The 57671-nt window shown below is 70.7% G+C and carries 49 protein-coding genes (2 of these 49 running past the window's edge); 34 read left to right on the forward strand and 15 right to left on the reverse strand.

What is annotated here, in order from left to right; all coding sequences use genetic code 11:
• Positions 1-1229, reverse strand: partial view of a formate dehydrogenase gene (gene fdh, locus TU31_RS23275; RefSeq protein WP_042157959.1) — the 5' portion only. 2041 nt of this gene lie to the left of the window's left edge; the window shows 1229 of its 3270 coding nt (coding positions 1-1229); the start codon lies at positions 1227-1229; the stop codon falls past the left edge of the window.
• Positions 1230-1414: 185 nt separating this feature from the next.
• Between fdh and TU31_RS23280 the strand changes: the two genes are divergently transcribed.
• Entirely contained in the window at positions 1415-2038 is a 624-nt protein-coding gene (locus tag TU31_RS23280; protein ID WP_042157961.1) for a DNA polymerase ligase N-terminal domain-containing protein, read from the forward strand.
• Between the two features lie 12 nt (positions 2039-2050).
• Positions 2051-2590 (forward strand): cysteine hydrolase family protein, encoded by a 540-nt coding sequence (locus TU31_RS23285; RefSeq protein ID WP_042157964.1) that lies wholly within the window; start codon positions 2051-2053, stop codon positions 2588-2590.
• 78 nt (positions 2591-2668) lie between these two features.
• On the opposite strand, the gene TU31_RS23290 is transcribed toward TU31_RS23285, so the two are convergent.
• Together TU31_RS23290 and TU31_RS23295 are read right to left on the reverse strand one after the other, a co-directional pair.
• Complete coding sequence (locus TU31_RS23290) at positions 2669-3148, reverse strand: DUF5709 domain-containing protein (protein WP_042157967.1); 480 nt, start codon at positions 3146-3148, stop codon at positions 2669-2671.
• Between the two features lie 120 nt (positions 3149-3268).
• Positions 3269-3679, reverse strand: a complete 411-nt coding sequence (locus TU31_RS23295) for a DUF2795 domain-containing protein (protein ID WP_370682756.1) — start codon at positions 3677-3679, stop codon at positions 3269-3271.
• 267 nt (positions 3680-3946) lie between these two features.
• Between TU31_RS23295 and TU31_RS23300 the strand changes: the two genes are divergently transcribed.
• Both TU31_RS23300 and TU31_RS40310 read left to right on the forward strand, forming a co-directional pair.
• A complete protein-coding gene (locus tag TU31_RS23300; protein ID WP_042157974.1) occupies positions 3947-5086 on the forward strand; it encodes a baeRF2 domain-containing protein in 1140 nt (379 codons plus the stop codon).
• 92 nt (positions 5087-5178) lie between these two features.
• Positions 5179-5307, forward strand: a complete 129-nt coding sequence (locus TU31_RS40310) for an LPFR motif small protein (protein ID WP_251083460.1) — start codon at positions 5179-5181, stop codon at positions 5305-5307.
• A gap of 76 nt (positions 5308-5383) precedes the next feature.
• Here the strand turns inward: TU31_RS40310 and uriT are convergent, their stop codons facing one another.
• Both uriT and uriH read right to left on the reverse strand, forming a co-directional pair.
• Positions 5384-6823 carry a uridine transporter UriT gene (gene uriT, locus TU31_RS23305; protein ID WP_042158842.1) on the reverse strand — a complete coding sequence of 480 codons (1440 nt, stop codon included), beginning with the start codon at positions 6821-6823 and terminating at the stop codon, positions 5384-5386.
• 32 nt (positions 6824-6855) lie between these two features.
• Complete coding sequence (gene uriH / locus TU31_RS23310) at positions 6856-7803, reverse strand: uridine-preferring nucleoside hydrolase UriH (protein ID WP_042157976.1); 948 nt, start codon at positions 7801-7803, stop codon at positions 6856-6858.
• A gap of 342 nt (positions 7804-8145) precedes the next feature.
• Here uriH and TU31_RS23315 point away from each other — a divergent pair, with 342 nt between their 5' ends.
• The 3 genes from TU31_RS23315 to TU31_RS23325 all read left to right on the forward strand — a co-directional run bounded on the left by TU31_RS23315 (position 8146) and on the right by TU31_RS23325 (position 11080).
• Entirely contained in the window at positions 8146-9186 is a 1041-nt protein-coding gene (locus TU31_RS23315; RefSeq protein WP_042157978.1) for a LacI family DNA-binding transcriptional regulator, read from the forward strand.
• A gap of 267 nt (positions 9187-9453) precedes the next feature.
• On the forward strand, positions 9454-9972 hold the full coding sequence (locus TU31_RS23320; RefSeq protein WP_042157980.1) for a lytic polysaccharide monooxygenase auxiliary activity family 9 protein: 519 nt from the start codon (positions 9454-9456) through the stop codon (positions 9970-9972).
• 160 nt (positions 9973-10132) lie between these two features.
• A complete protein-coding gene (locus tag TU31_RS23325) occupies positions 10133-11080 on the forward strand; it encodes a hypothetical protein (protein WP_042157981.1) in 948 nt (315 codons plus the stop codon).
• A gap of 170 nt (positions 11081-11250) precedes the next feature.
• Here the strand turns inward: TU31_RS23325 and TU31_RS23330 are convergent, their stop codons facing one another.
• Positions 11251-11679 carry a DUF779 domain-containing protein gene (locus tag TU31_RS23330; protein WP_042157983.1) on the reverse strand — a complete coding sequence of 143 codons (429 nt, stop codon included), beginning with the start codon at positions 11677-11679 and terminating at the stop codon, positions 11251-11253.
• Positions 11680-12025: 346 nt separating this feature from the next.
• On the opposite strand from TU31_RS23330, the gene TU31_RS23335 reads away from it, so the two are divergent.
• The 11 genes from TU31_RS23335 (at position 12026) to TU31_RS23385 (ending at position 25621) form a co-directional block, all read left to right on the forward strand.
• On the forward strand, positions 12026-14941 hold the full coding sequence (locus TU31_RS23335) for a helix-turn-helix transcriptional regulator (RefSeq protein ID WP_042157985.1): 2916 nt from the start codon (positions 12026-12028) through the stop codon (positions 14939-14941).
• A gap of 315 nt (positions 14942-15256) precedes the next feature.
• Positions 15257-15637, forward strand: coding sequence for a hypothetical protein (locus tag TU31_RS23340; protein ID WP_042157988.1), 381 nt, complete (start codon positions 15257-15259; stop codon positions 15635-15637).
• A 78-nt stretch (positions 15638-15715) separates the two neighbouring features.
• Positions 15716-16423 carry a hypothetical protein gene (locus tag TU31_RS23345; RefSeq protein ID WP_158894620.1) on the forward strand — a complete coding sequence of 236 codons (708 nt, stop codon included), beginning with the start codon at positions 15716-15718 and terminating at the stop codon, positions 16421-16423.
• 42 nt (positions 16424-16465) lie between these two features.
• Entirely contained in the window at positions 16466-16858 is a 393-nt protein-coding gene (locus TU31_RS23350; protein ID WP_042157992.1) for a hypothetical protein, read from the forward strand.
• A gap of 39 nt (positions 16859-16897) precedes the next feature.
• The gene (locus tag TU31_RS23355; RefSeq protein ID WP_158894623.1) at positions 16898-17278 is read left to right on the forward strand and encodes a hypothetical protein; all 381 of its coding nucleotides are present in this window, start codon (positions 16898-16900) and stop codon (positions 17276-17278) included.
• A gap of 130 nt (positions 17279-17408) precedes the next feature.
• Positions 17409-17939, forward strand: coding sequence for a DinB family protein (locus tag TU31_RS23360; RefSeq protein ID WP_042158843.1), 531 nt, complete (start codon positions 17409-17411; stop codon positions 17937-17939).
• 129 nt (positions 17940-18068) lie between these two features.
• Positions 18069-18626, forward strand: coding sequence for a PadR family transcriptional regulator (locus tag TU31_RS23365; RefSeq protein ID WP_042157996.1), 558 nt, complete (start codon positions 18069-18071; stop codon positions 18624-18626).
• Between the two features lie 110 nt (positions 18627-18736).
• A complete protein-coding gene (locus TU31_RS23370; protein WP_042157998.1) occupies positions 18737-20458 on the forward strand; it encodes an acyl-CoA dehydrogenase family protein in 1722 nt (573 codons plus the stop codon).
• Positions 20459-20753: 295 nt separating this feature from the next.
• Positions 20754-23471: a caspase, EACC1-associated type gene (locus TU31_RS23375; protein WP_042158000.1), complete on the forward strand. Its 2718-nt coding sequence runs from the start codon at positions 20754-20756 to the stop codon at positions 23469-23471.
• 171 nt (positions 23472-23642) lie between these two features.
• Positions 23643-24314, forward strand: a complete 672-nt coding sequence (locus TU31_RS23380) for a hypothetical protein (protein ID WP_042158844.1) — start codon at positions 23643-23645, stop codon at positions 24312-24314.
• Positions 24311-25621 (forward strand): sensor histidine kinase, encoded by a 1311-nt coding sequence (locus tag TU31_RS23385; protein WP_042158002.1) that lies wholly within the window; start codon positions 24311-24313, stop codon positions 25619-25621. Before TU31_RS23380 ends, TU31_RS23385 begins: the two co-directional genes overlap by 4 nt.
• 92 nt (positions 25622-25713) lie before the next feature.
• Here TU31_RS23385 and TU31_RS23390 read toward each other — a convergent pair whose 3' ends face one another.
• Genes TU31_RS23390 through TU31_RS23405 form a run of 4 tightly spaced genes read right to left on the reverse strand, consistent with a single transcriptional unit; the run spans position 25714 to position 32854 of the window.
• The gene (locus TU31_RS23390; RefSeq protein WP_042158003.1) at positions 25714-27366 is read right to left on the reverse strand and encodes a flavin monoamine oxidase family protein; all 1653 of its coding nucleotides are present in this window, start codon (positions 27364-27366) and stop codon (positions 25714-25716) included.
• On the reverse strand, positions 27363-29249 hold the full coding sequence (locus TU31_RS23395) for an alpha-keto acid decarboxylase family protein (RefSeq protein WP_042158007.1): 1887 nt from the start codon (positions 29247-29249) through the stop codon (positions 27363-27365). Before TU31_RS23395 ends, TU31_RS23390 begins: the two co-directional genes overlap by 4 nt.
• Positions 29246-31375, reverse strand: coding sequence for a flavin monoamine oxidase family protein (locus TU31_RS23400; protein WP_052719019.1), 2130 nt, complete (start codon positions 31373-31375; stop codon positions 29246-29248). The genes TU31_RS23395 and TU31_RS23400 overlap by 4 nt, the downstream gene beginning before the upstream one ends.
• A 6-nt stretch (positions 31376-31381) precedes the next feature.
• Complete coding sequence (locus TU31_RS23405; RefSeq protein ID WP_219819214.1) at positions 31382-32854, reverse strand: Dyp-type peroxidase; 1473 nt, start codon at positions 32852-32854, stop codon at positions 31382-31384.
• Between the two features lie 616 nt (positions 32855-33470).
• Here TU31_RS23405 and TU31_RS23410 point away from each other — a divergent pair.
• From TU31_RS23410 to TU31_RS40460, 13 genes are all read left to right on the forward strand, one after another.
• Positions 33471-33953, forward strand: coding sequence for a hypothetical protein (locus tag TU31_RS23410; protein ID WP_042158013.1), 483 nt, complete (start codon positions 33471-33473; stop codon positions 33951-33953).
• A gap of 408 nt (positions 33954-34361) precedes the next feature.
• Positions 34362-35477: an IPT/TIG domain-containing protein gene (locus TU31_RS23415; protein ID WP_052719020.1), complete on the forward strand. Its 1116-nt coding sequence runs from the start codon at positions 34362-34364 to the stop codon at positions 35475-35477.
• Positions 35478-36239: 762 nt separating this feature from the next.
• On the forward strand, positions 36240-36818 hold the full coding sequence (locus TU31_RS23425; protein WP_158894626.1) for an RNA polymerase sigma factor: 579 nt from the start codon (positions 36240-36242) through the stop codon (positions 36816-36818).
• A gap of 201 nt (positions 36819-37019) precedes the next feature.
• On the forward strand, positions 37020-37469 hold the full coding sequence (locus tag TU31_RS23430; protein WP_245698651.1) for a hypothetical protein: 450 nt from the start codon (positions 37020-37022) through the stop codon (positions 37467-37469).
• 103 nt (positions 37470-37572) lie between these two features.
• Positions 37573-37734: a hypothetical protein gene (locus tag TU31_RS38755; protein ID WP_158894629.1), complete on the forward strand. Its 162-nt coding sequence runs from the start codon at positions 37573-37575 to the stop codon at positions 37732-37734.
• 157 nt (positions 37735-37891) lie between these two features.
• On the forward strand, positions 37892-39082 hold the full coding sequence (locus tag TU31_RS23435) for a cytochrome P450 family protein (RefSeq protein ID WP_042158848.1): 1191 nt from the start codon (positions 37892-37894) through the stop codon (positions 39080-39082).
• Between the two features lie 308 nt (positions 39083-39390).
• Positions 39391-40596, forward strand: coding sequence for a Rieske 2Fe-2S domain-containing protein (locus TU31_RS23440; protein WP_370682757.1), 1206 nt, complete (start codon positions 39391-39393; stop codon positions 40594-40596).
• A 206-nt stretch (positions 40597-40802) separates the two neighbouring features.
• A complete protein-coding gene (locus tag TU31_RS23445; protein WP_042158023.1) occupies positions 40803-41180 on the forward strand; it encodes a DUF2267 domain-containing protein in 378 nt (125 codons plus the stop codon).
• A 485-nt stretch (positions 41181-41665) separates the two neighbouring features.
• Positions 41666-42937 (forward strand): MFS transporter, encoded by a 1272-nt coding sequence (locus TU31_RS23450; RefSeq protein ID WP_042158024.1) that lies wholly within the window; start codon positions 41666-41668, stop codon positions 42935-42937.
• Positions 42934-44784, forward strand: coding sequence for a S9 family peptidase (locus TU31_RS23455; protein ID WP_042158027.1), 1851 nt, complete (start codon positions 42934-42936; stop codon positions 44782-44784). Before TU31_RS23450 ends, TU31_RS23455 begins: the two co-directional genes overlap by 4 nt.
• Positions 44785-45044: 260 nt before the next feature.
• Positions 45045-46979: a RiPP maturation radical SAM C-methyltransferase gene (locus TU31_RS23460; protein WP_042158028.1), complete on the forward strand. Its 1935-nt coding sequence runs from the start codon at positions 45045-45047 to the stop codon at positions 46977-46979.
• 48 nt (positions 46980-47027) lie between these two features.
• Entirely contained in the window at positions 47028-47702 is a 675-nt protein-coding gene (locus tag TU31_RS23465; protein WP_078885919.1) for a DUF5825 family protein, read from the forward strand.
• Positions 47703-47825: 123 nt separating this feature from the next.
• Entirely contained in the window at positions 47826-49433 is a 1608-nt protein-coding gene (locus TU31_RS40460; protein WP_052719021.1) for a serine/threonine-protein kinase, read from the forward strand.
• 54 nt (positions 49434-49487) lie between these two features.
• Here the strand turns inward: TU31_RS40460 and TU31_RS23475 are convergent, their stop codons facing one another.
• The 3 genes from TU31_RS23475 to TU31_RS23485 all read right to left on the reverse strand — a co-directional run bounded on the left by TU31_RS23475 (position 49488) and on the right by TU31_RS23485 (position 52750).
• Positions 49488-50546 carry an RICIN domain-containing protein gene (locus TU31_RS23475; protein ID WP_042158031.1) on the reverse strand — a complete coding sequence of 353 codons (1059 nt, stop codon included), beginning with the start codon at positions 50544-50546 and terminating at the stop codon, positions 49488-49490.
• A 91-nt stretch (positions 50547-50637) separates the two neighbouring features.
• Positions 50638-51633, reverse strand: coding sequence for a DMT family transporter (locus TU31_RS23480; protein WP_063770820.1), 996 nt, complete (start codon positions 51631-51633; stop codon positions 50638-50640).
• 181 nt (positions 51634-51814) lie between these two features.
• Complete coding sequence (locus tag TU31_RS23485; protein ID WP_042158034.1) at positions 51815-52750, reverse strand: LysR family transcriptional regulator; 936 nt, start codon at positions 52748-52750, stop codon at positions 51815-51817.
• A 76-nt stretch (positions 52751-52826) separates the two neighbouring features.
• Here TU31_RS23485 and TU31_RS23490 point away from each other — a divergent pair, with 76 nt between their 5' ends.
• A complete protein-coding gene (locus tag TU31_RS23490) occupies positions 52827-53537 on the forward strand; it encodes a CTP synthase C-terminal region-related (seleno)protein (RefSeq protein WP_042158035.1) in 711 nt (236 codons plus the stop codon).
• A gap of 380 nt (positions 53538-53917) precedes the next feature.
• Positions 53918-55051, forward strand: a complete 1134-nt coding sequence (locus TU31_RS23495) for a hypothetical protein (RefSeq protein WP_158894632.1) — start codon at positions 53918-53920, stop codon at positions 55049-55051.
• A gap of 85 nt (positions 55052-55136) precedes the next feature.
• On the opposite strand, the gene TU31_RS23500 is transcribed toward TU31_RS23495, so the two are convergent.
• Together TU31_RS23500 and tsaD are read right to left on the reverse strand one after the other, a co-directional pair.
• Positions 55137-55895, reverse strand: coding sequence for a DUF2470 domain-containing protein (locus tag TU31_RS23500; RefSeq protein ID WP_042158036.1), 759 nt, complete (start codon positions 55893-55895; stop codon positions 55137-55139).
• Between the two features lie 15 nt (positions 55896-55910).
• Positions 55911-57038, reverse strand: coding sequence for a tRNA (adenosine(37)-N6)-threonylcarbamoyltransferase complex transferase subunit TsaD (gene tsaD, locus TU31_RS23505; RefSeq protein ID WP_078885921.1), 1128 nt, complete (start codon positions 57036-57038; stop codon positions 55911-55913).
• Between the two features lie 204 nt (positions 57039-57242).
• Between tsaD and TU31_RS23510 the strand changes: the two genes are divergently transcribed.
• On the forward strand, positions 57243-57671 hold the 5' end (the start) of the coding sequence (locus TU31_RS23510; RefSeq protein WP_052719023.1) for a LuxR C-terminal-related transcriptional regulator. 2220 nt of this gene lie beyond the right edge of the window; only the first 429 of its 2649 coding nucleotides appear in the window; its start codon is at positions 57243-57245; its stop codon lies beyond the right edge, outside the window.

Raw genomic sequence — 57671 nt, forward strand, 5'->3', positions numbered from 1 at the left:
ATCTCCGGTGTGTAGCGGGCGTAGTGCCGCTTGAGGATCTGGTAGACGCAGCGGGGGTGCCGCAGGGTGGGGTCGCTCGGCGCACCGGCGTGGGCCTGCGGACCGCCCGCGCCATGGGTCTCGGCGTGGCCCGGCGGCGGGTGGGAACTGCTCGCGGCGTCCCGCAGGCGCTGGTCCCGCAGCTGCTCGACATCGCCCGCCGGGGCCTGGACGTCGGTGCCCTCGTACTGCCAGCTCGCCGGGTCATAGCGGCGCTCCGCCTCGTCCAGCCCGGAGAACACGCCGTCGAGGTCCTCGGTGTCGCGGAAGTCCTCGCTGACGAGGGTGGCGGCGTTCGTATAGGCGAGGACGTACTCCCGGAAGTCCTTCTCCTCGGTCAGTACGTGATGGATCAGCCCGCCGAGGAAGGCGATGTCGGTGCCCGCCCGGATCGGCACATGCAGATCGCACAGGGCACTGGTGCGGGTGAAGCGCGGATCGACATGGATGATCTTCGCGCCGCGCGCCTTGGCTTCCATGACCCACTGGAAGCCCACCGGGTGCGCCTCGGCGAAATTGGAGCCCTCGATGACGATGCAGTCCGCGTGCTGGAGATCCTGCATGAAGGTGGTCGCCCCGCCGCGCCCGAACGAGGTGCCGAGACCGGCGACCGTGGAGCTGTGGCAGACCCGGGCCTGATTCTCCACCTGGACCACGCCCAGACCGGTCAGCAGCTTCTTGATCAGGTAGTTCTCCTCGTTGTCGAGGGTGGCGCCGCCCAGGCTGGCGATGCCGAGCGTACGGGCGACCCGCCGGCCGTCCGCCTCCCACTCCCAGGTGGCACGGCGCAGCTCGATCACCCGCTCGGCGATCATGTCCATGGCCGTGTCGAGGTCGAGCCGCTCCCACTCGGTCCCGTAGGGCCGCCGGTACAGCACCTCATGGCGGCGGGCGGGTCCGGTCGTCAGCTGAAGCGTCGCCGCGCCCTTGGGACACAGCCGCCCCCTGCTGACCGGCGAGGCGGGGTCCCCCTCGATCTGCACCACCCGCTCGTCCTTGACGTAGACCTGCTGCCCGCAGCCCACCGCGCAATACGGGCAGACCGAGGCCACCACGCGGTCCGCGGTGTCCGTGCGCGGGCGCAGCGCCTCGGTTCGCCCGGACATCGCGGCCCGCCCCCGGCCCAGCGGGTCACCGCCCGTGAGCTGCCGGTACGCGGGCCAGCCACGCAGCAGCCGGCGTACGCCCATGGTTCCTCCAGCGTCGGCTCGTCTCCCTCCACGCTCGCCCCCGCGGGCCGGGCTCGCCCCTTGGTAGGCCTGTTACTGACCCAACCGGGCACCCGGGGGGCGGCGGGGCGGCCGCACATGCGTCGCCGGGCGCCTCGCGCGACAGTGAGAGATGCGGCCACCGGTACGAAGGGCAGGCGGGGCACATGGGTGCCGAGGACGGACTGACGGCATACCGCGGCAAGCGGCACTTCGACCGGACGCGCGAGCCGCCGGGTGCCCCGGCGGCGGCCGGCGACACCTCGTCCTTCGTCGTCCAGATCCACGACGCGAGCACCCTGCACTTCGACTTCCGGCTGGAGGTCGACGGGGTGCTGAAGTCCTGGTCCGTCCCCAAGGGGCCGTCCGCCGACCCGCACGACAAGCGGCTGGCGATGCCCACCGAGGACCATCCGCTGGAGTACCGGGAATTCGAGGGCGTGATCCCGGAGGGGGAGTACGGCGCGGGCACCGTGATCGTCTGGGACCAGGGCAGCTACCGCCCGCTGCCCCGGAAGAAGAAGGGCCGCCCGCTGTCGTTCGGCCAGGCGCTGGAGGACGGTCATGTCTCCTTCTGGCTCGACGGCAGCAAGCTCCACGGCGGCTATGCGCTGACCCGGTTCCGTACCGGTGAGGGCCCCGGGAAGCGGGAGTCCTGGCTGCTGGTCAAGGAGAACGACGATCGGGCCGGGCGGGGCGGTACGCCGGACGCCCGGCGGGCCCGCTCCGTACGCAGCGGCCGCACCCTGAAGCGGGTGGCCGCCGAAGAGAGCCCGGGGCAGCCCGGCTGACCGGGGGACGCCATGTCCGGCAAGGCGCTCATCGTGATCGACATGCTCAATTCTTATGAGCACGCGGACGCGGAACTGCTGCTGCCCTCGGTGCGGCAGACCTTGCCGCATATCACCGCGCTGATCGAACGGGCCCGAAAGAACGATGTCGAGATCATTTACGTCAATGACAATTTCGGCCTGTGGCGCTCACACCACGACGAACTTCTGGACACCGTACTGAGCGGCCCGCACGCCGATCTGGTGGAGCCGGTCCGGCCGGACGAAAAATCGCTGTTCGTGGTGAAAGCACGGCACTCGGTCTTCTATGAAACGCCGCTGGAATATCTGCTGCGGCAGCACGGCATCGACACGATCGTGCTCTGTGGTCAGGTCACCGAACAATGCGTGCTCTATTCGGCGCTCGACGCTCATATCCGGCATATTCGGGTCATCGTCGCCGAGGACGCCTGTGCGCATATCCATGAAGACCTCGCCGCCGCCGCGCTGCGCATGATGGAGCGCAATATGCAGGCCCGGATCGCGCGCTCGGACGACCCCGACGTCCTGTGAGGGCGCTCGGCGAGGCCGCCGAACCGGCGTGCCGCGGGACCGTGAGATCAGGGCGGGGCGGCCGGGGCACGGCAGGGGCTAGATCTCCCTGTCCCCGTCCCCCGCGTCGTCCCGGGCGATATGCACCGCCGCCTCCTCCGCCGACGCGGCGCCGCCGTCGATCCCGACGTCCCGGGCGGCGATGTCATTGCTGCCTCCGCGCCAGAACCCCTCGTCGGAGCCCACGAGCCGGCCCGCCCGCTCGTCGCCGCATTCGAGGTCGGTCGGTTCCCCCACCCCGCCCGGGAGGTCGCCGATCCCGTCGCCGTCGGGTGCGCTGACCTCCGGCATCTCCACCGACAGCCGGTGCTCCAGCGATTCACGCTCGTGCAGCTCGCGCGCGGTGGTCCCCTCGTGGTTCACCACGAAGGGCCGCTCGGGCGGCGAATAGCCGCTGTCCAGCGTCTGGTCGAGGTCCGGCTCGTCCAGGGCGTCCTCCATGTCGAGCGCGTTGGGGTTGTCCCGGGGATCGGATCTGGGCGGCTGGTAGACCTCGTCGCCCATCGCGTCGTCGGACATAACCGCCCTCCCTCTTCCCGTCCATTCGCCCGGCCGCGGGGTGCGGCAGGTGCTCTACGACCAATTGTCCGCCTCCTGGAGGCTCCCGGCAGCGCCAGGATGAGCGGACCGGGCCCGGCCTCAGGCGCGCCGGTGCTCCGTCGCGATCCCGACGGCCTCGGCGATGCTCTGCACATTGCCGAACCGCTCGTGTGCGGGCAGCCGCTCGGCCATGGCGACCAGCCGGTCCGGTGCGTTGTTGCGCCGCAGGGTCTCGATGATCGCGTACTTGTCGGCCGGGTACAGGCTGCGCCCGAGGTGCTGGGCGAGTTCGGAGCGCAGTCCCACGTCCTCCTCGGTCATGCCGCTCGGTGTGCCGCCCCGGAACTCGCTCTCGGGGGACCACGCCGCCACCGGCTGGTCCTCGCCCGCCGGCTGGAGTTCATGCTCCTCGTCCGTTCGCAGGGCGCGCTCCGCCGTCAATTGCCCCCGTAGTTGCTTCTTCATCATCTCGTCCCGGGCGGGGCCGGTCTTGTCCGTTCCGTGTTCCATGACCATGGGTGCCTCCGGCTCCACGAGTCATACAGACCCGTCGCGTTACTCCCAGTTTCCCTGGTCCCCCAGCCCTAACAACCCGGCAGCGCTGTTTCAACCATGCCTACGGAAAACACGCGGCCGGCCACGGAACGTAACGGCAGATGCATATGCCCTGGATGCATACGCCTTTCGGGAACGGGAATTCGTAAGGCAGCCCACCGATCACGGCCCACGTATCACAGGAGAATCCACGGAATCCGAGGAAGCCAAGGAGGCAGCGCCATGCGAATCTCGCTCCTGCAACCGGTCATCGACCGGCCAGGCCCCTGGGCATCCGTCTATGCCGATATCTCGCACAGCACCGAGGACGCCGCAAAACAGCAAGAGTTGACGGCGAGCGCCACCACGGCGCAGTTGTTCGCGCTCGGCGCGGACGAGGCCACCTGCGGTGCGGTGCACGAAGCACTGCTCACACGGCACGAAGGCGAGTCCGGGGAGCACTCCGGGCGGGTGCTGTTCGCCGCCCATGGTGAGATCGTGCTCGACACCCCGCTTCCCGGGCCTCCTGCCACCCCGTTCGCGGCCTGGGGACCGGTGCCCAGAGTCACTCCCTTCCTGGCGGCGGTCGGCGACGACCCGGTCTGCCTGGTGGTCCGTCTGGACCGGGCGGGAGCGGACTTCGCCGTCCTCGGCGAACGGGGCACCGAGGACGCCGGCCAGGTCAGCGGCGCCGACTGGCCCCTGCACCGCACCGCCTCGGGCGACTGGTCCGAAGGCCACTTCCGCGCCAAGGTGGAGAACACCTGGGAGCACAACGCCGAAGAGATCGCCGATGCGGTGCGCAAGGCGTTCGAGGAGTGTGGCGCCGAGGCCATCGTCCTGATCGGCGACGCCCGCGAACGCCATCTGGTGCACGACAAGCTGCCCGAACCGTTGCGCGCCCTCACCTACGAGAGCGAACACGGCGGGCGGGCGCCCGGTGCCGAGAGTACGCTGGTGGACCGGGACATCGCCCAGGTCAGGGCAGTTCAGGAACGTGAGCACATCGCGCAGGTGGCGGACCGCTTCCGCACCGGTGCGGGGCCGGGAGGCAAGAGCGCCCCGCACGCCGCGGCCGGCATCCCCGCCCTGGTCGAGGCGGCCCGGGAACACCGGATCGCCACCTTGCTGGTCAGCCCGCACGGCTCGGACATCGCCCGGCAGGTCTGGGTGGGCTCCGAAGCCGATCAACTCGGCGTACGGGGAACGGAGTTGCAGTACCTGGGCGAGACGCGTCCGGCCGCCGCACGGGCGGATGACGCGCTGGTGCGGTCGGCGGCCGCGAGCGGCGCCGACATCGTGGTGGTCCGTGACCCCGAGCGGGCACCGTCCGGCGGGCTCGGCGCCATCCTGCGCTGGACGGACGACACGACCACCGGGTGACCTGCCGCCCCGGCAGGCGCTCCCGGCACAACGACCCGGCCGACGGCGGCACTTCGACTGTGGTGCCGGAGGGTCATGACGGAGGTTCACTCATGTTGCATGCGATCGCAGACGTTCTCAGGTCGATCGGTGGTGCCATCGCCACCGTCGTCACCCTGCCGTTCCGCGCCGTGGCACGGCTCTTCGGCGGGGCCGCTGACAGCGCACGCGGACACCACTGACGGCGGACACCGCAACGGGCCGCCCGCCGACCGGATTCCGTGGTCGGCGGGCGGCCCGTGGTGTCCGGCGTGCGCCTCAGTCCTGTGCTTCGGCCGCCACCGGCTTCGGGATCAGGAACGACGTCGCGATGGCCGCGGCCAGGACGACCACGCCCGCGATCATGCCGGCGGTGTAGCCACCGGACGACGACGGGTCCGCCGGGGACGCGGCGGTCTTGACCGCGTACAGGAGCGCGAAGCTGAGTCCCGCGCCGAGGTTGAAGGCGCCGGCGTTCAGACCGGGCAGGAAGCCCGGGTTGTCACTGGGGGAGAGGACGATGCCCAGCCCGTTGAGGACGATGTTCGCCACGCCCGCGTAGGCGATGCCCACCAGGACGGACGTCACCAGCAGCAGGATCTGCGACTGGCTGTGCATCGTGAGCAGCATCAGCGCGACCGTCGCCACCGACCCGGCCAGGCCGCACCGCAGGACGCGGCCGTAGCCGAAGGTCGCGGCGAGACGGCCGGCCAGCGGGCCCATGGCGAGTCCGGCGAGCGCGTACGGCGACAGCGTCCACCACGCGGACTGCTCGGCGCTCATCCCGAGACCGGCCTGGGCGTCCTGTGCGAAGGCCGGGATCAGCCCGTTCATGACGGCGAACACCCCGGTCATGGTGAGCACGGTGGTCAGCAGGGTCGCCCAGGTCGCCCGCTGCTTGAGGTGCCTGGTGGCGACCAGGGGGTGCCCGCTGCGGTTCTCGGTCCGCCAGAACAGCGCGAAGGCGGCCGCGGACAGGACGAGCAGGACGGCGATCAGCGGCCAGTCGGCGGCGGCCAGCTTGCCCGCCTCGTTGAGCGCGATCAGCAGCGAGCCGACCGAGACCACGAGCAGCGCGACCCCGGGCCAGTCCATCCGGGTCGCGGCGGGCGCCTTCGACTCGGGGGTGAGGGTGGCGACCAGGACGGTGGCCAGGGCGGCGACGACCGCCATCGCCCAGAACACCGACGGGAAGCCGTGACGGTCGGCCAGGTAGCCGCCCGCGAGGGAGTCGACACCGGCGATACCGCCGTTGACGGCGGTGATCACGCCCAGCAGGGTGCCGTACCGCTTCGGCTCCTGGACCTCCACCCGCAGCATGATCAGACACAGCGGGACGACCGGACCGGAGACACCCTGGATGACCCGGCCGGCGAACAGCATCGGCACGCTGGTCGCCAGCGCCGCGACGACACAGCCGACAACCATCAGGCCGAGCATTCCGGCCAGCACCCGGCGGCGCCCGATGACATCGCCCAGCCGCGGGAGGAAGAGCGAGAACAGTGCCGCCGAGGTGAAGAACGCGGTCTGGGTGAGGCCGATCTCCGCGGAGCTGGCGCCGAGGGTGTCCTCGATGTTCTTCAGCGCGGGGCTGAGCATGCTGGCGTTGAGCTGGAAGGCGAAACAGGCCGCGAGCAGCGCGGTGACCAGCACGCCGATACGGACCCCGGACCCGCCGCCGGTCCCCTCGGCGGGGCGCCGGACGGTGGAGGTGCTCATCTCGCCGGTGGTGTTCATCTCGGTGGGGGTGTTCATGCCTCGACGTCCCCGATCCGCTCAAGTGCGTCCACGACGAGGTTCCAGAACCGCTCGTGGTCGAGCTTGACCGCGACCTGGGTGGTGCAGTCGTCCGGCGCGGGCGCCCGGAAGTCCGTCACGGTCATACCGACGGTCAGCGCACCGCGCAGCTCGATGTCGACCGGGGCCCTCCGTACGGTCATCACGTCCGGGTCGATGACGTAGGCGACCGCGCACGGGTCGTGCACCGGCGGGTAGGTGAAGCCCTGGTTCTCGCGGTAGGCCTCGCGGAAGAAGTCCAGCAGCTCACCGACGAACCTGGCGGGGCGGGTGCCGACCGCGGCGATCTTCGCATCGACCTCGGGGGTCGCCAGTGCCTGGTGCGTCAGATCGAGGCCGACCATGGTGACCGGCCAGCGCTCGTTGAAGACGATGTGCGCGGCCTCGGGGTCGATCTTGATGTTGAACTCGGCGACCGCGCTCCAGTTGCCCTCGTGGTAGCCGCCGCCCATCAGGACGACCTCACGGACCCGCTCCGCGATCCGCGGCTCCTTGCGCACGGCCAGCGCGATGTTCGTCAGCCCCGCGGTCGGGACGATGGTGATCTCGCCGGGCTCGTGCGACATCACGGTGTCGATGATCAGGTCCACCGCGTGCCGGCGGTCCAGCTCGATGGCCGGCTCGGGCAGCTCCGGGCCGTCCAGACCGGTCTCGCCGTGGATGTCCGGCGCCGTCTCGATGTCCCGGACCAGCGGACGCGGGCAGCCGGCGGCGAAGGGCACGCCCGTGATCCCGGCGATCCGCGCCACGGACAGCGCGTTGCGGGTCACCTTCTCCAGCGTCTGGTTCCCGACCACGGTCGTCACGGCGACCAGCTCGACATCGGGATTGCCATGGGCCAGGAGCATGGCGATCGCATCGTCATGCCCCGGGTCGCAGTCGAGGATGATCTTTCTGGCCAACGGAAGAGCCCCTTTGCTCTGCTGCTCGGAAATGTGGTGCGGAGTGGTGGTGCGGGGCCGGCATGGGCTCCGGTGCACAGCGCGCCCGGCGGTCGCCCATGGCGTGCCCGGGCGGGAAGTCAGCCACGAGCGAGCAACATGGGAAAACGTTCTCCGGAAACTTGACCCATGGACTGGCCGGTTGTCAACGGTTCAATCTCTGGCCTACCGGGCGTTTTCGGGACGAAATGCGGCCGGTGTGGTGGGGAGAACCACCTCTCGCGGGACAACGTTTGCCAGGCAGGCAAGGGGGCGTATGCTCCGTCCGGTCCGGGCGGGCCGAGCGAAGGGAGCCGCGAGACGGTGGCCGAAGTCACGCTGAAGGACGTCGCGCTGGCGTCCGGCTGCTCCATCGCCACGGTCTCCCGCGTGCTGGCCGGCACCCGTCCGGTCGGCGTCGAGACCGCCCGCACCGTACGCGAGGCGGCCGAGCGGCTGGGCTACCGCCCCAACCATGTGGCCCGCGCCCTGCGCAGCCGCTCCACCGGCACCGTCGGCCTCGTCCTGCCGCAGATCACCAACCCGTTCTTCCCCTCCCTCGTCCGGGAGCTGGAGCATGCGCTGCACGCCGAGGGGCGGGCCGTGCTGCTCGCCGACTGCGACGACGACCCGGTGACCGAGGCGGCCCGGATCGGCGCGTTCCTGGGGCGGCAGGTCGACGCGCTGCTGCTGATACCCGTCGATGAGCGGCGCAGCCGGGAGGCGGTGGCGAGTGCGGCCGCCCAGGTGCCGCTGGTGCTGCTCGACCGCGGCTGCGGCCCCGGCGTCGCCGACTCCGTCGCCGTCGACAACGCGGCCGGTATGGCCCTCGTACTCGATCATCTGGCCGCCACCGGCCGCCGCCGCCCCTGCTTCGTGGGAGCCGCCGGGACCGCGTCGGCGGCGGTCGAGCGGCGTGCGGCGTACGAGGCGGGGGCCGCGGCGCTGGACCCGGAAGCCCCCGGGCGCGTCGAGCTCGGCGACTTCTCGGTGGAGTGGGGACGCGCCGCCGTCGATCGTGTCTGGCCGTCCCGGCCGGACGCCCTGATCTGCGCCAATGACCTCATCGCCGCCGGTGCCCTGCAGCGGCTGCGGCAGCTCGGTGCGGACGTACCGGGGGAGGTCGCCGTCACCGGCTTTGACGACATCCCGCTCGCCGGCCTCGCCGACCCGGCGCTGACCACCGTCCGTCAGCCGGTCGGTGAACTGGCCGCCGAGGCCGCCCGCCTGCTGAGCCGCCGGCCGTCCACCACGGAGCCCGGCCCACGCCGCACGGTCCGACTGGCGCCGCACCTGGTCGTCCGGGCCTCCAGCGCACCGGCCGGCGCCTCCTCGGCTCACCGACCGGGCGACTTGCGAGCCTGACGCCACGTCAAGAAGGCGGTACATGAGGCGAGTTGATTGCCTGAGGGTCCGGCGCGCACTCACCCCCGCCACGGCCTGCCGTCGGCACGGCAACACCCGCCGCGCCTCTTGACCGTACGCGGTCAGAGAGTAAAGTCTAGACCAATTGGTGTGCACCTTCGCGTCATTCACCCCCCTCAACGAGGCTTCCCCGGGCGGACGTGCGGCGCCGCGGCGGCGTCGGGTTCGCTGCTCTCGCGTGGCGGCCTCTCTCGCGAAAGGCTTGACATGCACAGGAAAAGAAAGCTGGCCCTCGCCCTCGGTGCGGGCATCGCCCCGCTGCTCGTCGTCACCCTGCCGGCCGGTCCGGCGAGCGCGCACGGCTATGTGTCCTCGCCGCCCAGCCGGCAGGCGCAGTGCGCCGCGGGCAGCATCGAGTGCGGTCCGGTCAAGTGGGAGCCGCAGAGCGTCGAGGGCCCCAAGGGGCTGACCAGCTGTAGCGGCGGCAACAGCCGGTTCGCCGAACTCGACGATGACAGCAAGGGCTGGAAGGCCACCCCGGTCGGCAGCTCACAGACCTTCAACTGGCGGCTGACCGCCCGGCATTCCACCAGCACCTGGCAGTACTTCGTCGGCGGGAAGAAGGTCGCCGAGTTCAACGACGGAGGTGCGCAGCCACCGGCGACGGTCTCGCACACCGTCAACTTCGGCGGCATCACCGGCAAGCAGAAGATCCTCGCGGTCTGGAACATCGCCGACACCGCGAACGCCTTCTACGCCTGTATCGACGTCACGATCGGCGGCTAGTCTCCCGTCTCCTCCCTCATCCCTCCCGTCCCCGCCGCCCCGTCTCCCTGCGCCGGTCACCTCCGTGAGCGGCGGCGAGCAGGGCGACGGGGGCGGCGGGGCACCCGTTACGATCGGCCCATTCATGGCCGTTGTGCGTGGCCGCTGCCGGGAGGAAGAGATGGGCCTGTTCCGCCGAGGACCGAAGCGGGATTCCCGCGACCTGGCACGCGACGGGGAGTTCAGCTTCTTCTCCGAGCGCGAGGGCGGTGTCTTCAGATCCCAGGTCCGGCAGGCCTTCGCGGAACGGGGACTCGAAGTCACCGCGTACGCGGGCGTGGTCACCGACTCCGCGGGCCGGCAGTTCGGCCTCGGCAACCTCGCCGCGGTGTGCCATCGCGACCGGCGCGGGGAGCGCAGCTGGCCCGCGCTGATCCGGGATCACGTCGGCAAGGTGCTCCGCACGATGGACGGCCCGCAGCCGCTGGAGATCCTCAGCGAGGACGAGATCCGGGCCTGTCTGTACCCCCGTGTGGTCGCCCAGGAGACGCTGCCCGCCTCGGACTCCTTCCGCTACGGCCGGGCGCCGGCGCCGGGGCTGCGGGAAGTGCTCGCCCTCGATCTGCCCGAGGCCGTGCAGATGCTCAGCGAGGACTCGCTGACCGATCTCGGGGACGTGGCCGAGCTGCGGATCCGGGCGATGAACAATCTGCGGGCGCTGCCGGTCGAAGGGCATGAGACGGTGCGGCGCGGCGACGGCTCGGCGTTCGAGGTGCTGCTCGGCGACTCGTTCTTCACCGCGAGCCGGGTGCTGGTCCTCGACGAGCTGGTGCAGCGGCTCATGGGCACCGGGCTCACGCCGGACGGTGCGCTGGTCGCCCTGCCCTTCCGGCACCAGCTGGCGTTCCACCGTATCCACGACGCCCAGGTCATCCCGGCGCTTCAGGCCATGGCGCAGTTCGCGGCGGCCGGTCACGAGGACGCGGCGGGGGCGATCAGCCCCAGGGTGTTCTGGTGGCGCCGGGGCGTGATGACCCCGCTGAGCGAGCCGGACGGTGACGGGCTGCGGGTGGTGGCGGACGCGGACTTCCAGAAGATGCTGGAACGGCTGGTGCAGGGCGAGACCTGAGGGACGAGGCGGACCGGCACCGCGCGGTCCGTACAAGATTTTCTCGCGAAATCTTCACCGTGCGGGAACCTGAACCGCCTTCCACCCGTTTCTACAAGTGAGGCCCCACGCTCTCCCCCGTGCGTGGGGCCTCACTCCTGCCCGGCGTCTCCCGGCGCCCGCGCCCCGCTTCAGCCGCTGAGCCCCGCGCGTTCCTCCTCGGTGAACAACCGCGAGCGGATCAGAAAGCGCACCCCTTCCGGCGCCTCCAGCGAGAACCCGCTGCCCCGCCCCGGTACGACGTCCACCGTCAGATGGGTGTGCCGCCAGCGCGCGAACTGGTCGGCCGACATCCAGAAGTCCACCGGCTCCCGCACACCCTCCACGCCCAGCCGGGCCAGCAGCACATCCGACGATCCCGTACGGAATTCCCCCGCCGGGTAGCACATGGGGGCGCTGCCGTCGCAGCAGCCGCCGGACTGGTGGAACATCAGCGGGCCGTGCTCCTTCCGCAGCAGCCGCAGCAGTTCGGCCGCCGCCGCGGTGAGCCCGATGCGTGCCGTGCCCTCCGGGGCCGCGGGGCCCGGAGCGGCCGTCTCGCCCCCGTCGCCGCCGGCCATCAGAAGCGGCCCGGCTTCGTGGCGGGGCGGCTGACCGGCAGATTCTTGGTCCCTGGTGGGTACATGTGTCGTCCTCTCCTGGGCATTCCGCTCCTGACCGGCGGAAACGGATGTCGTCGACAGGACGGGGGCGGGCCGCCCGGGCGCGCCCGGATCGTGCCCACCGCGCCGTCCCGGCGGCGGTCCAGTTAACTCCGTACAACGTTGCGACATGGTTGCACGCGGCGCCGGGATGTAAGGGCACGCACCGGTCGTGGACGGACATCTGGGCGACCGGCTCAGGCAACCCCAGTCGTCATCGGAACGTCTCGAAAACCAGACGAGAACGACGAGAGTTGAGCAACTGGTGACGTTCGCACATTCCCGTGACGCATGCGGTGACGACTGGCCGTTGGTGGGGCGCGAACGCGAACTCGCTGCCATGGACGCCGTGGCCGCCGACGTCTTGTCCGGCCGTCCTCGCGTCGTACAGCTCGAAGGGTCGGCCGGTATCGGCAAATCGGCCCTGCTGAGCACCTGGTGGGACCGCAACGGGCAGTTCCGTGTGCTGCGGGCCCGCTGCCACCCCCTGGAGCGCGCCTTCGCCTTCGGTGCCGTCCGGCAACTGTTCAAGCCGCTGCTGGCCGCGGTCTCCGATACCGACCGGGCACGCCTGCTGGAAGGGTCGGCGGCGGCCACGCTGCGGGCCCTGGACGACGACGCCGCCACGGATCCGCTGCCGGAGAGCGCCGATGTGACGGCATCGACGCTGCGGGAACTGGACGCACTGGTCACCCGGCTGGCCCGCCGGCAGCCCCTGCTCCTGGCCGTGGACGCCCTCCAGTGGATCGATCAGCCCTCCCTGCGCTGGCTGGTCCACTTCATCGGGCGGGCGGACAGCCACCCCGTGCTGATCGCCGTGACCACCCGTAGCGCCGAGGGCAGACGGCTCGATCCGCTGTTCACCGAGCTCGTCCGGCCCGCGAACTGCCACACCATCGTCGTGGAGCCGCTCGACGTGGACGGCGTGGGGCAGTTGGTGCGGACGCTCTGGGGCGCCGACGAACCCGACGCGGCCTTCTGCGCCGCCTGTCACGCCGCCACCGGCGGGCATCCGCTGTTCGTCCGCGCCCTGCTCCACCAGGCACAGCGCAGCGGTGTGAAGCCGACGACGGAATTCCGGGACCGGATCCCCACGGTCACCCTCTCCACCCTCGGCGGGGAGATCTCGCACCGGCTCTGCCAGGCGTCCGACGAGGTCGTGGCGCTGGCGCGGGCACTGGCCTTCCTGGGCGACCGCAAGCCGCCGGAACTGCTCGCCGCGTACTGCGGGACCGGGCGGGCCGTGGTGCAGTCCGCCGCCGAGGAGCTGCGGTCGCTCGGCCTGCTGCGGGCGGACGGCGACCCCCGCTTCACCCATCCCGTCGTCCGCGACACCGTGCTGGCCACGCTGTCACCCGAGGAACTCGGCGTCGGGCATGCGCGGGCGGCCCAGGTGTCCTGTCTGAGCGGGCGCCCCGACGAGGAGGTCGCCGCCCATCTGCTGGCGGCCGGCCCCGTCCACGGCTCCTGGGTCCTGCCGGCGCTGCGCCGGGCGGCCACCGAGGCACTGCGCCGCGGTGCGCCGGAGACCGCCGTGACCTATCTGCGCTCCGCGTTGCACCAGCCGCTGGACGAGCCCGAGCGCGCCCGGGTGCTCCTGGAACTGGGCACCGCGGCCAGCCATTACGATGCCGCGCTGGCCATCTCCTGCGTCACCGGCGCGCTGGACGGGCTGACCGAAGAGGCGGCCCGCAGCGACGCCCTGGGGGTGCTGGCCTACTCCCTGCTGCTCTCCCGGGGGCCCCGGACGGACCTGTCGAGCGTGGACCGGAAGCTCGCGGCATTAAGCGAACGGCCCACCTCGGGCCCCGGTGCCGCCGACCGCGAGCTGGCACTGCGGATGAGTGCGCTGCGCTCGTGGATGGAGTTCGAGCGGCCGTCCGCCACCGGCCCGGCACCGGCGCCGTCCCCCGGCAGGGACGACGACCTGGCCGACCGCACCGCGGGCGAACGCCAACTGCTCGCCATCCGCGCCTTCCACGCCCTGCGCGCGGCCCTGCCCGCCCCGTACGTCACCGCTCTCATCGAGCGGGCGTCGGTCAATCTGCCGGCGTTCTCCCACGACCTGTTCCCGCTGCACTACTTCGTCGCCCAGACGCTGCTGTACCTCGACGAGCTCGATACGGCCGACCGGCTCAACCGCCATCTGACCCGGGAGATCTCGGGCCGGGGCATGGAACTGCTGGTCTCCTCCCTGACGGTCTACCGCGCCGTGCTGGCGCTGCGCCGCGGAAACATCGCCGAGACCCTCGCCGCGGTTCAGGACGCCGCGGACCACGCGTCCCCCACCGGGCGGCTGCCGTACGCCCTGACCCTGGACACGATCAGGATCGACGCCCTGCTCGCCCGGGGCCGGGTCGAGGCCGCCGAGGAAGTCGCGGTCACGCATGCCGTGGCGGGGCAGACGGAAGTGGCCTGGGAACGGCCCCGGTTCCTGATGAGCCTGGCCGCCCTGCGGATCGCCCAGGGCGAGCCGCGGTCCGGGCTCTCGTTGCTCCGTGAGTGCGGTCACCACAGTGAGGCGCTGGGGACGGTCAGCCCGGCCATGTCCCCGTGGCGCTCCCGCGCGGTCCCCGTCCATCTCGCCCTGGGGGAAGCCGATTCGGCGCAGGCGCTGGCCGAGCAGGAGCTGGACCTCGCCCGGCGCTGCCGGCTCCCACGGGCCCTCGGGGTGGCGCTGCGGGCGGCGGGGGCGGCGGCAGCGGGCTCCCGGGGGCTCGACATGCTGGCCGAAGCCGTGACCGTGCTCCGGCCCACCCCCGCCCGCCTCGAACTCGCCCGCGCCTGCCACGACTTCGGTATCGCCCTGCTGCGCCGGGACGACAAACGCGGCGCCCGCAGAACCTTGCGCGAGGGCCTGGACCTCGCCGTCGGGTGTGGGGCCACGGTGCTCGCCACGCGACTGGAGGAGGGGCTGCACCTCGCCGGCGGACGTGTCGCACGGTCCGGGAGCCAGGGAATCGGGGGGTTGACCGCGGGGGAGGAACGCGTCGGCATCCTCGCCGCTCAGGGATACAGCAACAAGCAGATTGCCGAACTCCTCGTCGTTTCGCTACGGACCGTGGAAACCCATCTCACCGGCGCCTACCGCAAGCTCGGCATCACCGGACGCCCACACCTGGCGGCGGCGATGGCTGAAGCGGGCAGGCTCCGCGGGGGGAGCGATCCGGCGGATTCTTGAGCGCGGTCGCACGGTCAAAGGCCCCGCACCCCGGTCAGAAGCCCCTCACCGTCTTTCGGGTGAGGGGCTTTCGGTTTGTCCGTGGGCGGCCGGTGTTCCTGTGGTCCGCCGGCAGCGGGAACCGTGGTTCCTCGTGGTCGGAAGCCGTGGTTCCCGCCCGGCCGTGGCATTTCTCGTGGTTGCCCCGAAGGGGAATGTCCGGGGACCGAAGTCTTAGCCGGATCCCATTGATTCGGTGGATCTCTCATGACTTACTCATCGCACGGCGTCGAATTATTGCGGCGCCTCCGGACAGCGCAAGAGGGAGTAACAACCGTGAAGGTCAACCATCGGGCTGTATTCGGTCTTCTCGCGGTGGGGGCCGCGTGCTTCTCCACCGTACTCTCCGCGCCCGCCGCTTATGCGGGTTCCCAGAACTACATCCAGATCACCAACCACGCCGGCATTCTCGCCAATACCTGCTACAAGTGGCGTGATGCCGAGGGCAAGAACTACTGCCACAACGTCCGGCCGGTGAACGACACCTGGAAGGCATATTTCCCCGAGGAAGCGACCGGCGCAAAGATCGATCTCAGCACCAGCGTCGTCGACTACGCCACGGTGGACACCGCCGCGGTGACCGACACCAACCGCAACCACTGCTTCGAGATCACCGGGCTCGTGGACCGGCCGAAGCTCCAGGAAACCGGCTGCTGAACCACCCGGAAATCGCAGGGAGCGCCGCCGTCACGCCTTCCTGCGCATCGGAATGACCCAGAACAGAGCGAGGAAACGTTGATCTCCACATCCACCTCCGCATCCCGCATGGCGCTCACCCTCGGCGCTGTCGCCGCCGCGCTCGCCCTGGCGGCGCCCGCGGCATCCGCCGCCCAGGGCTCCAGCCTCCCCGACGTCAATGGCCACACCGACAAGTGGGTGGAGGAAGGCAGCCCCTCCGTCACCTACGACAACGGATACCAGGTGAATTCCGCGGAAGAGGTCAAGCGCGCACTGGAACAGTGCAATGACAGCAGCGTGTCCTGCTCGTCGACGACCCTGGAATCCAAGCAGGTGACCAAGTGGTTCGACGTGGACAACGCCGGTATGGGTGTCGGGCCCATCCAGAACTGCAGCCCTGGCGCCGCGGAGATAAACCAGACGCTCAGCGGCACCCGCACCTTCAGCTGGGGCTGGAATGTCGGTGCCAGTGTCGATATCACCCTGATCAAGGACAAGCTGGGCGTGGGCGCCTCCGCGCAGTACAGCCAGACCAACACCGAGTCGAAGAGCGGCGACATCAGGATCACCGTCAAGCCGGGCCAGAAGGGGATGCTCCAGATGGGCCATGACATGGAACAGCGCGTCTCCGATGTGACCATCCAGGGCGGCGAGTTCGGCGGCGCGAAGATCTCCGCACTGCGCACCGAAATCCCGCTCAACAGCACGGCCCGCGCCGACACCGACGTGGTCGCCTGCGGCGCCGCCCTCAAGAACGGGCGCTGAGCCGCCGCTCCCACGCGCTACACACTCACGAAGGGGCATTCCGTGCGGAACATCAAGAAGTCGGCGGCCTACGGGGTCGCCGCACTGGGCCTCGCGCTGGTCGGCGGCGCGATGACAGCGCCGTCCGCCGCGGCCGCGGGCTCGGGCTCGGGCAAGTACATCGGCTTCTCCAACAAAGGCTGGTTCATCGCCGAGACCTGCTACCACTGGACGAATTCGACCACCCCGGACTCCTGCGACAAGGGGAAGGCCATCGGCACGGACTGGCGGGTGGAAATCCCCGATGACGCCCAGGGCGTCAAGGTCGAGGTGACGGTGGACGGGCAAATAGCGGGTGACAATGTGTCGCCGCACATCACCGACTTGAGCCGCAATTACTGCTACGAGCTGAGTGGCTACACCTGGGGCCCGAAGAGAACCGACAAGACCTGCTAGGGCGTGCCCGGACCATTGAAGCGAGAGGTGAACTCCAGCATGCGAAGCAAGAAGCGTTCCCTGGCATACGGTGCTGCCACCCTGGGCCTCGCCCTGGCCGGCGCGGTACTGACGGCACCCTCCGCCACTGCCGCCTCGGACAACTACCTCCAGTTCGACCACCAGGCGGCGTCGCTCATCGACACCTGCTATGAGTGGCAGGGCCCGGAGGGCATAGAGAAGAAGAACTACTGCCACAACGTCCGGCCGGTGGGCGACAGCTGGAAGGCGTATTTCCCCGCGGAAGCAACCGGTGTCACGGTCCAGGTGCACTGGTCGGGAGGCTCCACGCCGCTGTACATCAAGGAGCCGGACAAGAACCACTGTTACCGGATCGAAGGAATTCTCCCCAACATCCACGTCCTCGACCTGAAGTGCTGAGCGACTGACCCCGGGGCCCGTCGGCGTCTCCCGCCGACGGGCCCTCTGCATTCCACCGGACGGCGGTGCCCGGTGGAACTGCCCGCCCGAACCCTGGACAGGTCACCCCCGCCTCCATATGGTCCTCATCATGGTCCACAAAATTGAACCCGCCGCTGAGCCTCCGGTGACTCTCACCAGCCCCTACGACTTGCTGACCGGCTATCTCGATTTCTACCGGAACACCGTGCTGCGCAAGCTGGAGGGAATGTCGGACGCGGAGCTGAGGGCCAGCCGAATGCCCACCGGATGGTCGCCCCTCGGATTGTTCAAGCACTTGGCCTGTGTGGAATTGCGATGGCTGCAATGGGGGTTCGAGGGCGAACACATCGAAGAACCCTGGGCCGACCTCAAGACCCGTCCTGGAGTGTGGCACGTCGCCCCTGAAGAATCATTCGAGGACTGCAGAAAATTCTTCCTGGAGCAGTGCGCCCGATCCCGCGCCATCGTCGCCGCGACCCGCCTGGAGGACCGGGCAGCCACCCTCGGCGGAAAGGTCCCGCCCGACGAAGACCGCCCCACCCTGATCTGGATCCTCTTCCACCTCCTCCAGGAGTACGCCCGCCACGCGGGCCACCTCGACATCGCCCGTGAGCTGGCCGATGGGGCGGTGGGGGAGTAGGGGCGTTTCCCGCGACCACACGACGCCACGCCGGGCGCCGGGCCCTCACCCCGCCCCGCCCGGGTGAGCCGCGTCTCACCCCCGCGGCGCCTCTTGTCTATGCAACGAGTTGCATAGAAGGATCGGGGTATGGCGCTTGAGCACGCGATCCTTGTCTCCCTGCTGGAGAAGCCGGGCTCCGGCTATGAGCTGGCCCGGCGGTTCGAGCGGTCCATCGGGTACTTCTGGACCGCCACCCACCAGCAGATTTATCGCGTCCTCAAGCGCATGGAGAGCGACGGCTGGATCGATGTCCGCGAGGTGCCGCAGCAGGCCCGGCCGGACAAGAAGGAGTACTCCGTCGCCGCTCTCGGCCGGACGGCGCTCGCCGAGTGGCTGCACGAGCCGATCGAACCGGAGAGCGTCCGGCACGACCTCGCGGTGAAGATCCGCGGTGCGGCCTTCGACGATCCCGCCGCGCTGATCCGTGAGGTCGAGCGGCACCATCAGATCCACTCCGACCGCCTCGCGCACTACCTGGCGGGGGAGCGGCGTGACTTCACCGGCCCCGAGGCGCCTGCCACGCCCGACGCGGGCCAGGAACTCCAGCACGTCGTACTGCGCGGCGGCATCGCCTACGAGCGCATGACACTCGACTGGCTGGACGACGTACTCGCCACCCTCCGCCGACTCCGACCCGAGCGTTGAACCGGCGCCGGGTGAGCAACACGTTTGCCCGGCTGCCGCGTTCGGGTCAGCTCCCGAGCTTTCCCCGTCCACCACCGCAAACCGCAACCTGAGCCGGAAAGGCGAACATCATGGCCGACCCGCTGCTGTTCAACCCCCGCACCTACGACCCGGCGCACTTCGACCCCGAGACCCGCCGGCTGCTGCGCGCCACCGTCGACTGGTTCGAGAACCGCGGCAAGCGCCGGCTGATCGAGGACTACCGCTCCCGCGCGTGGCTGTCGGAGTTCCTCGAATTCTCCAGCAAGGAAGGGCTGTTCGCGACCTTCCTCACCCCGGCCTCCGCCGCCGACGGGCAGCAGGACAAGCGCTGGGACACCGCCCGGATAGCCGCCCTCAACGAGATCTTCGGCTTCTACGGGCTCGACTACTGGTACGCCTGGCAGGTCACCATCCTCGGCCTCGGCCCGGTCTGGCAGAGCGACAACGCCGCCGTCCGCAGCCGTGCGGCCGAACTCCTCTCCCAGGGCGAGGTGTTCGCCTTCGGCCTGTCCGAGAAGGCCCACGGCGCCGACATCTACTCCACCGACATGCTGCTGGAGCCCGACGGTGCCGGCGGCTTCCGCGCCAGCGGATCCAAGTACTACATCGGTAACGGCAACGCCGCCGGACTCGTCTCCGTCTTCGGCCGCCGCACCGACATCGAGGGCCCGGACGGCTATGTCTTCTTCGCCGCCGACAGCCGCCACCCGGCCTACCACCTGGTGAAGAACGTCGTCGACTCCTCGAAGTACGTCAGCGAATTCCGCCTGGAGGACTACCCGGTCGCCGAAGCCGACATCCTGCACACCGGCCGCGCCGCCTTCGACGCCGCCCTCAACACCGTCAACGTCGGCAAGTTCAACCTCTGCACCGGCGCCATCGGCATCTGCGAGCACGCGATGTACGAGGCCGTCACCCATGCGCAGAACCGCATCCTCTACGGCCGCCCCGTCACCGCCTTCCCGCACGTCCGCCGCGAGCTGACCGACGCCTACGTCCGCCTGGTCGGGATGAAGCTGTTCAGCGACCGTGCCGTCGACTACTTCCGCTCCGCCGGCCCCGACGACCGCCGCTACCTCCTCTTCAACCCGATGACGAAGATGAAGGTGACCACCGAGGGCGAGAAGGTCATCGACCTGATGTGGGACGTGATCGCCGCCAAGGGCTTCGAGAAGGACACCTACTTCGCCCAGGCCGCCACCGAGATCCGCGGGCTGCCCAAGCTGGAGGGCACCGTCCACGTCAACCTCGCCCTGATCCTCAAGTTCATGGGCAACCACCTGCTGAACCCGGCCGAGTACGCGCCCGTGCCGACCCGCCTCGACGCGGCCGATGACGCGTTCCTCTTCCGGCAGGGACCGGCCCGCGGCCTGGGCGCCGTACGCTTCCACGACTGGCGCACCGCCTACGACGCCTTCGCCGCAGTGCCGAACGTCGCCCGCTTCCGCGAACAGGCCGACGCCCTCTGCGAGTTCGTCACCACCGCCGCCCCCGACGAGGAGCAGAGCCGCGACCTCGATCTGCTGCTCGCCGTCGGCCAGCTGTTCGCGCTGGTCGTCCACGGCCAGCTGATCCTGGAGCAGGCGCAGCTGACCGGCCTCGACGAGGATGTGCTCGACGAGCTGTTCGCCGTCCTCGTCCGGGACTTCTCCGCACACGCCGTCGAGCTGCACGGCAAGGACTCCGCCACCGCGGCACAGCAGAGCTGGGCGCTGGGCGCGGTCCGCCGCCCGGTCGTCGACGACGCCCGTTCGACGCGCGTCTGGCAGCGCGTGGAGGCACTGTCCGGGGCGTACGAGATGGCCCCGTAACCACGCCGCGACCCCCTGCCGGTGCCTCGGTCCGGCAGGCTCAGCCCCGTCCGCGCAGGTCGGCTGAGCCCGCCGCGCCGGGGCGCCGCCGCGCGAGCGCCGCCCTTCGCACCGACGGACGCCCGGGACTTCCCCGGCCTCCGCACGCGCACCCGGAGACCCCTCTAGGATCGGCATCCTGATCAGTTCGCGCGGCGGGCGCAGGCCCGGGAGAGGGGTACGCGAGCGTGCAGCCCGTGAGTCGCCCGCCGTCCGGAGACGGAGCCGGCGGAGGCCGGACGGATCAGCGGTCACCGTGACGATCCTCCCTTACCCCGCTGCCTCGCAGGCCCTTCTCATCGGCGTCCATGACTACGAGAGCATGCCGGCCCTACCTGCCGTCGAGCGCAATCTGGCCGGGCTCACCGGGGCGTTCACCGACCCGGAGTTATGGGGACTGCCGCCCGCGCACTGCGTCGCCCTGTCCCAGCCGCCGAGCGCCCAGGACGTGCTCGACACCCTCAGCCGCGTCGCCCTGCGCGCCACCGACACCTTGGTCGTCTACTACGCCGGGCACGGACTCATCGACCCGTACAGCGACGAGCTGTATCTGGCGCTGCCCGGCTCGGACCCGGAGCGGCTCTACAGCGCGCTGCCCTTCGAATGGGTGCGGAGGGCGGTCCTGGACCCGCGGATCGGTGCCCGGCACAAGGTGGTGATTCTGGACTGCTGCTACAGCGGGCGGGCCCTGCTGGGCGGCATGAGCGGCACCACCCAGGTGGCCGATCACGCGCTGATCGACGGCACGTCCCTGATGGCGGCTTCCGCACGGACACGGAAGGCGCTGTCCCCGCCGGGTGAGGAATTCACCGCGTTCAGCGGCGAATTGATCACCGCGCTGACCCAGGGGATCGCCGACGGCCCGCCCCTGCTGGACATGCAGACCCTCTACCGGCACCTCTACACCGCGCTGGCGGCCAAGGCCAGACCACTGCCCCAGCAGCGCAACCGCAACACCGGCGGGCTGATCGCCCTGGCCCGGAACCGGGCTCACCCCGCCCACGCCGCCCCGCGTCCTCAGCCGTCGGCCGAGCCGTCACCGCCGCCGGCCGAACCGGCCCCCGCGCCCACTCCCGCCCCCAGCCCCGACGTGCACAGCGAGGACCGCCCGCAGCCGCGGACCCCCGCACCCCGACGGCACCCGACGCCGAATGCTGCCCGCGCCGCCGACGGGCAGAGTTCCCCGGGACGTCCGGCCTCCGTCCGGGCCAGGACCGTCGCGGTGGTGTCGGCGGCCCTCCTGGTCGCGGGAGTCTCCGCCACCCTCGCTCTGCTGAACGGTGCGCAGGGAGCATCCGGCGGAAAGTCCAAGGACGGCGCCACCGAGGCCACGTACAACGCCGCTGTCGGCCATGTCCTCAAGAGAGGGGGCCGCGAGGGCGGCACGCTGAAGTTCGGCAGCGCCGCCGATGCCGACTCCTGGGACCCGCAGCGCAGCTACTACAGCTCCGTAGCGAACTTCGCCCGTTACTACACGCGTCAACTGGTGACCTACGACCCGAAGTCGAAGGGCACCGCACTCACACCGGATCTGGCCACGTCCAAGGCCAAGATCACCGACCACGGCCGGACCTACACCTACACCCTGCGCAAAGGGGGCACCTGGGAGGACGGGTCGCCCGTCACCTCCGAGGACATCAAGTACGGCATCGAGCGGCTCTGGGCGACGGACGTCATCACCGGCGGACCGAGCTACCTCAGGGAGGTGCTCGACCCCGAGGGAACCTATCGGGGCCCGTACAAGGACACCTCGGCGAAGGGCCTGACAGCGATCGAGACGCGCGGTCCCGGAACCATCGTCTTCAAACTGCCCCGGCCCAACGGTGACTTCGAGCAGATGCTCGCCATGATCGCCGCCTCGCCCGTGAAGAAGAGCCAGGACACCAAGGCCAAATACGGCCTCAGACCGTTCTCCAGCGGCCCGTACACCTTCCGTTCGTACCGTCCGGGCGCATCGCTGGAGCTGGTGCGCAACCCCCACTGGAAGCCGGGGGCCGACCCGATCCGCAATGCCCTCCCGGACACCATCACGGTCAGGATCACCGGCGATCAGGAGTCCGTGGACAGGGGGTTGGTCAGCGGCGATTTTGACCTGGCGCTGGGTACCGCAGGGCTGGGACCGGCCGCCCGAGCCAAGGCGCTGTCGGACCGCGACCTCAACAAGAACCTGGACAACCCGCGGTCCGGCTTCGTGCGCTACGCGGCCTTTCCGCAGGCGGTCAAGCCGATGGGGAACCTCCACTGCCGCAAGGCGGTTGCCTACGCCGCCGACCGCAGGAATCTCCAGACCGCGCTCGGCGGCACCGCCGCGGGTGGCGACCTCGCACCGAGTCTGCTCCCGCCCGGCATCAGGGGCGCCGACCCCGCCTTCGATCCGTACGGCGTGCGCAAGAACGGCGGCGCGCCGGATCCGGCGAAGGCCAGGGACGAGCTGAAGAGGTGCGGCCGGCCGAACGGCTTCGCGACCACCATCGCGGTGCGCAACAACCGGCCGTCGGAGATCGACGCCGCCGAAGCGCTGACGAGTGCGCTGGGCAGGATCGGCATCGAGGCGAAGGTCGACCGGTTCGACGCGGCGCGGATGTCCGCCCTCGTCGGGGCGCCGAACGAGGTGCGGAAGCGGGGCTACGGCATCGTCATCACGAGCTGGGGTGCCGACTTCCCGACGGGGCAGGCCTTCTGGCGCCCGCTCGTCGACAGCCGGACGCACCCGCCGAGCGGCAACGCCAATCTGGCCGAAGTCGACTCCCCGGCTCTCGACAAGCTCCTCGACAAGGCCGTCGCCGCATCCGACCCGAACACGGCCGGTGCGGCCTACGAGGAGATCAACCACAAGGTCTCCGAGGAGGTCTATTACCTGCCGTTCGTGCACGGCAGGTACGTCAGCTGGCGCAGCCCGCGGCTGACCGATGTCCATGTCGCCGATGTCTACGGTGGCTACGACTATGTGCGGCTGGGCGTCCGCGGAGCCTGACACCGCCGGCTTCACGGGACAAGAAGTCCGATCCTTACTTTTCTGTCATATCGGATATCTCTGGCTGTTCGGTGGAGTGCAGCGACTATCATCCGGACAAGCTCAGCCCGCACCACGACTGGAAGAGATGTGCTTCTGCTCCGCTCCTTGCGTTCCCCGGGGCCGGTACGGATGACGTCGCTCGCACTCGCGGCGACGGGCATCGTGGCGCTGGTGGGCGGCTGTACGGGGAGCGGGGAGCCGAGGAGCGCCGGCCCCACCTCGGCCGCCTCCGCCCCGGTGCGGCTGTGGCCGGATCGCAAGCCCGCGCCGCAGCCCGAGCGGGGCAGGGGCGAGAACCTCCCGGCCGCCGTTCCCGGCGTGCCCCGGGTGCCGTCCGGGGACATCCGCAAGGCGCCGCTGCTCACCGTCGTCAAGGCGCAGGTGGACGCCGGCTCCGCGCTCGACGGCGGACCGCAATTCGACTCCGCCACCGAGAGCAGGATCAATGCCTGCGCCGACGCACCGGACCACTGCCCGGTGCGAAAACCGCAGTACCAGGATCTGACCGGTGACGGGAAGCCCGAATTGATCGTGGGCATCGAGGCGCTGGACGACTCCCTGGCGCTCTGGGTCTTCACCCTGCGCCACGGGGTGGTGACCCGGATCATGGACGCCGGCGCGACTCCGCTCTCGGTGGAGGTCGCGAACGGCGATCTGATCCTGCGGGAGCCCACGGGCACCCCCGGGTACGCCACCCGCACCGTCTACGAGTGGGACCCCCGGACGCAGGCCATGACGCTGCGGGCCATGGAGTTCGACGAAGCGGACTCCACCACCTCCGCACCGAAGAGGACGCCATGAGCGCCCGGCCTCGTGCGCGGCTGCGGCTGCCCGCATGGACGGCGACGCTGTACTGGAAGTTCGCCGTCTTCGTCATCGTCATGTGCTGTGTGCTCGCCACGGTGGTCGGCGTGCTGGTGCACGTCCTGGTCGGCAGGCAGTCCGAAGAGCAGGCCCGCAGCGCCGCCCTGGCCGAGCTCGACACCGTCGCGGCGGCGTATGTCGCCGGGGAGCCGCTCGGCCGCAACGCCGCGGTGAACCCCGCCGACCTCCCCGCCTCGCTCCGCACCATGGCGCGGCACGGCGAGCGCGGCACCCAGCTCGGCGAACACCGCGGCCGCCCGGTGATGTGGGCCGTCACCCCCGCCGACGGCAAGGCGCTGGCGGTCCACCTCGACCACACCCAGCGAGCCGCCGCGCTCCGCGGGCTGGACCGGGCCATCATCGGCTCCTCGGCCTTCGCGATCGCCCTCACCCTCCTCGTCGGGCTGTTCGCCGTCTCCCGTATCACCCGTCGGCTCCACCGCACGGCCCAGGTCGCCCGCAGGATCAGCACCGGCGATCTCGATGCCCGGGTGGACGATCCCCGGGTCCTGCGTCCCGATCAGGCCCAGGACGAGGCCGCCGCGGTGGCGGCCGCACTCGACGCGATGGCCGCCGCACTCCAGGCCAAGCTGAACAGTGAGCAGCGTTTCACCGCCGATGTGGCGCATGAGCTGCGCACCCCGCTGACCGGGCTGCGGGTGGCGGCCGAGTTGCTGCCGCCCGGCCGTCCGACCGAGATGGTGCAGGACCGGATCGGGACCATGAGCCGGCTGACCGAGGATCTGCTGGAGATCTCCCGTCTCGACGCGGAGGTGGAGCAGGCCGACATCGACCTGCATCAGCTGGGGCCGCTGGCCGAGCGTGCGGTGCCGGCCACCGGGCCGGCGGCCGAGGTCCGCATCGAGCGGGACGCCCGGGTGGAGACCGACCAGCGCAGGCTCCAGCGCGTACTCGGAAACCTCGTCTCCAACGCCCACAAGCACGGCCGCCCGCCGGTGATCCTGACCGTCGACGGCCTGACCATCACCGTGCGGGACCACGGCGACGGCTACCCCGGCCGGCTCCTCGACCACGGACCCCAGCGCTTCAGCAGCCACTCCGGAAGCGGCAAGAAGACCGGCCACGGCCTCGGCCTGACCATTGCCGTCGGCCAGGCCAGGGTCCTCGGCGCCACCCTCCACTTCTCCAACGCACCCGACGGCGGAGCCATCGCCGAACTCACCCTCCCCCCATCGCCCCCGGCCCGGGGCCTCCAACAGCCGACGGGAGCGGACGACTCCTAGGGGGTGTCCGCAACCGCTCAGCGCGCGCAGGCCCGGCCGGCAGTCACATCTGCCGGCCGGGCCCCGCACCGCTCGGGCGCGTCAGCGGTGTCTCAGAACAGACCCTGCGTCAACGCGACCGAGTCGGGTACCGCGACCTCCTCGGGGGCGGTCAGGGGCATGATGCCCAGGATCTGATGGACGACGTAGTGGGCCGACATCATGGCGCCTTCCTGCCAGCCGGGCAGGGGGGAGATCTGGTCGCCGGTGACGAAGAAGGCGTCGGTGCCCTCGGGTTGGAGCAGGCGTTTGTACGCCTTCTTGTGGGCGGGCTGTTGTGGCTTCCAGGCTGCCCAGCCGCCCAGTTGGTAGGGCACCTTGTGCCAGGCGATGGAGATGCCCTGCTTGTCGGGGACGAGATCCTTGTTCTTGAATTCCGGGTGCAGTTGGATGGCGCCTTCGCGGGCCAGTTGCAGGCGTTTCTCGGGGGTGAGCTTGCCGAGGGTCTCGGCCGCGGTCCCGAAGTTGTAGGCGCCGGTCAGGGTTCCCTTGTCGGAGAAGTAGTCGTTGGACGGGTACCACATCTGGGTGATGTTGTGACCGGTCCAGCTGATTCCGCCGTAGATGCCCTCGGTGTCGTCGCAGCCGCCGAGGTCGCCTTCCCAGAAACGGCGGTTCGCCTGCCAGCCGACCTTGCAGGTCTTCTCGAACTCCACGGCGCGGAGCGCCTGCTCGAAGGGGTCCGAGAAACGGGTCAGTTTGATGGTGCGGAGCACCGGGACCGGGATGTTGCTGACGCAGTAGCGGGCGTCGTCCTGGAGCTCGTCGTCGCCCTTGCGGTACTTGAGGCTGACGCCGAGGCCGCGCGCACCGATTTCGATCTCGCGGACCTCGGCGCCCAGCACGATCTTCGCCCCGGCCCGTTTGGCCTCCCGCGCCAGTGCCTTGACGATGTGGTCCATGCCGCCGACCGGCTGGAACATCGTCGCCTGCCACAGATAGTCGACGGGCTGGTAGAAGCGGGTCTTCCAGAAGCCCGAGTGGACCAGGTCCTCGAAGGACAGCGGTGGGGCCGGGGCCGGCCATTCCGCGATCTCGGGGCTGTCCAGATAGCCGGAACGGGTCGAGCCCCGGTACTTGCCGTTGGCGTCGAGCGCGCCGAACACCCTTAGCAGGTCGCGGAGTTCACCGGTGAAGGTGTCCCCGCCGACCAGTGTCTCGGCGAGCTTGGCCGCGAGGTGGCCGCGGGTGTCGTTCGCCACCCGCCGGTTGGGCCAGGTCACGTCGGCATGCGGCGGCCGGACCCGGTTCGCCGTGGTCTCCATGACGTACGGCTCCAGCGCCACACCGAAGTCCCGGCAGTACTTGAGCACCCGGCGGTGGTGGTACGGGATACGGCCGGGCCCGAGGTTGAGGTACAGGCCCTCGTCGAACTCGCAGCGGTGTGTCGGGGTGGGGGTGCCGTGCTCATCGAGCTCGTAGAGCTGGTCGCCGTGGCGGGCGGTGCGGTTGCGTCCGCCGATGCGGTCCTGCGCTTCCAGGACCGTGACCCGGTAGCCGAGCATGCTCAGCTCGTACGCCGCCGTCAGGCCCGCCACACCGGCGCCCAGGACCAGCACCTTCGCGTTCGCTCCCGGGGTTCCGGCGGGCCGTACGGTGCCGGTCCAGCCGGTGGCCTCCGGCCCGGACAGCCCGCTCATGGCGTGCCGCAGGGCCTTCGCCGAGTCGTCCACGGGGGCGCCCGCCGTGGGCTGCCGGGCGGTCATCGTCTGCTCCGTTCCGACGCCGTGCCGGCGGGCGGCGGACAGTTCTCGGCGACCTTGTACTTGAGTGCCTCGGGATAGTCGTGCCGGTCCAGCTGCACCCGCACCACGATCGGACCCTGGTTGATCGGGTCGCTGGGTTCGGCGATCCGCGCCAGCAGGGTGGTGAGTTCGTCGTGCCGACGGACCGCGAAGCCGTGCATCGGGTGCTTGGCGGAGCCGAAGACGTCCGCGAGCTTCTCGTACCGCCAGGGGTGCAGTTCGTTGTAGAAGTCGGCGCCGTCGGAGCGCGGTGCGCCGTCCTGGTAGTAGCAGGGGTGGACCAGCATCTGCTCGATGCCGTAGAACGCCTCGTTGTCCAGGACGAACACCACCGGGCGCAGACCGTGCCGCACATGCGTGGACATCTCCTGGCACGTCTCCTGGAACGAGCCGTCGCCGACGAAGACCATCGGCCGCTTTTTCGCCCGGCTCCGGCCGAGCGCCACCCCGGTGGCCGCGCCGACCGAGTAACCGATGGACAGCCAGCTGTTCTGCGCCACGTACGAGGCGCGCTCGGCCATCCGCAGATTCATCGAGCCGATCAGCGCGAACGCGGCGTCGCACACCACCGTGAACGGGTTGCTGCGCTCGTCCGGCGGCTCGCTGGTCTGCGCTTCGAGGAAGGCGTTGAGGTGCCGGAAGAGGCTGTCGTACGTCACGTTCTCCGGGTACGGTCCGCCGGTCTGGGAGGCCAGGTAGGCGGCGGTGCTGTCGGGGACCGCGAGGCCCGCCTCATGGGCACGGGCGAAGTAGTCCGCGGCGAAGGCACCGTCTCCGAACTCGGCCAACAGGCGCTCCCGCAGCGCGGGGAGGAACAGCGCGAGCTGCACATCGGGGAAGTACGAGGCGCCGACATGCACCCCGTCGTGGGCGGCGACCGCCCAGTCGTCACCGATCGACCGCACGCCGCCGAGGTTCTTGGACGTCGCCCACGAGCCGAGGCCGATACGGCAGCCCGCGTTGTTGAAGACCTCGGCGACCTTCGGGTTGCTGGCCTTGCCGTTGTAGACGCCGGAGAAGCCCGGGGTGTACTCGGACACCACGGATTTGGCGCCGATGGTGGTGCAGAACGGGATGCGGGTCTCGTGCACCAGCCGCTCGAACTCGTCGGACAGCCGGAAGCGGTCGATCTCCTCACCGGCCCACAGGATCGGGTTGCCGTACTCCCGGATCAGCTCCACACAGGCCTCGACCGCGCGGTCGAGCATCTGCTGCTTCTTCACGGTGACGGGTCGCTCGCGGCGCGTCAGCCGGCCCTGCGGCGGGGGACACTGCGCTCCCCAGACGTCATCCATGATCTCCAGATAGACCGGCCGGCGGTGCGAGAGGCACGCGGTGATCGCACTGTCGATCTGGGTGGGGGCCAGCCCGGGGTTGGAGATGGCCTGGGCGTCCACGGTCACCTGGCGGTAGACCTCCAGGTTGCTCTCCGGGCGCTGCGACATATGTGAGGTGAGCAGGCCGATCGCCTGCTGGTTGAGCCACTGCTCGTAGGAGGGAGCGGCGTTGATCGCGATCAGCGGGACATACTCGGCGAAGGCCCCGCCGATCGAGTTGAGCAGGTTGAACGCGCCCACGCTGTAGGTGACCGCGACGGCGCCGATGCCCTGCTCGCCGAGCGCGATCTCCGCGTCGGCGGACTTCACCCGGGCATATCCGTCCGCGGCCTGGCCCGCGCCGCCCTCGGTGGGGGTGCCCACCCAGCGCACCGTGGTCTTGTCGTGCAGGGTCGACAGGAACGGGCCCAGGTGGTCGCCCGGAACGCCGAACAGATGGGTGATGCCGAGCTGTTCCAGCCGACGGGCCAGATACTCGGCCACCGTGCAGGTCGGGGAGGTGGTCATGACGTCAGCACCCCCTCGCGCGGCTGATCCGACGATCCGGCGGCGGCCCGGCGCTCGCGGGGAGCCGTGGCCCGTGCGCCCATGATGCTCTCGTCCGCAGCCGGCGCCTCGTGGACGGCGAGGGCGGCACGTACGGCCGTCTCCACCGCACCCTCGATCCAGGCGTGCTTGAGCGACACATGCTCACCCGCGAAGTGCACCGGCCCCTCGGGCCGCACCACGTCGAGGTGGAAGCTGGTCATCTGATGCGGGGTGTAGACCGCGGCCTCTCCGCAGGCGTACGGGTCGCGCAGCCAGCTCTGGGTCTGACCGGCCCCGGTGTAGAAGACCTCGATCCGGCGGCCGTGCACCGACTGGAGGTTGAGCAGGGCGTAGCTGTAGCGCTCGGCGTCCTCGAAGGAGTCCCAGCGCGCGGCGTCGTCCGACCAGGAGTAGCCCGCCAGCACCACGCCGCCCTGACTGCCGGGGACGGGGTGTGAGGGGTAGTACATGAAGCGGTTGGGGTTGTCGGTGGTGGAACCTCCGCCGTAGGCATGCGTGGCCGGGCGAACGCCGCCGCCCAGCGGGGAGTTGCGGTAGTACTCCACCTGCTGCGGGCTGATGCGCTTCTCGTCCACGCTGGGGTGGGCGCCCAGCAGCCCCGTGGGCAGCTCCCGCAGGCTCTGCGGAACGGCCAGCGCGGCCTCGGCGTCGTCCTCGCCCCGCTGCTGGTAGTAGTCGTACAGCCCCGGCGCGATGGCGTCGAGCTCCCGCTTCCAGTCCTCCTCGGTGAACTCCCACCAGCGACGGGAGAATTCCAGCAGCACCTTGGTTGCCTGGTCGTAGTGCGTCTCGATGACGGCCCGGCGCTTCTTGTACGAGAACGGCGGGGTCACGGTGGTGAACCGCAGGCTGGAGAACGGGATCGTGACGATCGCCAGATCCCCGGTCCAGGTCTCCACCGGACCTTGCGGATCGCCCTCGGGCACGGTCTGGATGGCGACGGCGGGACCACCCGGTCCGGCGAGTCCACCGTGATGGCCGTCGCGGCCCGGGTCGTAGTACTCCAGCCGGACCATCCGCTGGCCCATCACGATCTGGTCGCGCAGATCCTTGGCGAGCGCCTCCGGGAGCTTCCGGCTGCCGCCCTCGATCTCCCAGTAGGTGGCGGTGGGGTCGATGTCGCTGCGGCCCAGGAAGCTGTGGAAGAAGGCGAGGTGCAGCCGCGAGGTCATGTTCTCGATCGTGCCGATCGCCTCGATGGCCTCATCGCTGAACCCGGCGTACTCGCGCAGGAAGCGGCCCATGGAGAAGCCGTCGAAGTCGCGGATGACCCCGGCCCAGCCGTCCAGCCACTCCTTGAACGGCTTGTTGACGCGCTTTCCGTCGCTCTGCAGCACGGAGTAGTAGTCGCGCACCGGCTCCAGCGCCTGGTTGACCATCTCGGACACGGTCAGCCGCGATTCGCAGCCGGTGAGGTGGAAGCCCTCGTTGATCTGGGACGGGTCCTTGGCGTAGTGGGCGCGGCGCACCTGGGCACGGTTGGTGCGGATCCAGGTCTGATTGCGCTTGTCCGGCTCCCGGAACTCGGGGCTGGGGTCGCCGTACGTCCAGATCTTGCCGTCCTTGAACGACTTGTAGATCACCGGCGGGACGGGAGCGGTCTGATTGCCCGTCGACGGGTCGATGTCGACATTGAAGAACAGCCGCCGCTTCAGGCCGAGTTTGTCGATCAGCGCCAGCGTCAGCGGATGGAAGCTGGGCAGCCGCATCGCCCCGGCCTCCGCGTACTGCGCGGGGTCGGTGAAGGGCGGCGGCTCGCCCTTCTTGGCGTGGAAGGTCTTGATGCGGCCGCCGACCCGGTTGGCGTTGGCCTCCAGGATCGTCACATCGTGACCGGCACGGGTCAGCAGATCGCCGGCCACCAGACCGGCGATGCCCGCTCCGACGATCAGGATGCGCTTGGGGACGGCGGGGCGCTCCAGCCCCTTGTCGATCAGTACTTCGAGGTAGCGCAACTTGAGGTCTTCGTTGGCCGGCTCGGGGCCGACCAGCAGCAGTTCGCGGGCGAGCTGCTCATAGGTCTTCTCGTTGGTGCGCTCGGCTCCGGTGCGCTCACCGCGGAGGTCTCGGCGGATGTCGGTCACGGCGGCTCAGCCCTTCCCGTCCAGGGACTCGTTCGCGGCGAGTCGGCGCAGAGTGCTGATGGAAGGGGTGAAGGCGTACACCGCACCGGTGGTCTGCACGAACCGGTTCATCGAGACGGTGCCTTCCTCGCCGTCGGCCAGCACGATATGGGCGTCCGGGCTGCCGGAACCGCCCTGCCGGATGGTGCCGGTCACCTTGTCGATGCCGTTGGGAGAGCCGGGATCGCCCGGCAGGAAGTTGGGGTTGTTCGACCAGGCGCGCTGGAGGAACTCGAACTGCCGCTCCAGCGAGGTGCCGTAGCACACGAACATCAGGCCGCGGTCCGCGTCCGCCTTGCCGGCCGAGTACGCGGGGCCGTACGGGATGCCGCGGCGCATGACGCGGTGCTTCTGGGTGGGCTCGAAGTGCCGGGGATGCGACCTGCGGATGTGCGCGGCGCACGGGGTCTGCTTCCCCTGGCCGTCGTTCTCGTAGGTGAAGTCGTTGCGCTCCGGACCGACCCCGGTCACCGGGTTCTCGCCCTGTGCGAGGGGCGTGCCGTCCTTCTTACGGCCGACCAGACATGCGCCCAGCAGCTCGGGGGAGATGGCGTGCGGCCGGAACTTGCCCGCTTCCCGTTCCACCGCCTCGTTCCAGCCGGGGACGTCCTGCCGCAGTCGGCGCACCACCTGGAGAGAACCGTTGTCCATCCACGTGGGTGCCTCGGGCGGTGCTCCGCTCTCACTCTGGTGACCGAAGACGAACTCGCCGGGCTCCACGAGGGTCGACCCCGGGCGGTTGTCCCGGACACCGGGATTCTCCCGGTCCTCACGGTGGAAATCCTTGACGCCCGGCTGCGAAATGGCGTCCTTGTACCCGAAGTGCTCATGCCCCCGCAGATCTCCGGTCAGGGTGCGGCCGTCGTCCTGATGGACCAGGGTCACCCCGTGCGCCGAATCAGCGGCGGCGATATTCCGGAGCTTTTCGTTCAGCGCCTCTTCCGTGTCCGCGGCGACGATCAGCACGGCGTGTACGCCGTTCCGGTCCGAGCCGAAATGCCAGTGCTCGGGCGCACTCGTCCCGTCGTCGCCGAGGTCCGGAGCCCGTCCGGCCGCACCCTTCACAAACGACTCGAACGGCGCCAGATCCTGCTTCACCTTCTCGGGTTCCCGGGCTACCTGGAGCAGGCCCTGGAACGTCAAGGACACTCCGACCCAGGTCGCGACGAGGAACGGATCCTGGCCGTAGGCCCGGCGGGAAAGCGAGAACTCCTCGTTGAAGTCCTCGACCGTGGCGGTCACCGAGACCGTGTTGAGCATGACGGACAGCCAGCCACGCCCACCCGCACCGTCGGGGAAGCGGACATAGCGGAACGCCATATAGTCCTTGTTGAAACCGGAAAGAATGTTGCCCTGGATTTCCATGGATCTGCGCAGGGGCGGCTCCGGAAGCTGTTCGATGTCCGGGGCACCGGTCGGGCGCAACGAGGTAGTGGTCACTTCTCTCCTTCAGGGGAGCTGCGGGTGCTCCGGGGGTCTCGGGTAATTCGCACGCAGGCGAAGCCGGCTCCCGGCATGCAGAGGCGGAGGTCGGTACGGAAGAGGTACAGGGGCACACCAAAGACAGCCGGTGCACGGCCTGTGTCGCCAGCCCAGCACCGAACCTGCCACCTCGCAGGAGCACCGACGCCAATCGGAGCACCCGGTCACCCGTTCCGGTGAGGGACCTCGCCGACCCGGTGCCGCGGGACCTCGCCCACCCGGCGCCGCGAATCGGAGAATCTACCCGCCTGGGCGGTGCCCTCATGCCCCCAGCCGCTCCGCACGGAAGCACTGGTCCGCCGGGGCTGCCGCGGGCGGCCGGACCGCATACGGGGCACGGGCCACACAAGGCCGGGAGCGCCATGAATGCGCCCCTCTTCGCGCCCCTGGATCACTACGTTTGCGCTGTTCACCACCCGTACCGAGGGGCGGTGCCGCGCCCGGTTCGGGCGTGGGTGCGGGCCTTCACACCTTCTGTTGAAGGCCCTGGGGCGCGGCCTCGGAGCGACGGGAATTCAGCAGATCCTTCTCCGTGGTCGGGCGCGCTGCGCGCCCACGACGGAAGGACACGGCTATGCGACGCACCATCGTCGGCACCTGCGCTGCCCTCGGGGCACTGGCCATCGGGCTGGCCGGCCCCGCCACCGCCGCCCCGGTTCCGGTGACGGCGCTCAACTGCGATGGCGACACCTATCAGTGCACGGCCAACCTCCGCTTCGGTGACAACAATTGGAAGGCCAGCTGGGGCGCGAACATCTTCCATCAGACGCCCCGGTCCGCCTCTCGCGCGCCGGTCCCGGTGACCGCGCTGAATTGCGACGGCGACACCGGAAAGTGCATCGCCAACCTGCAATTCGGTGACGGATACTGGCGGGCGAGCTGGTCCGCCACCATCTTCCACCAGGGGCTTCGCTCCGGCGATGGCACCCGGCTGGCGGCTCCGGTCCCGGCGAACAGCCTGAACTGTGACGGCAACATCGGCAGGTGTTCCGTCAATCTCCAGTTCGGCGACGGCAATTGGAAGGCCAACTGGCCCGCCACCATCTACCACCTGTAATCGGCCTACCCCTCGGTGAGGGGACCGAGCGGCAGGACGGGAACGGGCCCGGGGACGCACACCATGCGTCGCCGGGCCCGTGCGCGTACCTCCGCGGTGGCCGTCCGTACGCAGCGGAAACAGCCGTATTCCCGCACGCCCGCCGGCCGCACCCACGGCGTGGAAAACGGGGCGGCGGAATACCCGCGTACGCCGGGAAGCGATGCGGGCGTGACGCTCATCTACGTATTGTCATTTTGATCGCCGAACGCATCATTGCTGTCACGTACACGCCTTCTTCCGATCCGTCGGGAACCCTACCGTCGCAGGACCCAAACATTCGACGGCGGCAACTTCCGCTCCGCGATGGCCCGTTCACGAATCGACTCGTGGAAGGGCGGCGGAGTGGCGGCTGCCCAGGGAGAAGTCATGTCCGAAGTCATACAGCAGCAAGGAATTCCGCAGGCCTCGGGCTCCTGGCCCGGCGGGGACGGGGGCGGGGGAGACTGGCCCAGATATCCCAGACTCTACGACGCCATTCCGGACTCCGGACCGACCGCCGGGGGAAACACCGTCCTGCTCACCGGGTCCGGCCTCCTGGGTACGAGTCTGGTCACCTTCGGCGGTGTCCCCGCCACCGTCGTCGCCCAGGACCCCTACGGCAATTCGGTCACCGTCCTCGCACCGGCGCACGCCGCGGGCACCGTCCAGGTCATCGCCACCACCCCCCGGGGCAACTCCAATTCGGTGAGCTACACCTACACGGTCACCCCGCCGACCGGTCCGACGGTCACCGCCCTCGTGCCCAACACCGGGTCCACCGCGGGCGGCACCGCGTTCGCCATCATCGGCACCAACCTCACCGGCGCGACGGTCACCTTCAACGGCGTCGCGGCCCTCGGCGTGTCCGTCAACGCCGCGGGCACGGTGCTCACCGGCACCACACCGCCCGGCCCGGCCGGCAACGTCCCGGTCGTGGTCACCACACCGGCCGGCACCACCACCGTCGCCGGCGGATTCACCTACACGGCACCGCCGCCCGTCGCCTTCTCGCTGTCGCCGTCGTCAGGCAGCACCGCGGGTGGTACGGCGTTCGTGATCACGGGGAGCAATCTGAACGGCGCGTCGGTCACGTTCAACGGGGTTGCGGCGACGGGGATTTCGGTCAACGCGTCGGGTACGGCGCTGGTCGGCTTCACCCCGGCCGGTGTGCTCGGCAACGTCCCGGTCGTGGTCACCACACCTGCGGGCAGCGCCACGGTCGCGGGTGGGTACACCTACACGGCACCGCCCCCGCCGGTGGTGACCCTGCTGTCGCCGCCGGCGGGCAGCGCCGCGGGTGGTACGGCGTTCGTGATCACGGGGAGCAATCTGAACGGGGCGTCGGTCACGTTCAACGGGGTCGCGGCGACCGGGGTTTCGGTCAACGCGTCGGGTACGGCGCTGGTCGGCTTCACCCCGGCCGGCCCGCTCGGCAACGTCCCCGTCGTGGTCACCACCCTGGCCGGCAGCACGCTCGTCGGCGGCGGATACACCTACGTGTGAGCGGCCGCTTCCCCAGCGGCCCCATGGAGCGGCCGGGGTCCGGGGGAGTCCGCTGCCGCGATGACCCGGCGAGCAGTGCCACCGCGCCTCGGCAGGGATCGTCCCCTTCCGTTCCTGGCGGACCGAGGCCCGGGCGTGTTCTTCCGGTGTGTGGGTGACGGATGACACGCCCGGGGTGGCACTCCGGCGAGGTGAGGGCCTTTCGGCCCGGTGTGGAGGGTGACATCCGCGCCGGCGCCGGGAGGCCTTTGCGCGTGTGCGGGCGGCCGATGGGGGGCGGCGCAGCTGCCCGCACCGCCCGCCCCGGAGTGTGATCCGCGCCACTCCTGCCGCGGGCGAGCCGCCAACGTCGCAGGTCAGAAGCTCAACGTAAGCGGGCGACTGCGCATGGTCATTTTGGTCCGCGGATCTGATTAACAATCACGGCCTGGCGAGCGGTCTAGGGGCAAGAGATGCGGTCTTCTCCGGCGTCATCCGGACGCTGGGGAGTTCACCGCGAACAGCGAAAGGAGAGGCAGTGGACCACCAGTGGCCCTGGGACACGCCAGCCATGGGCGGCGCGGCCAGGACGATCCCGGCTGTGCTCCGCGCCCGGGCGCGCGAGAGCACCCACACCGCCTCGCGGATCTGCGGCCCGTCGGCCGGCAGCACCTTGTGTGACCCGGACCGCGGAAGCCGGTGCGGTGCGGAACGGGACCTTCAGGCGCAGGTCCACCCCGGTGCCGTCCGCCCGCCCGTGGCGGGCCGAGGGATGGCCGCCCGGTGAGCGATTACGGAGACGGACAGCAGTTGCGCCCCGACCCGATGGACGGCCTCCGGGGCGACTTCACCGCCTTCTTCAAGGAGGCGCAGTACGGCTACCTCGGCTATGCGTACCAGTGGCTGCGCCACCGTCAGGACGCCGAGGACGTGGTGCAGATAGCCGGGATGAAGATCCATGCGAAATGGGACGAGTTCCAGTCGCACCCCAACTTCCGGGCCCTGTGCCTGCGCGTCCTGCGGGACGCCATCAAGGACCACATCCGCTCGCGTAACCGGGCGACCCGCCGCGAACGGGCCGCCGCCGCGGAAGCCGGGCTCCACCAGTCCTGCGTCGACCAGATTCTGCACCTGGGCACCTTCGACGCCCTGGACCGCGCCATGGACGAACTGGCCCGCCGGGAGCCGGTACAGGCGGACTGCGTCCGGCTCCGCGTGGCGCAGCTGAGCTATGAGGAGATCGCCGAGACCCTCGGCATCACCCCGGGCACGGCGCGCACCTACTACTCCCGCGGCCGCCAGCTCGCCAAGGAACTCGCGGCCTCCTATCTCCGGAACGATCAGGAAGGAGAACCGTCGTGACCATCGAAGACATTCTGCAGGCCGAAGCCGATGAGGTGGGAAGCGTACTGGCCGACCACGACCCGGAAGCCTTCACGCGCAGACTGGCCGAGCGGATCGCCGAGGCCGAGCGGCAGACACCACCCCCGGCACGACCGCGGCCCGGTCCCGGCGCACCCCGGCCGGGCCCGGCCGCTGCCCAGACGTCCGCGGCCCCGGCCCGTGCCGAGCGCCACGGCGGGCCCGGAGGAACTGCGCCGGCACCTGCACACCCTGTGTGAGTCGGTGCTGCGTGGGGGACACATGGGGCGGCTGGAGAAGTTCGCCCGGGACTACGATGCGGCCGGCGCCCGGACCTTCGCGTGCCTGCTCTACTCCATCAACCGGCGTGAGGCGGCGGTCTTCTGGTGGCGGTTCGCCGCCGGCGCCGAGGACCAGCTCTCCGCGCACTGCCTGGCGATCCACCACGCGGCCGACGACAACCTCATCGACGCGCGCCTGTGGCGCACCATCGCCACCGCCCTGGGCTACTCACCGCGCCGGCATCTGCCCAACCCGGCTCCCGGCGCCCCGCTCCCGGACCCCGGCTGGCTGCTGGCGCGTTCCGGGCCCGAGCTCCAGCAGTTCGCCGAGCCGCAGGCCCCGTTGTCCGTGGGGTGTGCGGGGCGCTGACGCCGCCAGGCAGACGAACCCGGCCCTCCCCGGAAGCCCGTTTGGCGAGCCGCGGCCCGGGGGGGCCGGCACGGACCACCCACCACCGATCAAGGAGACGCCCATGAAGGATCATGCGGAGGCCCGGCAGGCCCCACCGCGTGTTCCCGCGGAGCCACGGCGCCCGTGGCTCAGGAAGTACGCCCGCTTCACCGCCGCCCATGCCATCGAGGGGGTGGCCGGGGCCGTCATCTCCGCTCTGCTGCTGTACCTGACCCAGCGGTAGACGGGACCGGCCCCGGGCGCCGTGTCTGCCGCCGGTCCCGAGCGGGCCGGCGGCTCCGGCCGCGGTTAGTGGCTCCGCCGCCGGGGATGGTTTCCCCGTACCCAGTCGTCCCGGGGCAGGGCCACGACGGACAGGAGGCCGGATGACAACCGAACCGATGGGGACCGTTGAACTGGCGGCAATGGGCGAGGACTTCGTCCGCGACCCCTTCGAGGTGTACGCGCGGCTGCGCGAGCGAGGCCCGGTGCATCGCGTACGCCTCCCGGAGGGCACGGTCGTCTGGCTGGTCGTCGGCTACGACGAGGTACGCGCGACGCTCAGCGACCCCCGGCTGTCGAAGGAGTGGCGGCATGCCTCGTCCGCGCAGCCGATGCAGCCGGTGTCCAGCGGCGTGTCGATGCTCCGCTCCAACGCGCCGCAACACACCCGGCTGCGCGGCCTGGTGGCCCGTGCCTTCACCGCACGCCGGGTGGCGTCCCTCGCACCGCGCGTCCAGGAGCTGACCGATGAGCTTCTGGCGGGGATGCTCGCCGCCCCCGACGACCGCGCCGATCTCGTCGAGGCGCTGGCCTTCCCGCTCCCGATCACCGTCATCTGCGAGTTATTGGGTGTGCCCTTCCTGGAGCGGGACACCTTCCGCACCTGGACCGACATCCTGATGGTCGGCGCCCCCACACCGCGGACCAAGGAAGTCCTCACGGCCATGACCGGCTACCTCGACGACCTGGTGGAGACCAAGCGCGCGCACCCCGGCGACGATCTGCTGAGCGATCTGATCGCGGTGAGCGACGGGGACGGCGACCGGCTCAGCCACGAAGAACTCCTGGGCATGGCCCAGCTGTTGCTGATCGCCGGCTACGAGACCACCGGCAATCTCATCGCCAACGGCGTGCTGGCGCTGCTCACCCACCCGGAGCAACTCGCCGCGCTGCGCGCCGATCTGTCCCTCATCGACGGCGCGGTCGAGGAGATGCTGCGCTACGACGGACCGCTGGAGACCGCCACCTTCCGCTTCACCCTCGACCCGGTCGACATCGCCGGCACGGTGATCCCCGGTGGCGGCGAGGTCGTGCTCCCCGTGATCGCCGACTCCGGACGCGACCCCCTCCGCTTCGACGACCCCGACCGCTTCGACATCACCCGCGACGCCCGCGGCCATGTCGCCTTCGGCCACGGCATCCACTTCTGCCTGGGTGCCCCGCTCGCCCGCCTGGAGGCCCGGATCGCGGTGCGCACCCTCCTGGAACGCTGTCCGAAGCTGGAGTTGGACGCCCACCCGGCCGACCTGCGCTGGCGGCTGGGCGCATTGCTCCGCGGCCCACGGCATCTCCCGGTCCGCTGGTCGTGACGGCCCCGGCGCGGCCCGTCGACGGTGCCGCGGGCCGCACCGGTCCGACGCGCCGGACCACAACGGGGCGCCCTGGCCCGACGACCGCGGGCCAGGGCCGCGCCACGGCCGGGGGCATGGCGGGGAGCCAATTGGCCCAGCCCCTGATCCGCCGGACGGGCGGCCGTCACCCTCCGGGGCGAGCCTGATTGCCGTCGTGCCGGGGGAAACGCACAAGGTGATCGCGGAGAACCGATACGGCGCGCTGCCCGCCGGATACCGACGTTCTCCCGTTCCGTATCACCGAACCGCGTGCGAGGGAGAAACGTATGACCAAGGCTCAGCCCGCAAGGGACGGAACCATGGCGGCCGGGGTGGCCGGTGGCCCGGACCGAATGCGGGAATACCGTCCCGGAGCGATGGCCGACCTTCGGCGTACGGGAATCAATCCGAATTTCTGGTATCCGGTCGCGGTATCCGGAAGTGTGCCGAAGAACAAGACCTTCGCCACCGCCTTCGCGGGGGAGCGGATCGTGCTCTATCGCGGCGCGAGCGGCACGGTCTTCGCGTTGGAGGACCGGTGCGCCCACCGCCAGGTACCGCTGAGCCTGGGTGTCGTGGAAGGCGAGCTGCTGCGCTGCTGCTACCACGCGTGGGCCTATCGCGGGAACGGCCGGATCTCGCAGATCCCGTATCTCCCCAAGGGGGTGGACCGGCCGCCGCGCGGGGTGCGCTCCTATCCGGTCCGCGAATTGTACGGTCTGGTGTTCGTCTTCCCGGGTGATCCGGAGAAAGCGGCCACGACCCCGCTGCCCGAGCTTCCGGAATACGATTCCGCCAAGCACAAGACCATGGTGTTCTCGCGCACGGTGCGTTGCCACTACTCGTTCATGCACGAAAATCTGCTGGATATGAACCACCAGTTCCTGCACCGCGGTGTCCTCGGCAAGATCCAGCCCAAGCTCCTCGGATACGACACCGGTCCGGAATTCGTGGAGGCCCGTTATCTGTTCACGTCTGCCGGTGGGAAGAAGGACCGCGGCGCCGGACTGCTGTCCGGTGAGGGCTTCGGCGGCGGCGAGTCGCCCGACGTCATCACCGTCCGCACCGAGTACCCGTATCAGACCCTCCAAGCGGTTCCCGAGAAGTCCGACCTCCCGTCCTTCTCGCTCTGGGCCGCTTACGTACCGGAGGACGCGGAGCAGCGCACCAACCACGCCTATGGCCTGCTCATGATCGCGAAGCCGCCGATCCCGGGAGCCCTGCATCTGGCCTGGCCGCTCATCCGGCGCTTCACCGAGCGGGTGTTCGCCGAGGACCGGATGGCGGTCGAGGCCGAGCAGCGGGCCTGGGACGAGCAGGGCGAGGACTGGAACCAGGAGGTCTTCCCGCTGATCCTCGATGTCCGTGACGTGCTGCGCACCAACGGGGTCCCGATCCGTCCCGAATCCGCTCTCTGCGGCGCCGCCGCGCTGTGCGACGGCTCGCCGCGGGCCGACGCCGCATCGGGGACCGGCGCGCACCGGCCGGGCTGACCGGCCGGGCGTGCGGTGGCCGGTGGCCGGGCTCGCGCAGCTGCCGTCTGACCGCAATCACCGCAGGTCAGGCGCCCTCCGTCGGTGACGTTCGGTGGGTGCGCGGGTGCAGCCGGTGGTGGGCCGACGGTGGGCGGGGGATCGTGGCAAGGTGGTGGGTGAGGTGCCTCCCTCGCCCATCCCCCGATTCCGATGTGGAGGCTCGCATGGACGACAAGGAGTTCTTCCGGGCAGTGGCGGACCGCGCGAGGCTCTCGCGGCAGGAAGGGGCCGATCTCACCCGCGCCACGCTCGAAACGCTGGCCCTGCGTCTGAGCGACGGCGAAGCCCGCGATCTGGCCCTCGAACTTCCCGAGCCGCTGCGTGTCTCGCTGAAGCGGGAGCGGCGGGAGATGGAGATCTTCGGGCCGGACGAGTCGATCCGCAGGGTGCGAGCGCGCACCGGCCTGTCCGCGTCGGAAGCCGACCGCGGTGTACGGGCGGTCCTCGGCACGCTCCAAGAGGTCATCTCCCGCAAGGAGTTCGAGCACGCCATGTCGCAACTCGGCAAGGAGTATGCGCAGTTGGTGGAGGCTGCGCGCTGACGGCCGGCTCCAAGGCCCGCGCGTGGCGAGTGGGCCGCAGTATCGGCCGGCCCGCCACCGGCTGAGGGGTGAGGGCGGACGGCCGGCCGTTCGGCGTGGCTCCCGAGTGGGCGCACCGGATCGGTCCCACCTGATCCGCCTGCCCTGTCGTTCCGCTTGAAGGTGTTCCTCGCACACACCTTGTGGCCCGCGTCACTGTCTGGCTAAGCTCCGGCACGATTCGGACACATTTCCTCCGTAAGTTGACCTATTGGTGTGGTTGATCTTCATGGTCTGCCCACATGTGTGAGGTGGCTTCGCATGGAACGGTCAACGGAATCCCCGGCAGGCGGCGCACCTTACGACTTACCGCGCATCTCCTCCCGGCCCGTGACGGCGGACGGCCCGACACGCGGCCGCACCAGCGGCCGTACGCACCACCCGGCACGGACCACGTACGGCGCTGCCCACCGCGGCACCGCGCGACCGGCCCCGGGCCGCCCCTGATGACCGGGACCGCGCCGGCGGTGGCACCGGCCGCACCGCTGCCCCATGTCCGCCGCGATATCCGGCTGTTCTGGTGGGCGGGCACCTGCGACGCCCTGGGCAGCCAGACATCCGGGCTGGTCCTGCCGCTGCTGCTGCTGACCCTCGGCCGGTCACCCGCCGAGGTCGGGGCCCTCGCCGGACTCTCCGCGGTCGCGACGCTGCTGCTCGGCCCGTTCGCCGCCGTCCCCGCCGACCGCGGGGCGCGCAAGCAGCTGATGGTGGGCTCCGCACTGGTCTCCGCCGCCGCGATGGCCGGGGTCACCGTCGCCGTCGCGGCGGGCCCGGTCCCGTTGGCCGTGCTCATCGCCGCCGTGCTCGTCGAGCGGTGCGCGACTTCCTGCTACGAGGCCGCGGCGCTCGGCACCGTCGCCCTGGTGTGCCCGCCCGGGGAGCACCGGCGCGTCCTGTCCCGATTACAGGCGGGGGAGGGAGGCGCCCTCGTGCTCGGGCCCGCACTGGGCGGGTTGCTCTTCCACGCCGAGCGCTGGCTGCCGTTCCTCGCGGACGCCCTCTCCTACGCCGTCGCGGCGGGCTGTATCGGCGCCATGCGCGCGCCCCTCGTTCCGCCCCGTGAGCAGAAGTCACCGGCCGGAGCGGTACGCCGAGGGCTGCGGTCCCGGGCCGCCGAAGCAGCGGCCGGACTGGCGCTGATCCGCCGCGAACCCTTCCTGCGGCTCGCGCTCCTGTGGATCTCGGCCGTCAACGCCCTGCTCGTCGCGCTGTATTACACGACGGTGTTCGCCCTTCAGCACGACGGCCGGGGCGCGGCACCGCTGGGCCTGGTCCTCGCGCTCGCCGGGGCGGCCGGTCTGGCCGGAGCGCTCGCCGCACCCCGGATCGCCGGCCGGCGCTCCGCGGGCCGGGTGCTGGTGACGGTCTCCTGGCTGATGGTGCCGCCCGCCGCTGCCCTCGCGATGGCCCGCGACGCCTGGCACTTCGGCCTGCTCTTCGGTCTGCTGTGTCTGCTGACGCCGGTGGCCACCGTGGCGCTACAGGCCCGGATCATCCAGGTCGTCCCACCCGGACTCCAGGCCCGCACCGGGACCGTGCTGGCCACCGTGTCGGGTGCGACCGCCGCCGTGGCGCCCGCCCTGGCCGGGCTGTCCGCCGACCGGGCCGGGGCCGCCGTCACCCTCATGGGCTGCGCCGCGCTGCTGGCCGTGCTCGCGCTCCACACGACCTGCGTGGCACCGGCCCGCACCCGCCGCGCCGATTCGGAGCCCGCATGAGCACGACCACGGCACACCTCACCGCACTGCCGTCGGCCGACACCGGCTTCCGGGTCTACCACCCGGCGCTGCCCGAGGTCTGTCCACGTGACCCGGCGCGGATGGCGCTGGCCGCGGACGCCGACGGCCGCTGCGAGATCTTCACCTGGAACGCCGTCACCGGCACCGCGCGCCAGGTCACCGACAGCCCGCACGGCACCCTGCACTGCGCCCTCGACGCCGAGGCCCGGGTGTGGTGGTTCGCGGAGGACCGCCACGGCCACGGACTGTGGTACTTCCAGGACTTCGAGGGCGGAGCGCGGCAGCCGGGCCTGACCGGCCTGTCGCCGGGCCGCCCGCACGGCCTCGCCGTCAGCGACGCCGGGACCGTGGCCCTCGGCCTCGGGGACGGCAGCGGAATGACCGTCCACCTTGGGAGGCCGGGCGGTCCGGCCCGGCAGGTGTGGACCGTCGACGGGCCGGCCCTGCTGACGGGCATCTCGCCCTCGGGCGGGCTGCTGGCCCTGTCCGGGGCGGCCGGCTCCGACCGGGCGGTCACGCTCGTGACCTGCTCAGGGGCGGTGCTCGACCAACTCTCCGGACACCACGGCCGGCTCTGGGCGCTCGGCTTCGCACCGTCCCCGGCAGGCACCGAACTGCTGCTGGTCCAGGAGCACGACGACCGCTACCGGCTGGCGACATGGCGGCCCGGCAGCGGACTGCTGCCCCAGGACTGGTGCTGCTTCGACACCGAGATCACCGCGCGCTGGTACCCCGCGGGACGCCGCGTCCTCATCCGCCAGGACCGCCACGGCCGTTCCACCCTCGCCGCGGCCGACCTCGACCGGCGCACCCTGACCCCGGTACCGTCCCCGCCCGGCACCCTGCTCGACGCCGCCCCGCACCCGGGCGACGATGTGCACTACCTCTGGACCGACAGCGCCACCCCGCCCCGGATGTGCTCCACCGCCGGCACCCGGCTCCCGGAGCTCGCCACCCTGCCGACCCCAGCGCCCGGCCGGCACCGTGAACTGTGGACGCCCGGCCCGGACGGGCCCGTGCACACCCTGCTCAGCGAACCGGAACCGGTCACCGGCCGTCGGCCCCCGCTGGTCTTCCTGGTGCACGGCGGCCCCGCCGACCACGACCGTGACGCCTACGACCCGGAGGTGCACTCCCTGGTCGCTTCCGGGTTCGCCGTCGCCCGGGTCAACTACCGCGGCTCCACCGGCTACGGCCCCCGCTGGCGCGCCGCGTACGGCGCGGGCGTCGGGCTCACCCAGGTCGCCGACCTCGTCGCGGTCCGCGGCGATCTGCTCCGCCGCGGCCTGGCCCGCGCGGACGCGATCGGCCTGTGGGGCACCTCCTGGGGCGGCTATCTGGCCCTGCTCGCGCTCGGCACCCGGCCGGACCTCTGGCAGGCGGGCGTCGCCGTCAAACCCGTCGCCGACTGCGCGGCGGCGTACCGCACCGGCACCCCCGCCCTGCGGGCCCTGGACGAGCGGCTGTTCGGCGGCACGCCGGACACCGTGCCCGAGCGCTACGCCCGGAGCTCACCCCTCCACTACGCCGCCGACGTCCGTGCCCCGCTGCTGGTGATCGCCGCCACCCTCGACACCAAATGCCCGCCTGGCCAGGTACGGAGCTACCTCGGCGCACTGCGGCGGGCCGGGGCGGCACACGAGTCGATGTGGCTGGAGACCGGCCACGACGGCTACACCGGCGCCCACCACGTGGCCGTACTGCACCGCGCGCTGAGCTTCCTGGACCAGCAGCTGCGCCGCGCTCCCGCGGCCCACCGAACCCCCCGTCCCCCGGTGGACGGGGTCTCCGGAGGCACCGGCCCGTCCGGCGCCCCCGGAGCGTAAGAACCGTTCCGCAACCGGCAGAAGAGGAGAAGCAGCCATGCAGAAGGACATCATCCACAACGACCCGCTCGCGGGTGACGAGGAGAACCGCAGACCGAGCATCGGCGTCACGGTGACCGTCCCGTTCCGTAACGCCGAGGACACCGAGGAGGACTGACCCTCCCCGGCCGGCCCGGTGGCACACCGGGCCGGCCGGACCGCCGCACCTCACCGGCCGGCCGCCGGCCACCTCCCACCCCACCGTCGTACGAGGAGCCGCCATGCGCGTCCTGCTGGTCAACATGCCCTGGTCCCCGATCGACCTGCCGTCCCTCGCCCTCGGCATCCTGAGACGAAGCGTCGACGAGCGAACCTCCGGCCGGGCCGATGTCCTGCACGCGAACCTGGAGTTCACCGACTGGATCACCCGGCGGACCGAGTTCACCGCGGACGACTACCAGTACTACGCACTCTCCTCCTACTTCATGGGATGCGGCGACTGGGTGTTCTCCTCCGCCCTCTATGACGACCCCGAGTGGCGGGTGCCGGAGTTCACCGCTTCGATGCGCGGCAAACTGCGTGACGAGCGGTTGCAGATGTCCAAGGAACTGCACCGTGTGGTACCGCAGTTCGTGCAGGAGATCGCCGAGCGGATCGTCGCGGCCGGCCCCGACGTCGTCGGCTTCACCTCCACCTTCCAGCAGAACACCGCCGCGCTCGCCGCCGCCAAGTACGTCAAACGCCTCGCCCCGCACATCAGAACCGTCATGGGCGGCGCCAACTGCGACGCCGAGCAGGGCCACGCCACCCACCGCAACTTCCCGTTCGTGGACTTCGTGGTGCGCGGCGAGGGCGAGGCCGCCTTCCCCCAGCTGCTCACCGCGCTCGACGAGGGCGGCGACCTGTCCGCCGTCCCCGGACTGTGCCACCGCGACGCCGACGGCGAAAGCGTCGCGAACCCGATGAGCACCAGACCGCTGCCGCCCGCGACCATCCTGCCGCCCGACTACAGCGGCTACTTCGAGCGACTGGCGTCCTCCGTCGCCCGCAACTGGGTGGAGCCCAAACTCGTCGTCGAGGGGGCCCGCGGCTGCTGGTGGGGGGAGAAGCACCACTGCACCTTCTGCGGACTCAACGGCTCCTTCATGCAGTTCCGCAGCAAGAGCCCCGAGACCTTCTACGAAGAGATCATGGACCTGGCCCGCCGGCACCGGGTGCTGGACATGTACCTCGTCGACAACATCCTCGACATGGGCTACCTCACCACCGTCCTGCCCCGCATCATCGACAGCGGCTACGACCTGCGGATGCACATCGAGATCAAGGCCAATATGCGCCGGCCCCAGCTGCGCACCCTCGCCCAGGCCGGAATGATCTACGTCCAGCCGGGCATCGAGAGCCTCAACAGCCGGGTGCTGGACCTGATGGACAAGGGCGTCAGCGGCTGCCAGAACGTCCGCATGCTCCGGGACGGAGCCGAGACCGGGCTCTCCGTCTCCTGGAACTACCTCCACGGCTTCCCCGGGGAGAGCGCCACGGACTACGAGCCCGTCATCGCCCAGATACCGGCCCTGGAACACCTCGACCCGCCGGTCGACCTCTCCGCCCGTATCGCCATCGAACGCTTCAGCCCGTACTTCAACCGTCCCGAACTCGGCTTCACCGGTCTGCGCCCCGAGGAGCACTACCGGTTCACCTACGACCTGCCCGAATCCGAACTCCTCGATATGGCCTACGTCTTCGAGGCGCCCGAACGCGGCATCACCAAGCCCACCGTCACCGCGCTCAACGACGCCCTCGCCGCCTGGAAGAAGCACCACGCGGACAGCAGACTCACCCATGCGGACCTCGGCGACCGCATCGTGCTCGTCAGCCGCCGGCGCGCCTTCGACTGGGGCGCCCTGGAACTCACCGCACCCACCGAGATCGCCGCCTTCCGGCTGCTCGACCAGCCGCACGCCCCCGCCGCCCTGACCCGCAAGCTCGCCGCCCGGCTCCCCGAGCACACCGTCGACGAGGCCGCCGTGCACGCCCTCCTCCAGCACTGGGTGACGCTCGGGCTGGTCTTCACCGACGGCGGCCAGTACGTCCACCTGGCACCTGCCGCCGTCAACGAGGACCTGCTGCGCCTCGACTTCATGCGCCACACCCACGCCGCGGCAGCCCGGCCGGAACGGCCCGACGACGACGCCCGAGCCCTCGTCGCCCACGTCTGATCCCCGCCCGGCCCGTAGCAGGACTCTTATGCCCCGCAGGAGAACGCCATGATCAGCACCGCCGCCCCATCCTCCCGAGCGCTGACCCTCCACGCCTGGCGCGACTACGACAAGGACGCCTGCGCCCTGCCGGGCATGAGCCTGGGCGCGCTCGACCTGACCGCGCCGCCGGACGATCAGGCCGCCCGGCTGTGGGAACTCGGGGCCCGCCGGGTGGAGTTCACCGGGGAGATCGATCTGACCGCGGTCGACGACCCCGCCGACGCCGCCCAGGCCGTCCGGAGCCTGTGCCTGATCCGCGATCTGACCGCCCGTGCCGTCATGGTGCAGTGGCAGCTGCGGCTGCCCCCGGAGCCCGACGACGGCTGGCGCGACCTCAGCCACCTCCAGCCGCCCCATACCCTCACCGGCCCCGCCGACCCCGCGGCCGCGCTGGCCGAGTGGCGCAACGGGCACTACCTCTGCAAGTGCCTGTGGCGCCAGGGCCCCGGCTTCGTCCAGATCCGCGACCGCCGCTGGGGCGAACTGCGCCGCTTCACCGCCGAGGAGCCCGAATACCAGCAGGCGATCGCCCAGCTCTCCTACGGGGCACCGCTCCGCGACGTGCCCCCGGCCATCGCCGCCGACTTCCTGGCGGAGCGCCTGGTCTTCCGCACGGGGCCCCTGCTGTGGTGGCTCCCGTACCGGGTGAACCGGTGGATCCAGGAGGCGATGGCCGTCTGAGGACCGCGGGGGAGCGCCGGCGCATGCGCAGCTCCGGTCTGCGCATGCGGCATGTATCCGCCGTATGTCTCGTGGGATGCTGCCGAGGTCCGATGTCGGTCCTGAGACAGCACGGGGGTACGGATGGCTGTCCGGTTCGCTCCGCTCGACGACGACGATCCGACCCGGGTGGCCGGATACGACTTACGCGCACGGCTCGGCGCGGGCGGCATGGGGCGGGTGTACCTCGCCTTCAGCCCTGGTGGCCGGGCGCTCGCGGTGAAGGTCGTTCGGCCCGACTACGCCCAGGACGAGGAGTTCCGGCGCCGCTTCCGGAAGGAGATCGACGCCGCCCAGCGCGTCCAGGGCCTCTACACTGCACCGGTCGTCGACGCCGACAGCGAGGCGAAGCTGCCCTGGCTGGCCACCGCCTATGTGCCCGGCCCCACCTTGCACCAGGCCGTCACCGAGCACGGTCCGCTGCCGCTGCTCACGGTCTTCCGGCTGCTGGCGGGCGTCGCCGAGGGCCTCACCGCGATCCACGGCTGCGAACTGATCCACCGCGACCTCAAACCGGCCAACATCCTCCTCGCCGAGGACGGCCCCCGCGTCATCGACTTCGGCATCGCCCACGCCGCCGACGCCACCACGCTCACCAGCACCCACATCCGCGTCGGCACACCCGCGTTCATGGCCCCGGAACAGATCCGCGGGCGCTCCGCCACCCCGGCCACGGATGTCTTCGCGCTCGGCAACCTCGCCGTATTCGCCGCCACCGGACGTACCGCCTTCGGCGAGGGCAATCCCGACGCCCTCTTCTACCGGATCCTCAACGAGGCCCCGGAGCTGGACGATTGTCCGCCCACACTGCGCGCGGTCGTCGAGCGGTGCCTTGCCCGGGACCCCGGGGAGCGGCCCGCCGTCAGCGAGATCATGGAGTACGCCAGGAAGCAGACGACCGGTCAGACGCTGGCCCTCGCCGGTTCCTGGCTCCCCGAGGCCGTGGAGAGGTCCCTGGCCGGGTACGACACCAAGGCGTATGTGCCGCCCAAGACCAAGAAGGCCGGCCAGGGCGACACGGCGCCCCGCACCGCCGAGACCGAGAAGAAGGACACGGCTGGCGGCAAGGCCGGTACCAAGACGGGGGGAGGGGCCGGCGTCAAGCCGCCGGCCGGTGGCGGGGGAAGCTCGTCCGGCGGGGGAAGCTCGTCCGGTGGCGCGCTCGCCGTGGTTGGACTGCTCGCCGCGGTGGCGTTCTTCGTCATCGGCCCGGACAAGGTCATCGGCGCGATCGGCGACGAGCTCAAGGAATCGCCGTCCCCCTCATCGACGTACTCCACACCGTCGTACACCTCGTCGCCGGACGTGAACGCGCAGGCGACCGGTCTGACCGGCGGCAGCGACACCTCGACCCCGGAGCCGACGGAGGAAGCGACCCCCGACGGCTGTGCGCGGGGCAATCAGGTCTTCCGCAGCAACCTCGATATGTACGACAAGGCGAGCGCCGCCTCCCTGAGCTCGCTGGCCTCCAGCCTCGACTCAGCGGCGAGCGACGCGGGCGACTCGGAGGTGGCCTCGGCGCTCCGCGACCTCGCCGACGACGCGCGGGCGCTGAGTGACGCGGCATCACGGTTCGACGCCGCGCTCAACCGCCGCGACAGCTCACAGGCCGAGACCTACAAGGACGCGTTCAGCTCGGCGCGCCAGGAGTGGGAGGACGACGCCGAGACCTTCAAGTCCGTGTGCTCCTAGACCGCGTCCGCTTCAGGGTGGGCCCGCACGATCCGTGCGGGCCCGCCTTCTGGTTCAGCTGTTGCAGTTCGTGAAGTCCGGGCTGGTCTGCGCCAGATAGATGCTGGCACGGCCCTGGTCATCGTTGCGCAGCGGAACCGTGACCGTGTCCTGTGCCTTCCACGGGAAGCCGTTCGCGTCGAAGGTCCACTCACCGGTCACCTTCGTCGCCAGCTCGGACAGCGCCACCCAGCCGTACTGATGCGACGGCACGGAGATCACCAGGCTGTTGCCGAGATCCGTCCGCAGATCGTAGGTGACCTGGCCGGAGAGGGTGAGACTGACGCTGGTCTGCACCGGGCTCGCCATGCCCGTGCCGAGGGTGGAGGTGAAGGACACTCCGAGCTGGCTCGACCAGCCGCTGGAGGTGCTCAGCGAGAACGTCCACGGCACCGGCGCCTCGGTGCCGTTGTACCAGACGGGAGAGACGCACTGCTTGGGAAGGGGCTCGGCCGGGGCCTGCGAACCCTTCGTCCACGAGCAGGTTGTGGCGTCCTTCTGGCAGCGCTTCGACGCATAGGACACCGCGGCCTTGAACACGGCGCCGGTCGCCGACGAGGGGACCCTCCACTGCTGCGCCTTGCTGCCGTTGCAGCCGTAGGTCTGGGTCCATGCGTCGTTGTACTGGGCGCCCAGCACGACGTCGACGCACTTGTTGTCACCGGCGTTACGGATCATGAAAGTGTCGCCGGCGCCGCTCACGGGCTGGAAGTACCAGCGCAGACCGGACGATCCGGAACAGGACTGCTGCTTGAGCGGATAGCCCGCTCCGACGCACTTGCCCGTGGCGTCGTTGACGAGGGTGAACGATCCATCGGCCTGAAGACCGGCGTTCCACTTCTGGTGGTAGCCCGGCGCGGAGTTGGTGACGATGAAGACACCGTCCCCGGTGTTGCCGTTCTGCACATCCAGGTTCCGGCCGTTGTTGACCGATGTGAACGTCAGGCCGTTCAGGCCCGAGCCGTCATCGGCCTGGGCCGTACCGGTCTGTGTGGTCAGGCCGAGGGCGACGGCGAGCACGGCGATGAAGACGGTGAGTGTTCTGCGTAAACCGCTGTGTCCGGTCGGTTTCATACCAGAACAACCCCCTTATCTGATCGAGGTGTTGGTGGTGTGGTCCACCGTGTTCCGCACGCTATCGCCCCCGATGCCCGGGCGGCAGTGCTCAGCCGGCAGTGCGCTGCGCGGACTCCGCCGGCCCCTCCGCCCGCGCGTCCGCACCGCCCCCTCGTGCGTCCTCCGGGACCCGCGGCTGCGCCTTCCCCCGCATCCGCGACACCGCCACCCCGGACAGGCAGAGGAGACCACCGAGGAGCGTCAGCCAGCCGGGTATCTCGCCGAGGAACAGCCAGGACAGGAAGACGACGAGAACCGGTACCGCGTACGTCGTGGCGCCCATCTTCCCGACGGTCGTACGGGACACCGCATAGGCCCACGTGGTGAACGCAAGGGCGGTCGGGAACACACCCAGGTACACCATCTGCAAGGTCGCCGATACCGGGGCCCGGCTCACCTGAGACACCAACTGCCCGGCGAACGGCAGACAGGCCACCGCTCCGGCGAGCGCGCCGAACGTCGTCACCTGCATCGGTGTGGCGTGCTTCAGGGTCGGCTTCTGAAGCACCACACCCACCGCGTATGCCAGCGCCGCGAACAGACACAGCAGGACGCCGACGAGAGACGACGTGCCACCGCCGGACATGGACAGTCCGACCACCACGGCCCCGGCGAACGACACCGCCATGCCCGCCATCAGCTTCGGCGGGAAGCCCTCCTTCAGCAGCCACCCTCCCAGCAGCGCCATCAGGATCGGCCCGACGTTGACGACCAGGGAGGCCGTGCCGGCATCCACATGCCGCTCACCCCAGTTCAACGCGACCATGTACGCGCCGAACCACAGGACTCCGGAGGCGAGGATGCCCGGCCAGGCCTCGCGGGCCGGGAATCCACCACGCCGGGCCAGCAGGAGGGCGCTCAACACGACGGACGCCACCACCAGCCGGCCCAGTGCGAGCGCGCCCGGCCCGAAATCCGCGGCGCAACTACGGATCGCGATGAACGACGACGCCCACAGCACCACGGTGACGGAGGCCGCGGCGAGCGCTCGCCCGTTCGCCCGCCGCACTGACCCGACATCGCCGTCCACCGCTGTTGTTCCCACCCGCCGGCTCACTCCGGTGTCCTCCCAAAGCTCTCCACGTACGCCCTGCGCGCACATGAGCCGACAGCTTGTAAGAGGCCGCACCGCACTGACAAGCGAATACCGGGGCCGGTCGGGCCATGCCGGGAATCCGGCAGTCCCGGTGCCGGCGCGTTCGCCGTTCTGCCGAGGCGGCAGGACGTCAAGCCCGGCCGCCGCCGAGGGCAGCAGACGACCACCCCGCTCCACGGCGAGTGTGGTCACCGGTGAGGAGCTCGGCCAACCGCCGGGTCATTTCCGTGGGGTTGGCGGCGTGGACGAGTTCGGTGCGGTGTATCAGCCGGGGCTCTGCCACCGGCACGGCGGTGCCGCCGAGCGTCGCGGCGAGGGGGAGCGGGAGGGCGGCGAGGCCGTGGCCGGTGGTGGCGAGTGCGGCGAGGCCGTGCAGGTCGGTGCCGCGGTGCCGGATCCGGGGACGGAAGCCGTCGGTGCGGCAGACGTCACGCAGCCGGTCGAGGGGTATCGCGGTGTCCGGGGCGTCGATCCAGTGGGCTTGTGCCAGGTCGGTCAGGCGCACGGTGCGGCGCCGGGCCAGGGGATGGTGGTCCGGGAAGAGCACGGCCAGGGGCTCCTCGGCCGCGGCGAGGGTGGTGGCGGGCCCGAGGTCGGGCAGCGGGAGCGGGTCGCTGGGGGCGGCGGTGCCGTCGACGAGGCCGAGGTCGGCGCGTCCGGTGAGCACCTCCGCGAGCACCGCTTCCCGGCCCAGCGTCTGCACCTCCAGGTCCAACGCGTGGGCGGCGGCGCGCAGTTGGACCAGGACCTGCGCGATGGCGGGGGTCAGAGCGGCGGGCGAACAGGCCAGGGTCAGTTGAGTGGAGCGGGCGTGCCGCAGGCGGGAGATGTCGGTGCGGGCGGCGTCCAGGCGCAGCAGCAGGGCGGGAGCGTGCTCCATCAGCCGTGCTCCGGCCGGGGTGGCAGCCACCGGGCGGCGTTCGACCAGCCGGGCTCCCAGATCGGCTTCGAGGGCGGCGATGTGCTGGGAGACCGCGGACTGCGTATAGCCGAGGGCCGAGGCGGCGACGGAGAACGAGCGGTGGTCGAGCACCGCGACGAAGGTGCGCAGCAGATGGGGATCCATGGGCATCAGGATCGCTAATGGCGGGTGCACACATCATCGTTGGACCTGATGTGCCCCGGGTTGCAGGATCGTCGCCATGAACCCCACCGCACGTATCGCCCTGGTCGGCGACCGCTCCGACGCCATCCGGTCCCATGCCCGCATCCCCGGCCTGCTGGAGGCGCTGCGGGTGCGGGACGGACTGGACCTGGATGCCTACTGGATCCCCACCCAGGACGCCGGCCAGAGCATGGACGGCTTTGACGCGGTCTGGGTGCTGCCCGGCAGTCCCTACCGCAGCGAGAGCGGTGTCCTGGCAGCGATCCGGGCCGCACGCGAAGGCGGCATCCCCTTTCTGGGCACCTGCGGCGGCTTCCAGCACGCGCTGCTGGAATTCGCCCGCAACGTCTGCGGCGTGCCCGGGGCCGGCCATGCCGAGAACGCCCCGGAAACCGCTGACGAGGACGCCGTCATCGTCCCGCTCGCCTGCTCCCTGGTCGGCCACGAAGGCATCGTCAAGGTCGCGTCGGGCTCCCGGGCCGCCCAACTTCTCGGCGCCGACCGTACGCCGGCCCGCTATCACTGCAACTACGGCCCCAACCCCGACTACCTCGATGTCCTGCGGGCACACGGACTGACCTTCACCGGCACCGATGAATCCGGCGACCTGCGCATCGCCGAACTGCCCGCCCACCCCTTTTTCCTGGCCACCCTCTTCCAGCCCGAGCTGGACGGCGACGGCACCCGGGCGCACCCGCTGGTCACCGGCCTGGCCTCGGCCGCCGTGGACCACGCCGGCGCACGATGAGCGCACCGGGCCGACCCATGGGGAGCCGGCCGCTCCCGGAACGGACCCGGACACTCCCGGACGAGTTCCGGCCATTGGGCGGCGGAGTCGTCCCGACGGGTCACAGGTGCGGTAGGAAAGGGGCCGGTCCGCGGAAACCTCCCATCCAGGGAGGTTGGGGGAGTTCTCGGTACGTCACGGACGTGTGCGTGGCGTGCCCAAGACTGCCCGGGGAGGGGCAACCGCTCCGCGCGGCCGTGAGATCCGGTGATCGGCCTCCGCCTCTCCCGTGAGCGCACCGAACGAACAGCTCCAGTCCGGCGTTGCCGGGTCCTTCCCGTCATGCACTGGCTCATTGAGGTGCCGACGGGGCCCTTCCCGTGTTCTCGGAAACGGAGACCATGATGCGAAGACCCATCCGTGCCGCGGTGGCGGTGGTCGCGACCGCGTTCCTCATGCCCCTGCTGACGGCGAGTCCGGCGCCCGCCTCGTCGGGCCGGCCCACCGACGGCGCCCGTAAGCCCGCGGACTGCCGGCCCGCCCTCCAGGTCCTGGCCTCTCTGCCGGGTACAGGCGACAGTCAGGTCAAGGGACTCGGGCCGACAGCGCTGGCGGTGGGGGCATCGCGCGGGCTGCCCGTGTACTGGACGGGGACCCGGGTCCACCGCGTACCACTGCCCGCCGGATTCACCGGCGGTGAGGTCGCGGCGGTCAACGCGAAGGGGCTGATGGCCGGTTCGCTGCGCGGCGCGGGCCGTACCGCCGCCTTCAGCTTCCGGGCCGGCGCACGCGCGGTGACCCTGCTGCCGGAAGGGGCCCGCGCGGCGGACGTCAACGACCAGGGCCTGATCGTCGGTGACGCGGTCAAGGACGGCGCCCTCATCGGCCTCGAATGGGACGGCACGCGGATCCGGCGTCGGCTCGCGCCGCCGGCCGGATACTCGCTGACCTCGGTGACCGCCCTCAACAACGCAGGACAGATCGCCGGTTCCGGTGAGGCCGTCAAGGACGACGAATCGTGGTCGGCGGGCCTCGTCTGGCCCGCCGGGAGGGGCGCCGCGGCCGTACCGCTCCAGCGGTTCTGGCCCGCTGGAGTGCCCTACGACTTCTGGTACCCCCGCGACATCGACCGCACCGGACGCATCGTGGGCACCCACGACTACACCCGGCTGGACACCCGGACTCCCACCCAGTGGCGGCCCCCGTACACGACCGAGAGCGAACCGGGGCTGCTCGGGGAGCGCACCAGCGGCACCTTCGAAGCCATCAGCCCCACCACCAACGTGAGTGTGGGCACCGCCTCGGACAGCCACATGGTCGGGCCCTTCCCGCCGGAGACGGCGCCCCCGGAGCAGGCGCAGATATGGCCGGGCACCGGCCCCCTGCTGGCGCTGCCCCGGCTTTCCCCGGAGGGCGCCTCCCAGGCGTACGCCGTCAGCGACGACCAGCGCGTCGGTGGCTCCGCGGCCGATGCCGGGTCGACCACCCGTGCCGTCATCTGGACCTGCGCCCTGCGGCAGGCATACCGGCCCTGACGCCGGTCCCGGTCACGGACCTCCGGCGCCGTAGGTGACACCGGGGCGCCCGGCGAGCGAGCCGACGCCGGGCGCCCCGGCCCGTTCAGCCGCGGCGCGATATCGCGTTCTCGTCCGGCCCGCGTCCTTCGCTGAGCAGCCGGCTGCCGTGTGAGCAGCGCCGGGCGGTGGTGAGCAGCGCCTGGAGCTGAATGCCGAATTGACCGGCGTCGGTGAGCGTCTTGTGGAAGGGCAGCCGTACGTCGTGGTGGCCGAGCGGGTACTCCACGCGGAGGCTGATGCCGTAGCGGTCGATGGCCAGGGGCACCACACGTTCCATGAGTTGCAGGAAGCGGGGCTCCACCAGTCGCAGCAGAAGCGGGATGTAGTGGCTGTGCTCCTCGGCCAGGTGGGTGAGGATGTCGGCTTCATAGGTGGCCAAGGGGTCCGCGGGGGCGGCCATCAAGTCGTCAAGACCGATGCGGGCCTTGCACATGGACGTTTCGAGCACCGCGGTGGCGAACTCCATGCAGTCACCGGCGGGCGAGGCCGCCTTGTCCTGGGAGGTCAGCCACCCCAGCACGGTGACGCGTGCGCGCACCCGGTCACGTACCGGAAGCGGGGCGACATCCGTGAACTTCAGGGTGGCGGGTACCCGTTCACCCGCCCCGGCCGCGCCGGTGAGGCCGGCATCCGCGGGGGAGGGGTGCAGGTGGACGTGCTGTGTCGCTCCCGGCCCGCCTCCGCGGGACACCTCGGTGCTGCGGCCATCGGCCACCATCGTCATCGAGTGCGCCGAGGCCAGGATCGCCCGGACTCTTTCGGCGCTGGTCGGCTGCCGCTCCGCACCACCGAAGATACGCATACAGACTCCTGAAGGTTAGGTAAGGCTTACCTTATCAGTCCGCCGTGGTCCGGTGGGGAGGCGGACAGGCGTGGTCCCGGCCTCTCCCGTGAGGGGCCGGGCGACCGGGTGGAGTGCCGCGTACTCCAGGGGCGCCGACGGGTCGATCGAGACATCGAGCGGCGCGGGTGCGGCGCCCGCCCGGACCAGGAGGTCCCCGATGGCGGCGATCATCGCGCCGTTGTCGGTGCACAGCTTCAGCGGCGGGACGCGCAGGGTGAGGCCGGCCGCCGCGCACCGTTCCTCCGCCAGCGCCCGCACCCGGGAGTTGGCGGCGACCCCGCCGACCACGACGAGGGTGCCGACACCGTGTGCGGTGCAGGCGGCCACCGCCTTACGGGTCAGCACATCGGCGATCGCCTCCTGAAGCGCGGCGGCGCCGTTGGCCACCGGCAGGGCCTGTCCTCGGTGCCGCTCCGTCCATCGGGCCGCGGCGGTCTTCAGCCCGGAGAACGAGAAGGCGTACGGATCATCACGCGGCCCGGTGAGCGGCCGGGGGAAGGTGACCGCGCGGGCGTCGCCCTCGCGCGCCGCCCGGTCGATGGCCGGCCCGCCGGGATAGGGCAGCCCGAAGACCCGCGCGACCTTGTCGAAGCACTCGCCCGCCGCGTCGTCGAGGGTGTCGCCGAGGTGCGTGATCGGATCGCGGGCCAGATCGCGGACGAGCAGCAGTGAGGTGTGGCCACCGGAGACGATCAGCACCACGCAGGGGTCGGGCAGCGGCCCGTGCGCCAAGGTGTCGGCGGCGACATGCCCCGCCAAGTGGTGCACGCCGTACAGCGGAACGCCCAGCGCATACGCCAGCCCCTTCGCACCGGCCAGCCCGACCTGAAGCGCGCCGGAGAGCCCCGGCCCGGTCGTCACCGCGACCGCCCCGATGTCGGACATCCGCAACCCGGCCTCCGTCAACGCCCGGTGCACGACCGGAGTGAACGCGTGGACATGGGCACGGGCCGCGATCTCCGGTACCACCCCGCCGAACCGGGCGTGCTCCTCCATGCTCGACGCCACCGCATGCCCCAGCAGCCGGCCGTCACGCACCAGCCCCACCCCTGTTTCGTCACAGGACGATTCGATGCCCAGCACCACGGGCGTTCCCTGCATGCCGTTCCCTTCTCGCGCACCGCGGCCCCCTACTATTGCCGCAGCTCAGTTATTGCAAAGGATATGCAATAAGAGACCTCTCGTCCGTGCCCTATCGGGTGGATAGGTGAGCCTCTGCCGATCAGCCCACGTGCCCGCTCCGCCAAGCGCTTTTTCGTCAGGGCAGCTCCAGGCCGTTCGTGGAGTTGCGGAAGGATGCGGTAGGTGACCATCACGCGGACGTGTGAGACGTGCGGCACCGAGCTGCGCTCCACCACCCCACGCGCGCGGGACGGCAAGAACCGGGGCGGGCGGCCGGCCCGCTACTGCTCCGGAGCCTGCCGGCAACGCGCGTTCCGGCAACGCACCGGCCGTCAGGGCGTCGGCAAGCAGAGTGCCGGTCGGCAAGACGCGAGGGAGCCACTGGACGGTACGGCGGACAGACCGGGCCACGGGATGCCGCAGCCGCTCGACGAGTTCGTCGGACGGGAACGCGAACTGGTGCGCCTGCGCACTCTGTTGAGCTCATCCCGCCTGCTGACCCTGGTCGGTCCCGGCGGGGTCGGCAAGACCCGGCTCGCGCTGGAGCTCGCGAGCCGGGTGCGCAGCGGCCGCCCGGGACGCGCCCAACTGGTCGAGCTGGCCTCGCTCCGT

It is taken from the genome of Streptomyces lydicamycinicus (assembly GCF_000829715.2).
Classification (GTDB): domain Bacteria; phylum Actinomycetota; class Actinomycetes; order Streptomycetales; family Streptomycetaceae; genus Streptomyces; species Streptomyces lydicamycinicus.

What these genes read in the sequence shown, in the direction of transcription:
- TU31_RS23500 (WP_042158036.1), bottom strand. Translation starts at nt 55,895, where the DNA reads ATGCGTATCTTCGGTGGTGCGGAGCGGCAGCCGACCAGCGCCGAAAGA.
- TU31_RS23460 (WP_042158028.1), top strand. Translation starts at nt 45,045, where the DNA reads ATGCGCGTCCTGCTGGTCAACATGCCCTGGTCCCCGATCGACCTGCCG.
- TU31_RS40460 (WP_052719021.1), top strand. Translation starts at nt 47,826, where the DNA reads ATGGCTGTCCGGTTCGCTCCGCTCGACGACGACGATCCGACCCGGGTG.
- TU31_RS23415 (WP_052719020.1), top strand. Translation starts at nt 34,362, where the DNA reads ATGTCCGAAGTCATACAGCAGCAAGGAATTCCGCAGGCCTCGGGCTCC.
- TU31_RS23495 (WP_158894632.1), top strand. Translation starts at nt 53,918, where the DNA reads ATGATGCGAAGACCCATCCGTGCCGCGGTGGCGGTGGTCGCGACCGCG.
- TU31_RS23355 (WP_158894623.1), top strand. Translation starts at nt 16,898, where the DNA reads ATGCGAAGCAAGAAGCGTTCCCTGGCATACGGTGCTGCCACCCTGGGC.
- TU31_RS23435 (WP_042158848.1), top strand. Translation starts at nt 37,892, where the DNA reads ATGGGGACCGTTGAACTGGCGGCAATGGGCGAGGACTTCGTCCGCGAC.
- TU31_RS23475 (WP_042158031.1), bottom strand. Translation starts at nt 50,546, where the DNA reads ATGAAACCGACCGGACACAGCGGTTTACGCAGAACACTCACCGTCTTC.
- TU31_RS23445 (WP_042158023.1), top strand. Translation starts at nt 40,803, where the DNA reads ATGGACGACAAGGAGTTCTTCCGGGCAGTGGCGGACCGCGCGAGGCTC.
- TU31_RS23295 (WP_370682756.1), bottom strand. Translation starts at nt 3,679, where the DNA reads ATGGAACACGGAACGGACAAGACCGGCCCCGCCCGGGACGAGATGATG.
- TU31_RS23440 (WP_370682757.1), top strand. Translation starts at nt 39,391, where the DNA reads ATGACCAAGGCTCAGCCCGCAAGGGACGGAACCATGGCGGCCGGGGTG.
- TU31_RS23280 (WP_042157961.1), top strand. Translation starts at nt 1,415, where the DNA reads ATGGGTGCCGAGGACGGACTGACGGCATACCGCGGCAAGCGGCACTTC.
- TU31_RS23360 (WP_042158843.1), top strand. Translation starts at nt 17,409, where the DNA reads ATGGTCCACAAAATTGAACCCGCCGCTGAGCCTCCGGTGACTCTCACC.
- TU31_RS23455 (WP_042158027.1), top strand. Translation starts at nt 42,934, where the DNA reads ATGAGCACGACCACGGCACACCTCACCGCACTGCCGTCGGCCGACACC.
- TU31_RS40310 (WP_251083460.1), top strand. Translation starts at nt 5,179, where the DNA reads ATGTTGCATGCGATCGCAGACGTTCTCAGGTCGATCGGTGGTGCCATC.
- TU31_RS23325 (WP_042157981.1), top strand. Translation starts at nt 10,133, where the DNA reads ATGGGCCTGTTCCGCCGAGGACCGAAGCGGGATTCCCGCGACCTGGCA.
- TU31_RS23485 (WP_042158034.1), bottom strand. Translation starts at nt 52,750, where the DNA reads ATGGATCCCCATCTGCTGCGCACCTTCGTCGCGGTGCTCGACCACCGC.
- TU31_RS23390 (WP_042158003.1), bottom strand. Translation starts at nt 27,366, where the DNA reads ATGACCGCCCGGCAGCCCACGGCGGGCGCCCCCGTGGACGACTCGGCG.
- TU31_RS23465 (WP_078885919.1), top strand. Translation starts at nt 47,028, where the DNA reads ATGATCAGCACCGCCGCCCCATCCTCCCGAGCGCTGACCCTCCACGCC.
- TU31_RS23370 (WP_042157998.1), top strand. Translation starts at nt 18,737, where the DNA reads ATGGCCGACCCGCTGCTGTTCAACCCCCGCACCTACGACCCGGCGCAC.
- TU31_RS23410 (WP_042158013.1), top strand. Translation starts at nt 33,471, where the DNA reads ATGCGACGCACCATCGTCGGCACCTGCGCTGCCCTCGGGGCACTGGCC.
- TU31_RS23450 (WP_042158024.1), top strand. Translation starts at nt 41,666, where the DNA reads ATGACCGGGACCGCGCCGGCGGTGGCACCGGCCGCACCGCTGCCCCAT.
- TU31_RS38755 (WP_158894629.1), top strand. Translation starts at nt 37,573, where the DNA reads ATGAAGGATCATGCGGAGGCCCGGCAGGCCCCACCGCGTGTTCCCGCG.
- TU31_RS23395 (WP_042158007.1), bottom strand. Translation starts at nt 29,249, where the DNA reads ATGACCACCTCCCCGACCTGCACGGTGGCCGAGTATCTGGCCCGTCGG.
- tsaD (WP_078885921.1), bottom strand. Translation starts at nt 57,038, where the DNA reads ATGCAGGGAACGCCCGTGGTGCTGGGCATCGAATCGTCCTGTGACGAA.
- TU31_RS23385 (WP_042158002.1), top strand. Translation starts at nt 24,311, where the DNA reads ATGAGCGCCCGGCCTCGTGCGCGGCTGCGGCTGCCCGCATGGACGGCG.
- TU31_RS23380 (WP_042158844.1), top strand. Translation starts at nt 23,643, where the DNA reads ATGACGTCGCTCGCACTCGCGGCGACGGGCATCGTGGCGCTGGTGGGC.
- TU31_RS23330 (WP_042157983.1), bottom strand. Translation starts at nt 11,679, where the DNA reads ATGGCCGGCGGCGACGGGGGCGAGACGGCCGCTCCGGGCCCCGCGGCC.
- uriT (WP_042158842.1), bottom strand. Translation starts at nt 6,823, where the DNA reads ATGAGCACCTCCACCGTCCGGCGCCCCGCCGAGGGGACCGGCGGCGGG.
- TU31_RS23320 (WP_042157980.1), top strand. Translation starts at nt 9,454, where the DNA reads ATGCACAGGAAAAGAAAGCTGGCCCTCGCCCTCGGTGCGGGCATCGCC.
- TU31_RS23365 (WP_042157996.1), top strand. Translation starts at nt 18,069, where the DNA reads ATGGCGCTTGAGCACGCGATCCTTGTCTCCCTGCTGGAGAAGCCGGGC.
- TU31_RS23285 (WP_042157964.1), top strand. Translation starts at nt 2,051, where the DNA reads ATGTCCGGCAAGGCGCTCATCGTGATCGACATGCTCAATTCTTATGAG.
- TU31_RS23290 (WP_042157967.1), bottom strand. Translation starts at nt 3,148, where the DNA reads ATGTCCGACGACGCGATGGGCGACGAGGTCTACCAGCCGCCCAGATCC.
- TU31_RS23490 (WP_042158035.1), top strand. Translation starts at nt 52,827, where the DNA reads ATGAACCCCACCGCACGTATCGCCCTGGTCGGCGACCGCTCCGACGCC.
- TU31_RS23300 (WP_042157974.1), top strand. Translation starts at nt 3,947, where the DNA reads ATGCGAATCTCGCTCCTGCAACCGGTCATCGACCGGCCAGGCCCCTGG.